Annotated in this window: 52 protein-coding genes and 2 CRISPR repeat arrays; of the genes, 21 read left to right on the forward strand and 31 right to left on the reverse strand. The window is 69.3% G+C overall.

The window, feature by feature from the left end; translation table 11 throughout:
- Window positions 1-71 precede the first annotated feature (71 nt).
- Both QSK30_RS11450 and QSK30_RS11455 read right to left on the reverse strand, forming a co-directional pair.
- Window positions 72-1,736 carry a fumarate hydratase gene (locus tag QSK30_RS11450; RefSeq protein WP_285502084.1) on the reverse strand — a complete coding sequence of 555 codons (1,665 nt, stop codon included), beginning with the start codon at window positions 1,734-1,736 and terminating at the stop codon, window positions 72-74.
- A 129-nt stretch (window positions 1,737-1,865) separates the two neighbouring features.
- The gene (locus QSK30_RS11455; RefSeq protein ID WP_285502085.1) at window positions 1,866-2,192 is read right to left on the reverse strand and encodes a WhiB family transcriptional regulator; all 327 of its coding nucleotides are present in this window, start codon (window positions 2,190-2,192) and stop codon (window positions 1,866-1,868) included.
- A 238-nt stretch (window positions 2,193-2,430) separates the two neighbouring features.
- Here QSK30_RS11455 and QSK30_RS11460 point away from each other — a divergent pair, with 238 nt between their 5' ends.
- Window positions 2,431-2,856 carry a helix-turn-helix domain-containing protein gene (locus tag QSK30_RS11460; RefSeq protein WP_285502086.1) on the forward strand — a complete coding sequence of 142 codons (426 nt, stop codon included), beginning with the start codon at window positions 2,431-2,433 and terminating at the stop codon, window positions 2,854-2,856.
- 839 nt (window positions 2,857-3,695) lie between these two features.
- On the opposite strand, the gene QSK30_RS11465 is transcribed toward QSK30_RS11460, so the two are convergent.
- The 4 genes from QSK30_RS11465 to QSK30_RS11480 form a co-directional block, all read right to left on the reverse strand.
- The gene (locus QSK30_RS11465; RefSeq protein ID WP_285502087.1) at window positions 3,696-4,673 is read right to left on the reverse strand and encodes a sigma-70 family RNA polymerase sigma factor; all 978 of its coding nucleotides are present in this window, start codon (window positions 4,671-4,673) and stop codon (window positions 3,696-3,698) included.
- 272 nt (window positions 4,674-4,945) lie between these two features.
- A complete protein-coding gene (gene dtd, locus QSK30_RS11470; protein ID WP_285502088.1) occupies window positions 4,946-5,371 on the reverse strand; it encodes a D-aminoacyl-tRNA deacylase in 426 nt (141 codons plus the stop codon).
- A 25-nt stretch (window positions 5,372-5,396) separates the two neighbouring features.
- On the reverse strand, window positions 5,397-6,893 hold the full coding sequence (locus QSK30_RS11475; protein WP_285502089.1) for a DUF7782 domain-containing protein: 1,497 nt from the start codon (window positions 6,891-6,893) through the stop codon (window positions 5,397-5,399).
- 76 nt (window positions 6,894-6,969) lie between these two features.
- A complete protein-coding gene (locus QSK30_RS11480; protein ID WP_285502090.1) occupies window positions 6,970-7,464 on the reverse strand; it encodes a class I SAM-dependent methyltransferase in 495 nt (164 codons plus the stop codon).
- A gap of 101 nt (window positions 7,465-7,565) precedes the next feature.
- Here QSK30_RS11480 and QSK30_RS11485 point away from each other — a divergent pair, with 101 nt between their 5' ends.
- Window positions 7,566-7,880, forward strand: coding sequence for a DUF3099 domain-containing protein (locus QSK30_RS11485; protein ID WP_285502091.1), 315 nt, complete (start codon window positions 7,566-7,568; stop codon window positions 7,878-7,880).
- Here the strand turns inward: QSK30_RS11485 and QSK30_RS11490 are convergent.
- Window positions 7,862-8,728, reverse strand: coding sequence for a carbohydrate kinase family protein (locus QSK30_RS11490; RefSeq protein ID WP_285502092.1), 867 nt, complete (start codon window positions 8,726-8,728; stop codon window positions 7,862-7,864). The genes QSK30_RS11485 and QSK30_RS11490 overlap by 19 nt on opposite strands.
- A gap of 95 nt (window positions 8,729-8,823) precedes the next feature.
- Here QSK30_RS11490 and QSK30_RS11495 point away from each other — a divergent pair, with 95 nt between their 5' ends.
- From QSK30_RS11495 to QSK30_RS11505, 3 genes are read left to right on the forward strand one after another with little or no spacing between them, the layout of a single operon-like run.
- A complete protein-coding gene (locus tag QSK30_RS11495; protein WP_285502093.1) occupies window positions 8,824-9,624 on the forward strand; it encodes an ABC transporter permease in 801 nt (266 codons plus the stop codon).
- The gene (locus QSK30_RS11500; RefSeq protein WP_285502094.1) at window positions 9,617-10,426 is read left to right on the forward strand and encodes an ABC transporter permease; all 810 of its coding nucleotides are present in this window, start codon (window positions 9,617-9,619) and stop codon (window positions 10,424-10,426) included. The genes QSK30_RS11495 and QSK30_RS11500 overlap by 8 nt, the downstream gene beginning before the upstream one ends.
- On the forward strand, window positions 10,423-11,379 hold the full coding sequence (locus QSK30_RS11505) for an ABC transporter ATP-binding protein (RefSeq protein ID WP_285502095.1): 957 nt from the start codon (window positions 10,423-10,425) through the stop codon (window positions 11,377-11,379). The genes QSK30_RS11500 and QSK30_RS11505 overlap by 4 nt, the downstream gene beginning before the upstream one ends.
- On the opposite strand, the gene QSK30_RS11510 is transcribed toward QSK30_RS11505, so the two are convergent.
- Complete coding sequence (locus QSK30_RS11510; RefSeq protein ID WP_285502096.1) at window positions 11,361-12,293, reverse strand: pseudouridine-5'-phosphate glycosidase; 933 nt, start codon at window positions 12,291-12,293, stop codon at window positions 11,361-11,363. The two genes, QSK30_RS11505 and QSK30_RS11510, sit on opposite strands and share 19 nt — an antisense overlap.
- 458 nt (window positions 12,294-12,751) lie before the next feature.
- On the reverse strand, window positions 12,752-13,537 hold the full coding sequence (locus QSK30_RS11515; protein WP_285502097.1) for a sporulation protein: 786 nt from the start codon (window positions 13,535-13,537) through the stop codon (window positions 12,752-12,754).
- Window positions 13,538-13,615: 78 nt separating this feature from the next.
- Between QSK30_RS11515 and QSK30_RS11520 the strand changes: the two genes are divergently transcribed.
- Window positions 13,616-13,837, forward strand: a complete 222-nt coding sequence (locus tag QSK30_RS11520) for a DUF3039 domain-containing protein (protein WP_285502234.1) — start codon at window positions 13,616-13,618, stop codon at window positions 13,835-13,837.
- 55 nt (window positions 13,838-13,892) lie between these two features.
- Here the strand turns inward: QSK30_RS11520 and QSK30_RS11525 are convergent, their stop codons facing one another.
- Window positions 13,893-16,991 (reverse strand): efflux RND transporter permease subunit, encoded by a 3,099-nt coding sequence (locus QSK30_RS11525; RefSeq protein ID WP_285502098.1) that lies wholly within the window; start codon window positions 16,989-16,991, stop codon window positions 13,893-13,895.
- A gap of 146 nt (window positions 16,992-17,137) precedes the next feature.
- Entirely contained in the window at window positions 17,138-18,199 is a 1,062-nt protein-coding gene (locus QSK30_RS11530) for a YihY/virulence factor BrkB family protein (protein WP_285502099.1), read from the reverse strand.
- 241 nt (window positions 18,200-18,440) lie between these two features.
- On the opposite strand from QSK30_RS11530, the gene QSK30_RS11535 reads away from it, so the two are divergent.
- From QSK30_RS11535 to QSK30_RS11555, 5 genes are all read left to right on the forward strand, one after another.
- The gene (locus QSK30_RS11535; RefSeq protein WP_285502100.1) at window positions 18,441-20,174 is read left to right on the forward strand and encodes a DEAD/DEAH box helicase; all 1,734 of its coding nucleotides are present in this window, start codon (window positions 18,441-18,443) and stop codon (window positions 20,172-20,174) included.
- Window positions 20,175-20,907: 733 nt separating this feature from the next.
- Window positions 20,908-22,032 (forward strand): sugar ABC transporter substrate-binding protein, encoded by a 1,125-nt coding sequence (locus tag QSK30_RS11540; protein ID WP_285502101.1) that lies wholly within the window; start codon window positions 20,908-20,910, stop codon window positions 22,030-22,032.
- A gap of 62 nt (window positions 22,033-22,094) precedes the next feature.
- Entirely contained in the window at window positions 22,095-22,868 is a 774-nt protein-coding gene (locus QSK30_RS11545; RefSeq protein ID WP_285502102.1) for an ATP-binding cassette domain-containing protein, read from the forward strand.
- A gap of 13 nt (window positions 22,869-22,881) precedes the next feature.
- The gene (locus QSK30_RS11550) at window positions 22,882-24,321 is read left to right on the forward strand and encodes a sugar ABC transporter permease (protein ID WP_285502103.1); all 1,440 of its coding nucleotides are present in this window, start codon (window positions 22,882-22,884) and stop codon (window positions 24,319-24,321) included.
- A 25-nt stretch (window positions 24,322-24,346) separates the two neighbouring features.
- Window positions 24,347-25,522, forward strand: a complete 1,176-nt coding sequence (locus QSK30_RS11555; RefSeq protein WP_285502104.1) for an ROK family transcriptional regulator — start codon at window positions 24,347-24,349, stop codon at window positions 25,520-25,522.
- Between the two features lie 7 nt (window positions 25,523-25,529).
- Here QSK30_RS11555 and QSK30_RS11560 read toward each other — a convergent pair whose 3' ends face one another.
- From QSK30_RS11560 to QSK30_RS11575, 4 genes are all read right to left on the reverse strand, one after another.
- Window positions 25,530-26,141, reverse strand: a complete 612-nt coding sequence (locus QSK30_RS11560) for a hypothetical protein (RefSeq protein WP_285502105.1) — start codon at window positions 26,139-26,141, stop codon at window positions 25,530-25,532.
- Window positions 26,138-26,464, reverse strand: a complete 327-nt coding sequence (locus QSK30_RS11565) for a type VII secretion target (protein ID WP_285502106.1) — start codon at window positions 26,462-26,464, stop codon at window positions 26,138-26,140. The genes QSK30_RS11560 and QSK30_RS11565 overlap by 4 nt, the downstream gene beginning before the upstream one ends.
- 34 nt (window positions 26,465-26,498) lie before the next feature.
- Window positions 26,499-27,200, reverse strand: a complete 702-nt coding sequence (locus tag QSK30_RS11570) for a hypothetical protein (protein ID WP_285502107.1) — start codon at window positions 27,198-27,200, stop codon at window positions 26,499-26,501.
- 113 nt (window positions 27,201-27,313) lie between these two features.
- Complete coding sequence (locus tag QSK30_RS11575) at window positions 27,314-27,496, reverse strand: DUF7455 domain-containing protein (RefSeq protein ID WP_285502108.1); 183 nt, start codon at window positions 27,494-27,496, stop codon at window positions 27,314-27,316.
- 400 nt (window positions 27,497-27,896) lie between these two features.
- Here QSK30_RS11575 and QSK30_RS11580 point away from each other — a divergent pair, with 400 nt between their 5' ends.
- The gene (locus QSK30_RS11580; protein ID WP_285502109.1) at window positions 27,897-28,220 is read left to right on the forward strand and encodes a hypothetical protein; all 324 of its coding nucleotides are present in this window, start codon (window positions 27,897-27,899) and stop codon (window positions 28,218-28,220) included.
- Window positions 28,221-28,694: 474 nt separating this feature from the next.
- Entirely contained in the window at window positions 28,695-28,817 is a 123-nt protein-coding gene (locus QSK30_RS11585; RefSeq protein ID WP_285502110.1) for a hypothetical protein, read from the forward strand.
- Window positions 28,818-29,401: 584 nt separating this feature from the next.
- Window positions 29,402-31,253: direct repeats of the CRISPR family, unit length 28 nt; unit sequence GGAACAGCCCCGCTCGCGCGGGGAAGAG.
- Between the two features lie 116 nt (window positions 31,254-31,369).
- Here the strand turns inward: QSK30_RS11585 and cas2e are convergent.
- Genes cas2e through cas3 form a run of 8 tightly spaced genes read right to left on the reverse strand, consistent with a single transcriptional unit; the run spans window position 31,370 to window position 40,164 of the window.
- Window positions 31,370-31,735 carry a type I-E CRISPR-associated endoribonuclease Cas2e gene (cas2e, locus tag QSK30_RS11590; RefSeq protein ID WP_285502111.1) on the reverse strand — a complete coding sequence of 122 codons (366 nt, stop codon included), beginning with the start codon at window positions 31,733-31,735 and terminating at the stop codon, window positions 31,370-31,372.
- Complete coding sequence (gene cas1e / locus QSK30_RS11595) at window positions 31,732-32,691, reverse strand: type I-E CRISPR-associated endonuclease Cas1e (protein WP_285502113.1); 960 nt, start codon at window positions 32,689-32,691, stop codon at window positions 31,732-31,734. Before cas1e ends, cas2e begins: the two co-directional genes overlap by 4 nt.
- On the reverse strand, window positions 32,691-33,365 hold the full coding sequence (gene cas6e / locus QSK30_RS11600) for a type I-E CRISPR-associated protein Cas6/Cse3/CasE (protein ID WP_285502115.1): 675 nt from the start codon (window positions 33,363-33,365) through the stop codon (window positions 32,691-32,693). The genes cas1e and cas6e overlap by 1 nt, the downstream gene beginning before the upstream one ends.
- A complete protein-coding gene (gene cas5e, locus QSK30_RS11605) occupies window positions 33,356-34,060 on the reverse strand; it encodes a type I-E CRISPR-associated protein Cas5/CasD (RefSeq protein ID WP_285502118.1) in 705 nt (234 codons plus the stop codon). Before cas5e ends, cas6e begins: the two co-directional genes overlap by 10 nt.
- Window positions 34,057-35,190, reverse strand: coding sequence for a type I-E CRISPR-associated protein Cas7/Cse4/CasC (gene cas7e / locus QSK30_RS11610; protein ID WP_285502120.1), 1,134 nt, complete (start codon window positions 35,188-35,190; stop codon window positions 34,057-34,059). Before cas7e ends, cas5e begins: the two co-directional genes overlap by 4 nt.
- A gap of 3 nt (window positions 35,191-35,193) precedes the next feature.
- Window positions 35,194-35,811, reverse strand: a complete 618-nt coding sequence (gene casB, locus QSK30_RS11615; protein WP_285502122.1) for a type I-E CRISPR-associated protein Cse2/CasB — start codon at window positions 35,809-35,811, stop codon at window positions 35,194-35,196.
- A complete protein-coding gene (gene casA, locus QSK30_RS11620) occupies window positions 35,808-37,415 on the reverse strand; it encodes a type I-E CRISPR-associated protein Cse1/CasA (protein ID WP_285502124.1) in 1,608 nt (535 codons plus the stop codon). Before casA ends, casB begins: the two co-directional genes overlap by 4 nt.
- Window positions 37,402-40,164 carry a CRISPR-associated helicase Cas3' gene (gene cas3, locus QSK30_RS11625; RefSeq protein WP_285502125.1) on the reverse strand — a complete coding sequence of 921 codons (2,763 nt, stop codon included), beginning with the start codon at window positions 40,162-40,164 and terminating at the stop codon, window positions 37,402-37,404. Before cas3 ends, casA begins: the two co-directional genes overlap by 14 nt.
- An 800-nt stretch (window positions 40,165-40,964) precedes the next feature.
- Window positions 40,965-41,600: a CRISPR direct-repeat array (repeat unit 28 nt; unit sequence GGAGCAGCCCCGCTTGCGCGGGGAAGAC).
- A 1,113-nt stretch (window positions 41,601-42,713) separates the two neighbouring features.
- On the opposite strand from cas3, the gene QSK30_RS11630 reads away from it, so the two are divergent.
- From QSK30_RS11630 to QSK30_RS11655, 6 genes are all read left to right on the forward strand, one after another.
- Window positions 42,714-43,133 (forward strand): hypothetical protein, encoded by a 420-nt coding sequence (locus QSK30_RS11630; protein WP_285502127.1) that lies wholly within the window; start codon window positions 42,714-42,716, stop codon window positions 43,131-43,133.
- 101 nt (window positions 43,134-43,234) lie between these two features.
- Entirely contained in the window at window positions 43,235-43,969 is a 735-nt protein-coding gene (locus QSK30_RS11635; RefSeq protein ID WP_285502128.1) for a hypothetical protein, read from the forward strand.
- A 119-nt stretch (window positions 43,970-44,088) separates the two neighbouring features.
- Window positions 44,089-44,658: a hypothetical protein gene (locus QSK30_RS11640; RefSeq protein ID WP_285502129.1), complete on the forward strand. Its 570-nt coding sequence runs from the start codon at window positions 44,089-44,091 to the stop codon at window positions 44,656-44,658.
- 455 nt (window positions 44,659-45,113) lie between these two features.
- Window positions 45,114-46,457 (forward strand): caspase, EACC1-associated type, encoded by a 1,344-nt coding sequence (locus tag QSK30_RS11645; RefSeq protein WP_285502130.1) that lies wholly within the window; start codon window positions 45,114-45,116, stop codon window positions 46,455-46,457.
- Between the two features lie 504 nt (window positions 46,458-46,961).
- A complete protein-coding gene (locus QSK30_RS11650) occupies window positions 46,962-47,558 on the forward strand; it encodes a hypothetical protein (RefSeq protein ID WP_285502132.1) in 597 nt (198 codons plus the stop codon).
- 718 nt (window positions 47,559-48,276) lie between these two features.
- A complete protein-coding gene (locus QSK30_RS11655) occupies window positions 48,277-48,654 on the forward strand; it encodes a hypothetical protein (RefSeq protein ID WP_285502134.1) in 378 nt (125 codons plus the stop codon).
- A gap of 252 nt (window positions 48,655-48,906) precedes the next feature.
- On the opposite strand, the gene QSK30_RS11660 is transcribed toward QSK30_RS11655, so the two are convergent.
- The 3 genes from QSK30_RS11660 to QSK30_RS11670 form a co-directional block, all read right to left on the reverse strand.
- Window positions 48,907-49,191, reverse strand: coding sequence for a hypothetical protein (locus QSK30_RS11660; RefSeq protein ID WP_285502136.1), 285 nt, complete (start codon window positions 49,189-49,191; stop codon window positions 48,907-48,909).
- A gap of 218 nt (window positions 49,192-49,409) precedes the next feature.
- Window positions 49,410-49,883 (reverse strand): hypothetical protein, encoded by a 474-nt coding sequence (locus QSK30_RS11665; protein WP_285502138.1) that lies wholly within the window; start codon window positions 49,881-49,883, stop codon window positions 49,410-49,412.
- A 76-nt stretch (window positions 49,884-49,959) separates the two neighbouring features.
- On the reverse strand, window positions 49,960-51,375 hold the full coding sequence (locus QSK30_RS11670) for a NucA/NucB deoxyribonuclease domain-containing protein (RefSeq protein ID WP_285502140.1): 1,416 nt from the start codon (window positions 51,373-51,375) through the stop codon (window positions 49,960-49,962).
- A 282-nt stretch (window positions 51,376-51,657) separates the two neighbouring features.
- Between QSK30_RS11670 and QSK30_RS11675 the strand changes: the two genes are divergently transcribed.
- Entirely contained in the window at window positions 51,658-51,861 is a 204-nt protein-coding gene (locus QSK30_RS11675) for a pentapeptide repeat-containing protein (protein ID WP_502871823.1), read from the forward strand.
- A 96-nt stretch (window positions 51,862-51,957) separates the two neighbouring features.
- Here the strand turns inward: QSK30_RS11675 and QSK30_RS11680 are convergent, their stop codons facing one another.
- From QSK30_RS11680 to ppgK, 5 genes are all read right to left on the reverse strand, one after another.
- Entirely contained in the window at window positions 51,958-52,242 is a 285-nt protein-coding gene (locus QSK30_RS11680) for a DUF1173 family protein (RefSeq protein ID WP_285502143.1), read from the reverse strand.
- 108 nt (window positions 52,243-52,350) lie between these two features.
- Window positions 52,351-52,518 carry a hypothetical protein gene (locus tag QSK30_RS11685; protein WP_285502145.1) on the reverse strand — a complete coding sequence of 56 codons (168 nt, stop codon included), beginning with the start codon at window positions 52,516-52,518 and terminating at the stop codon, window positions 52,351-52,353.
- Window positions 52,519-53,449: 931 nt separating this feature from the next.
- A complete protein-coding gene (locus QSK30_RS11690; RefSeq protein WP_285502147.1) occupies window positions 53,450-53,953 on the reverse strand; it encodes a tyrosine-type recombinase/integrase in 504 nt (167 codons plus the stop codon).
- Window positions 53,954-54,065: 112 nt separating this feature from the next.
- Window positions 54,066-55,385: an RNA polymerase sigma factor gene (locus QSK30_RS11695; RefSeq protein ID WP_285502149.1), complete on the reverse strand. Its 1,320-nt coding sequence runs from the start codon at window positions 55,383-55,385 to the stop codon at window positions 54,066-54,068.
- A 199-nt stretch (window positions 55,386-55,584) separates the two neighbouring features.
- Entirely contained in the window at window positions 55,585-56,349 is a 765-nt protein-coding gene (gene ppgK / locus QSK30_RS11700) for a polyphosphate--glucose phosphotransferase (RefSeq protein WP_285502151.1), read from the reverse strand.
- 80 nt (window positions 56,350-56,429) lie between these two features.
- Here ppgK and QSK30_RS11705 point away from each other — a divergent pair, with 80 nt between their 5' ends.
- A complete protein-coding gene (locus QSK30_RS11705; protein ID WP_285502153.1) occupies window positions 56,430-57,227 on the forward strand; it encodes an inositol monophosphatase family protein in 798 nt (265 codons plus the stop codon).
- Window positions 57,228-57,237: the final 10 nt, after the last annotated feature.

The following is a 57,237-nucleotide window of genomic DNA, read 5'->3' on the forward strand; positions in this document are numbered from 1 at the left end:
CGACCGGATCATGAGAACACCGGGGGGCCGCGCCCGTCAAGGCGCGGCCCCCCGATATGTCTACTGTGGACTTACCGGCGGAAGCCCACCTGCAGTGTCGGGGTGGACGTCCCGGCGAAGAAGTCGTTGCCCTTGTCGTCGACCACGACGAACGCCGGGAAGTCCTCGACCTCGATGCGCCACACCGCTTCCATGCCCAGCTCGGCGTACTCCAGCACGTCGACCTTCTTGATGCAGTCCTGCGCCAGCCGCGCCGCCGGGCCGCCGATCGAGCCGAGGTAGAAACCGCCGTGCGACTGGCACGCCTCGGTCACCTGCCGGGAGCGGTTCCCCTTGGCCAGCATGACCAGCGAGCCGCCGGCGGCCTGGAACTGCTCCACATAGGAGTCCATCCGGCCCGCGGTGGTCGGCCCGAACGACCCGGACGCGTAGCCCTGCGGGGTCTTCGCCGGCCCGGCGTAGTAGACCGGGTGGTCCTTGAGGTAGCGCGGCATCGGCTCGCCCGCGTCCAGCCGCTCCTTGATCTTGGCGTGCGCGATGTCGCGCGCCACCACCAGCGGACCGCTCAGCGACAGCCGGGTCTTCACCGGCAGCGCGGACAGCGTCGCGCGGATCTCGCCCATCGGCCGGGTCAGGTCGATCCGGACCACCTCGTCGGAGAGCTCCTCGCCGTGCACCTCGGGCAGGAACCGCGCCGGGTCGCGCTCGAGCTGCTCCAGGAAGACCCCGTCCGGGGTGATCTTCGCCTTGGCCTGCCGGTCGGCCGAGCAGGACACCGCGATGCCGACCGGGCAGGACGCGCCGTGCCGGGGCAGCCGGATCACCCGGACGTCGTGGCAGAAGTACTTGCCACCGAACTGCGCGCCGATGCCGAACTCGCGGGTCAGCGCCAGGACCTGCTGCTCGAGGTCGACGTCGCGGAAGGCGTGCCCCAGCGCGGAACCCTCGGTGGGCAGCGTGTCCAGGTAGCGGGCGGAGGCGAGCTTGGCGACCTTGAGGTTCTGCTCCGCCGACAACCCGCCGACCACGACGGCCAGGTGGTACGGCGGGCACGCCGCGGTGCCGAGGCCGCGCAGCTTCTCGTCCAGGAAACCGGCCAGGCGCTTGGGGTTCAGCACCGCCTTGGTCTCCTGGTAGAGGAAGGTCTTGTTCGCCGAACCGCCGCCCTTGGCCATGAACAGGAACTCGTAGACCGGCGCGGTCCCCGGCTTGGTGTGGATGTCGATCTGCGCGGGCAGGTTCGTGCCGGTGTTCTTCTCGTCCCAGAAGGTCACCGGGGCCATCTGCGAGTAGCGCAGGTTCAGCTCCTGGTAGGCGTCGTGGATGCCCTTGGCCAGCGACCGCTCGTCGTCCCCACCGGTCAGCACGGTCTCGGTGCGCTTGCCCATGACGATCGCGGTCCCGGTGTCCTGGCACATCGGCAGCACCCCGCCCGCGGCGATGCAGGCGTTGCGCAGCAGGTCCAGCGCGACGAACCGGTCGTTGCCGCTGGCCTCGGGGTCGTCGACGATCGCCCGCAGCTGCGCCAGGTGCGAGGACCGCAGCAGGTGCTGGATGTCGGAGATGGCCGCCTTGGCCAACAGCGTCAGCGCCGCGGGCTCGACCTCCAGGAAGCGCCGCCCCGCCGCCTCCACGACGCGGACCCCGTCCGGGCTGACCAGCCGGTACTCAGTGGTGGTGTCCGGGCCGAGCGGCAGGACGTCGGTGTAGTCGAAGTTCGTGGTGGTGGCGGTCACGATGTGCGGGCTCCCTTGCGCGCGTCCGAGTTCCCTGAAACGTACCCCTCCCCCCACCACCGCGACCCCCCTCACCACGTGGCCCTCCCCACGCCGATCGCCGGTTCGCCCGGCCCGGTCAGGCGGTCCTCAGTGGCAGCCGAGCCGCCGCCTGCGGGCCAGCCACAGGGGGTGGGCCGCGGCCCGTCCCGACTCGTCGAGTGCGCCCCAGACCCCGAGTCCCGCGGGGCCGGAGGTGCGCCACTCCAATTCCAGGCACGCATCCTGGACCGGGCACCCCTGGCACATCCGCGCCGCCAGCTCCCGGTCCGAGCGCGCCGCCGCGACGTAATCGTGCGGCGCGTCGGTCTCGGCCATCCCCATGCACTTCCCGTCCCGATCGACGACCGCCGCCAACACCTCGACCGGCACCGAAATCAACCGGTAGGCCCCGGTGCCGTTCCTGAACCCAGCCACCACACACACCACCTGAGAGTCGAATGCGCACTGTTTCCCCGACCGCCAACAGCATCGACTTGGTCCAGGGCGGAATCACTGGAGATGACGTCAGCACATCGCCAGGCCAATTCTAGCCGCCTTACGGATGATTTCATCCATACCACGTCGAGAGGCTTGGAAAAGGGGGCCGGACTGCCGACCGCAAATGGCGGAAGCGCTACTCTCGGACCTCGGCGGCGAGGCGTGGAGGAGTTCCGTGGCGGGCGTGACGGGGGACTGGGCGAAGGTCTCGGAAGAGATCAAGAAGTACATGCGGGACCGGGAAATGAACCAGGCCGATCTCATTCACTCGTCCGGCATTTCGAAGATGATCGTCTCCGAACTCCAGAACAACAGTCGCGAGCGCAGTCGCGCCGACCACATTCTCCGGTCGATCTCGGAAGCCCTCGGTCTGCACCGCGACCACTTGCGCGACATCGCGAACGGCAACACCCCACGGCCGCCGAGCGCGAACCCGCAGAGCCCCGACGAGGACTACTCGGCACACCGTCTGGACGCCATCGAATCCCGGCTGGACGAAATCCTCAGCGAGGTGAAGTCGATGGGCAAGTCCCTGGCCACCGACCTGTCCGAAGTCAAATCCAAAATAGACGTGAACCACCCCACACCCCCCACCAAGTAGCCCACCCACACCCCCCGGGCCCCACCCAGACGCGCCTCAGCCCCCGGATGCCCCCGACAAACCCCCGCGCATCCCACGGCCACCACGCGGGACGCCTTCTGTGCTTAGCCCGGTGGGCGAGTCGGCCATCGTCCAGCACCCGGCCCACCCGCCGACGCGATCGCCAAAACCCAACCAAGCACACGGGACCGCACCAACCACGCACCCATGCGATCGCCGAAGGCGTGAGCGAGCCCTCATCCGACCTCGCTGACCCCACGCACCCGAGCCCTCATCCGACCTCGCTGACCGCGGCCACCCGATGCGATCGCCGAAGGCGTGAGCGAGTCCCCCACGAGACCACGCCGGTTAGGTCACCGACCGCACCGCGGGCGACAAGCCCATCGGTCACATAACCCGATGAGAGGGCCGCCAGGCCCAAGCGAGCCCACCCAACTCCCCACCCAACTCCCCACCACCCATGTGATCGGCGAAGCCGTGAGCGAGCCCCAGGCGACCACGCTGGTTCCGCGGCCGATCGCACCGTGGGGGTCTGGGGGCTCGGCCCCCAGAGACGACCCTGGAGGCACCCCCCGGCGAGTGCGCTCCACGAGCAGGGGGTGGCGTGCCGGAAGGCCGGGGCGGCCCCCGGCCGTCCCGACCTCCCGTCGCGTGCGGCCGCGGGACCGAGTTGCCGTCCCGCGCCGCGTGGTCTGTTGTCGCTTACGCTGCCGTGACTCGGGTCACATGTCAACGCTGCATTGGAGTGACGTCGTATTGCAGCCAGCAAGTTGCACTGACGGCTGACCCGGTGGTCCGGGCGGTGGTGGCCCGGGGTCGCCCCCCGGGCCACCGGTGGCTCAGCTGGCGTAGGCCCGCAGCTTCTCGGCGCGCTCGCCCTGGCGCAGCTTCGACATGACCTCGCGCTCGATCTGGCGGACCCGCTCGCGGGAGAGCCCGAAGCGCTTGCCGATCTGGTCGAGGGTGCGCGGCTGGCCGTCGTCGAGGCCGTAGCGGAGCCGGATGACCGACTGCTCGCGGTCGTCGAGGGTGGCCAGCACCCTGCGCATGTCGTCCTGCAGCAGGCCGGAGATGACCGCGCTCTCGGCGTCGGTGGCCTCGCCGTCCTCGATGAAGTCGCCCAGCGGGGCGTCCTCCTCCGAGCCGACCGGCATGTCCAGGCTCACCGGGTCGCGGGCGTGGTCGAGCAGGTCGGCGACCTTCTGCGGGGTCAGCCCGGCCTCCCGGGCCAGCTCGTCCTTGGACGCCTCGCGGCCGAGCTGCTGGTGCAGGTCGCGCTTGATCCTGGCCAGCTTGTTGACCTGTTCCACCAGGTGGACGGGCAGCCGGATGGTGCGGCCCTGGTCGGCCATGCCCCGGGTGATCGCCTGCCGGATCCACCACGTCGCGTAGGTCGAGAACTTGAAGCCCTTGGTGTAGTCGAACTTCTCCACCGCGCGGATCAGGCCCAGGTTGCCCTCCTGGATCAGGTCCAGCAGCGGCATGCCGCGGCCGGTGTAGCGCTTCGCCAGCGACACCACCAGCCGCAGGTTCGCCTCGAGCAGGTGGTTCTTGGCGGTGAGGCCGTCGGCGATCAGCGCGCGCAGCTCGGCGCGGCGGGCGGGGGAGAGCTGCGGCGCGGTGTCGAGCATGTGCTGCGCGAAGACCCCCGCCTCGATGCGCTTGGCCAGCTCCACCTCCTGCGCCGCGGTCAGGAGCGCGGTGCGCCCGATCCCGTTGAGGTAGACGCGCACCAGGTCGGCCGCGGGCCCCTGGGCGTCGAGGTCGGCCTCGTAGTTGAGCTGCTGTTCTGGCTCGCGCTGCTGCGGGACCGTCATGATGGCTCCCTCCCCCTGTCGCGGTGGTTCTGACAGTCAAAACGTTGCGGGGTGTGGATTCGTTCCCCGGTTTCCCCACTGTGATGACGCCAAGCGCGAACCCGCGGTTGCTCAGGCATACCTGAGGTTTAGCTGAGAAGTCCGGCGCTGCTGGTAGACCCACGCTCGCAGCAGCGGCTATGGGGTCACATCCACCCGAAGGTGGAACCCCCCCCGTCAACCGTGTGGGTGAGATGACCGTCCCATGACGACGGTCAGCCCCTAAGGGTTGCTCAGATGTCCAGCAATACGGTGAACGGACCATCGTTGACGCTCGCCACCGACATCTCCGCGCCGAACCGACCGGTCTGCACTCGGGCGCCCCGGTCCCGCAACCGGGCCACCACCTCGGTGACGAGCGGCTTCGCGTGCTCCGGTCGGGCGGCCGCGGTCCAGGATGGGCGCCGTCCCTTCCGGGTGTCGCCGTAAAGTGTGAACTGACTCACTACGAGTAGTGGTGCACCGGTGGTGGCGCAGGACTCCTCGTCGCGCAGCACCCGTAGTTCGTGCAGTTTTCGAGCCATCGTCTCGGCCTGCGCGGCGGTGTCGTCGACGTGCACCCCGAGCAGCACCAGCAAACCGGGCTCATCGATCCGCCCGACCGCCTCACCCGCGACGACCACGGACGCGCTCAGCACCCGAGCGACTACCGCCCGCACACCGGCCCCCGTGCCCGCGCGGTGCTCAAGCGAGTTCCTTGGGCAGCAACATGCCGTGGGTCACCAGGTCGGTCACCACCGGTAGCGCCGCGGCCACCACGGCGTCGGCGGACAGGCCGTGGGCGCCCGCGAGCAGGCCCAGCAGGTCGGCCAGCGGCAGCTGCCCGCGGCAGCCCGCCAGCAGCGCGGTGACCAGCTCGTCGGTCTCCTGCTGCCAGCCGGGGCCGTCCGTGCGGTGCAGCCTGCGCACGAGCTCGCGCCAGCCCCCGTCGCCCGGCTCGGACACCCGTTCCAGCACGACCGCGGGCGGGACGACGAACGCCGTCGACAGCAGCCGCTTGGGGTCGGCGTGGGCGCGCAGCCAGGCCACCCGGTCCAGCCAGCCGCCCGCCTCGGGGCCCAGCGGGTCGTCGTAGGCGTGCCGCAGGTCCTCGCAGGCCACCTCGGTGTCGCTGTCGGTGGCGCGCAGGGTGACGAACCCGAAGCCCACCCCGACCACGTCGTTCTCGTCGAACCAGTCGAGCCAGGCGCCCGCCTTCGCCGACCCCTCGGCCGAGCGCGGGTCGATGCCCGCGTCGCGCAGCCAGGTGCCCACGTACATGGCGGGCTCGGCCACGTCGCGCTGGACGAACCAGGCGTCGACGCCCTCGTCCGGCAGCCAGCCGGTGACCCGCTCCGCCCAGTCCGCACCCCGCCGGTGCAGCCACGACGCCAGCAGCTGCCCGACCCCGCCGGGCGCGAGCACGCCGGGCAGACCGCGCACGACCAGCTCGCTCGCGTCGTCGCCCGCCAGACCGGAGTCGCGGTAGACGTAGTCCACCCGCGGTGGCCCGACCACGAACGGCGGGTTGCACACGACCTGGTCGAACCGCCTGCCCGCGACCGGCTCGAACCACGAACCGCGCGCGGTCTCCACGGTCACCCCGTTGAGCCGGAAGGTGGCCGAGGCCAGCGCGAGGCAGCGCTCGGACAGGTCGGTCGCGGTGATCCGCGCCGCGTGCCTGCTCGCGTGCAGCGCCTGCACACCGCACCCGGTGCCCAGGTCCAGCACCGACCCGACCGGCCTGCGCAGCGTCGCCCGGGCCAGGCTGAGCGAGGCGTGCCCGATGCCGAGCACGTGGTCGGTGCCCACCGGCGCGCCCGAGTGGTCGGAGTCCAGGTCGGCCAGCACCCACCAGGACCCCTGGTCGTCGCCGTAGGGCCGCAGGTCCAACCCCGCGCGGATCTCGTCGCCGTCGGCCACGAGCAGCCCGCTGTGCACCGCCTCGTCCAGGTCGACCCCGCTCAGCGCGGTGCGCACCCGGGCCCGCGGCTGCGCGTCGCCGACCAGGAACAGCCGGATGAGCGTCCCCAGCTCGGACCCGTCCCGGGTGGCTCGCCTCGCGGGCTCTGGCTCACCTCGCCCGAGCGCGGCGTGCGCCTGGTCACCCAGGGCCGCCACCACCCCGTCGGCGTCGTACCCGACGGCCAGCAGCGAGTCGTGGAGCCGATCGCAGAACTCGGCGGAGAGGAGCGGGAGCACAGCCGAATGCTGTCACGCCGCACCGCTCCCGATCGGGTGGACCACCCGAAGTCCAGGCCCGATTCGTCCACCGGGGTCAGAAGCGGCAGACCAGGTGGTAGTGGCCCGGAAGCCGGTAGCGGGCGATGATCTCCGCGCCTGCTGTCGTGACCGCGTCCCGGGCGCGCGAAGCGTCGCCAAGAGGGCCCAGCACAGACAAGAGGCCGCCGGACCGTAAGGGGGTCGTGACAGCGCGCAGCAGCCACGCCGGGTTGTCGGCGTACTGCAGGAGGTCGTGGCACAGCACCAAGTCGAAGTCCCCCGCGCGGAACAGGTCCGGGGCGTCTTCGGCCGCCGCCTGCACCACGTGCACGACGACGCCGTTGGAATAAGCGCGAACGAGGGCGTCGACCAAGGCCGCGCCCGCCGGGTCCAGGATGGTGACCTCGTGGCCCAGCACGGCCAGCGGCACGCCCTCCTCGCCGCAGCCCCCCGCGACATCGAGGACCCTGCACGGCGTCGGTACGTGCCGCGCGAGATTGGCTTCGACCACGGCCCTGCGGGCAGGTGCCTCGAACCCCTCGACCGTCATACCCAATCTTTTTACCGGCTGGCGACGAAATGTCATCGAGGGTCTACCCGTATGGCGCAGTTGGCCCGCGGGGATGAGAGGATGACAACGGAGGTGGTGTCGTGAAGGGCTCCGAGCGGGACGACACCCCGGTTCTGATCACCGAGGCCGCGCCGTCGTACGAGGACCAGTTCGCCGCGCGCAAGCGCAAGTACATGATCATGATGGGCCTGCGGCTGCCCTGCCTGCTGCTGGCCGGGATCTTCCACAACACCTGGTGGCTCGCCCTCGGCTTCGTCGCGCTGTCGATCCCGCTGCCCTGGATGGCGGTGCTGGTCGCCAACGACCGCCCGCCGCGCAAGGCGGAGAAGGTCAACCGCTACCAGCGCGACGCGACCCAGATCGAGAACGCCGACCGTCAGGTCATCGACGGGTGAGTCGGCTGAGTCGGCTGGGCGCCCACCTGGCCCACCGCCCGCGCGCCTGCCGCGACTCCCGCTGCCAACGCCGCTCGCGCTGAACCGCCGGACAACCAGGCGGACAGCAGTCCGGCGTTGAACGCGTCCCCCGCGCCTGTCGTATCCACGCAGGCGACCTCAAGCGCCGGTACGGATACCATCGACGACCGCTCCATCCACGCGGCGCCCTCTGCGCCGTACGTCACAGCTACCGCGCCGACCACGTCGAGCAAGCTCTTACCGCCCAGCGCGCGGAACTCGTCCGCGTTGGGCAGCAACAGGTCGACACCGCGCACCGCGTCGACGAACGCGTCCCGGTCGCGCAAGAGCGTCACCGACTGGGGGTCGACGGACGTGGTCAGCCCCGCCGCCCGCGCTGCCGCCAAGACCTCGACGCCGGCAGCGCGCGATGCTTCGTCCAAGAGCACGTACCCGGACAGGTGCAGATGACCGGCGCCCGATAGGTCCACCAGGTCTGACGCCTGCAACCGGGCGTTCGCCCCGCGGTCCGGCAGCATGGTGCGTTGTCCGGTGCCGTCTACCAAGACCACTACGCACCCCGTAGACGCATCCGGGTCGACGGTGAACGCGCAGCACACTCCCCGCGCGGTCAACTCCGCACGCGCTTGCGCTGCCGCGCTGTCCTGCCCGACTCGGGACACCAGCGTCACGCCCACACCCAGCTCGGCCAGCCACGCCGCCGCGTTCGCCCCCGCGCCGCCCGCGCTCAGCGTGATCCGCGCGCGCGAGTCGTCCCCGTGCGCGATCGGTCCCGCGTGCCGGGCGATCACGTCGAGCGCGGTGTCCCCGACTACCACTACCGCCACGTTCGCCGCCCTTCCTGGGAAATCCGTCGCGCGTGCGTCACCAGTAGGGTAGAAATCCCTCTCGGCCCTCGCCGCACCCCACCACAGGAGTCGTAATGCCGCATGTCCAGGTCGCGCTGGCGGCGGCGGGCTTCCGGCGTTACGCCACCTACCGCCAAGCCGCTCTGGCGGGCGCGTTCACCAACGTCGTCTTCGGCTTCATGCGCTGCTACATCCTCTTGGTCGTCGCCGCCCAGGCCGGTGGCTCCGTCGGTGGGTACACCGGTCCACAGCTGGTCAGCTACGTGTGGCTGGGGCAGGGGCTGTTGGCCGTGGTGAACTCCTGGACCCAGTTGGACCTGGCCGAACGGGTCCGCACCGGCGACGTGGTCGCGGACCTGCTGCGCCCGATCAATCCACTGTGGACATACTTGTGGACGGATCTGGGCCGCGCGGGTTTCGCCATGGTCACGAGGTTCATCGTCCCGGTTGTTGTCGGCGCCATCGCTTTCGGTCTGTACGTGCCGCGACACCTGCTGACGTACCCGCTGTTCTTGGTGTCAACCGCGTTGGCCGTACTGGTCTGCTTCGCTTGCCGCTACCTGATCTCGCTGACCGCGTTCTGGATGCTCGACATCCGCGGGGTCACCATGTTCTGGGTCTTCGTCTCCGGCGCCGCGAGCGGCCTCTACTTCCCACTGGCCATCCTGCCCGGGTGGTTGAGCGCGGTGCTGTGGGTGGCCACGCCGTTCCCGGCGCTCATGCAGGCGCCGCTCGACGTCGCGGTCGAGCGCGGCGGACTCGCGCACGGTCTGCTGGTGACCGGTGGTCAGCTCGTGTGGGTGGTCTTGCTCCTGCTGGCCTGCCGCTGGGTGCAGCACAACGCGGTGCGGAAGCTGGTGGTCCAGGGTGGCTGAGTCCGGTGTCGTCGCCGTCTACGCGCGGGTGGTCGGCGCGCAGATCCGCAGCCAGGTCCAGTACCGCGGGTCGTTCCTGCTCGAGGTGTTCGGCAGCATGGTCACCAACGCGCTCGACGTGGCCACGGTGTTCGTGCTGTTCTCCGTCACCGGGGGCTTGGGTGGGTTCGGTGGCACCGAGGTGCTGCTGATGGCCGCGCTGTCGGCCGTGTGCTTCTCCTGGGGCGACCTGGTTATGGGGAACTCCGAGCGGTTGCGCGAGTACGTCCGCACCGGCATGTTCGACTCGCTGTTGTTGCGCCCGCTGTCCTCCTTGGCCCAGCTGACCGCGATCACCTTCGCCTTGCGCCGGGTGGGCCGTGCGGTGCAAGGGCTCGTGCTCTACGTCATCGCACTCCTCTTAGCCGACATCGACTGGACAGTCGGGCGCGTGGTCTTGGCCGTGCTCGCGCCGATAGCGGGGACGGTGTTCTTCGCCAGCCTTTTCGTCGCGGGCGCTACCGTGGCGTTCTGGTGGATCGAGTCCGGTGAGGTCGCCAACGCGTTCACCTACGGCGGGCGCGACTTCACCTCTTACCCGTCCACGATGTACGGCGGCTGGTTCGGCGATCTGTTCACCCTGGGCATCGGATTCGGCTTCGTGGCCTACTACCCCTCCCTCGCCCTGCTCGACCACCCCGACCCGATGGGCGTGCCGAGCTGGCTGCACTGGTGCTCACCCGTCGTCGCCCTCATCGCCGCCTCCCTCGCCGCGCTGTTCTGGCGCGTGGGCGTCCGCCACTACCGGAGCACCGGATCATGATCATCTCGGCCTCGGGCCTGCGCAAGGAGTTCACCGTCACCCGCAAGGCGGGCCGGTTCCGCCGGGAGCGGCACGTCGTGTCCGCTGTGGACGGCGTCGACTTGCGAGTGGAGCGCGGCGAGCTGTTGGGCTACATCGGCCCCAACGGCGCAGGTAAGTCCACCACCCTCAAGATGCTCACCGGCGTTCTCACACCAAGCGGCGGAGAGGTGACGGTGTGCGGTATCGAGCCGGTAGCCAAACGCACCACTCTTGCCCGCCGCATCGGAGTGGTGTTCGGCCAGCGCTCACAGCTGTGGTGGGATCTACCGCTGGGGGAGTCGTTCTCCTTGCTGCGCCACATCTACCGCGTTCCCGCGGGGGACCACGCGACACGTCTGCGCCAGTGCTCAGACCTTCTTGGTCTGGACGAGTTCATCGAGACCCCCGTCCGCCAGCTGTCTCTAGGCCAACGAATGCGCGGCGAACTCACCGCCGCCCTCTTGCACGGTCCCGAGGTCTTGTTCCTAGACGAGCCCACCATCGGTCTGGACGTCTTGAGCAAACAAGCCGTACGCGGCTTCTTGGCCGAACTCGACGCTCGCGGTGACACGACTGTCGTGCTCACCACCCACGACCTCGCCGACATCGAAAAACTCTGCCGCAGACTGGTTGTCATCGACCACGGCCGAGTCGTGCACGACGGCACCCTCGACGAACTGCACGCCCGCTACCGCTCCCGCCGCACGATCGTCGCCGACCTGGACACCCCCTGGCCCCCGAACCTGAAGATCCCCGGCGCCGAGGTGACCACCGTCGAGGCCGACGGCCGCCGGGTCACCCTCGCCCTGGACGGACTCGCCGCAGGCCAAGTGGTCGCCGCCCTCGCCCAAGCCGTGGCCCTGCGCGACCTGTCGGTCCAAGAACCACAGATCGAGGACGTAATCGCCCGCCTCTACCGCGACGCGGACTGAGCCAGCGCCACCGCGACCTCCGCGGCAACCCGCGCGTTGTCGGCCACCAGCTCGGTATTGGCCGTCAGACTCGCCCCACCGCTGCCTTCATGAAAGTGCGCCAACAGCGCGGGCGTGACGTCCTTGCCCCGGATGTCCCGCTCCCGCACCATCTCCATGCCCTCGCGCAACAGCCGGTCGTGCAGCTCGACATCGAGCTCGAACTCCACCGGCACCGGATTGACCAACAACACCCCAGCCCCACCGGGCACCTCCCGGTGCGCGGCCACAACCGCCGCCGCCGCCACGGCGGAATCCACCCGCCACGGCACCGAATGGGCCGACCCACGCAGGTAGAAGCCGGGAAAGGAATCGGTCCCAAACCCGATCACCGGCACCGACCGAGTCTCCAACACCTCAACCGTCGCCGCGATGTCCAAGATCGACTTAACCCCGGAGCACACCACCACAACCGGCGTCTGAGACAGCACATCAAGGTCGGCCGACACATCCCACGAAGCCGCCCCGACAGGCGCAGCCAAGTGCACCCCACCCAACCCGCCAGTCGCGAAAACCCCAACCCCGGCCTGATGAGCGAGCGTGGCAGTACTGGCCACCGTCGTCGCCCCATCACACCCCAGCGCGTACGCAGCCCCAAGATCACGCCGCGACAGCTTCGCGAACCCCGCCCCAGGTGCACACAACCTGGCCAACTCATCCGCCCCGAGCCCGATCCGAGCAACACCGTCGAGCACCGCAATCGTCGCCGGCACCGCACCTGCCGCCCGCACGACCCGCTCCAACCGCAACCCAACCTCAAGATTGCGCCCCGGCGGCAACCCGTGCGCCAACAACGTGCTCTCCAACGCCACCACGCCCCGCCCCTCAGCCAGCGCGTCGGCAACCTCTTCAGCGACCTTCAGATGTCCACTCACGCACGCATCATGCCCACCCACCACCACCCGCGCGAACCCACCATGAAGCAACGGAGGAAATCCCGCCCCACCCACCAAACCGCAATAGCAGAGCCCGGCCCTACCACCCATCCACCCACCAGCCGAACCTGAAGGCCGCCCCCACCCCACCCCACCCACCCACCAAGACCGCAGCGGATAGGCCGCCCCGGCTGGAACGCAAGGCCCGCTACGGATGCTCGATCTAGTGGACTCGCTTCGTGTGGGGGGAGAGCACCGCTAAACTCGCCTGTGGTGGGGAATGCCCTTCACCCGCCCTTTTTTCGCCACCGCGGTGCTCTAGGGGCCCCGCGCGAAGCGAGTTCACTAGATCGAGCCCATGCTTGTAACCCGGGCAACGAAGACGGCAGCGCTCAAGTGAGTCCTAGATGCAGCCACGCCTGAAGCCCAGGCAACCCAAGACGCAAGCAGCCAGCAGCTCAGTCGAAGATCCCGCGCGGCGCCGCGACCCCCCGCAGCCACCCATCAATCTGCTTCTCCCAGTTGGTCCGCCCCAACGCCGAGTACTCCACCGCGAACGTCCCCAGGAACGACTGCCCCCGTCCGCCGAGCCCGCCGCCCTTGGCCACCCGGACCTTCTTCACCACGTCCAGCACCACCTGCACGTCGGTGGGCCGGGCCAGGAACGTCACCGACACCCCCGTGAACCCGTACGCCGGCGCGGCGAAGGTGATCTCCTGGAAGAACGGCAGCTGCTGGTCCACCCCGTCGAGCCGCTGCTTGACCAGGGTCGCCGAGCGGAAGGTGCAGCCGAGCCTGCTCAGCGCGTCCAGGACCCGGTGCTGGGCGGGCAGCGGTTCGATCGGCACCCCGTCGACGTCCTGCGGGTCCACCACGGACCCGGACAGGTCCAGGTTCGTCTGCAGTCCGACCGCCATGCCGGTGAGGTGCTTGCCGAACACCGAGGTGATCGGGGTCTCCCAGGGCAGCTGCACCTCGAACGGCACCGCGATCCGCGCGCCCGCGCGCACCAGCTCGCGCCCGGCCAGGTGCACGTTCTGGAACGGCAGGTCGGCGGTGCCCTCGCCGTCGACGACCCGGGCCAGCAGGGTCACCCCGAGGGACTCGACCTCCTGGTCGACCTGCCCGCCGAGCAGCTGCACCTCACCGTGCAGCACCCCGCCGGGACGGACTGTCCGGTCGAGCAGCCGCGCGTCGACCTTGGCGCCACCCGCGCCGAAACTGGCCAGGACCTTCTGGAACATGGCGCGCATCCTGCCGGCAAGGGGGATCGTCCGCGCCGTTTGTTGCAGAATGGTGTGGTGAGCGCACCGACCCAGACTCTGCCGGAACTCGACACCCGGCCCGAGGGCACCGAGACCACGGGTGACGACACCCCGAAGATGTTCCACTACGTGCGGAAGAACAAGATCGCCGAGAGCGCTGTCATGGGCAACATGGTGGTCGCGCTCTGCGGCGAGGTCTTCCCGGTGACCAAGTCCCCCAAGCCGGGGTCCCCGGTCTGCCCCGACTGCAAGAAGATCTACGAATCCATGAAGGACTGAGACGCGCGAAGGGCCACCCCGCGCGCGGCGGGGTGGCCCTCGTCCCGGTCGGGCGCTAGACCGGCTGCAGCTCCGGCTCCTCGACCGGCACCGCGCCGCGCTTGGCCGCCCGCTTGGCGCGGCGGCGCTCCTTGGAGTTCTCCACCATGGTGTAGAGCGTCGGCACCAGCACCAGGGTCAGCAGCGTCGAGCTGATCAGCCCGCCGATGACCACCAGCGCCAGCGGCTGGCCGATGAACGAGCCCTGCCCGGTGAACCCGAGCGCCATCGGCAGCAGCGCGAAGATCGTCGCCGCCGCGGTCATCAGGATCGGCCGCAACCGCCTGCGGCCGCCCTCCACGACCGCCTCCCGCACGCCCATCCCCTCGGCCCGGTACTGGTTGACCAGGTCGATGAGCACGATCGCGTTGGTCACCACGATGCCCACCAGCATCAGCATGCCGATCAGCGCGGGCAGGCCGAGCGGCGTGCCGGTGAGCAGCAGCAGCCCGATCGCGCCGGTCGCCGCGAACGGGATCGACACCAGCAGGATCAGCGGCTGCACCAGGCTGCGGAAGGTCGCCACCATGATCAGGAAGACGATGGCGATCGCGGCCAGCATGGCCAGCCCGAGGTCGCCGAAGGTGTCCGCCTGGTCGGCGCTGACGCCGCCGATGGCGTAGCTCGCGCCGCCGGTCAGCGTCAGCTTGCCGAGCCTGCCGGTCAGGTCCTTGGTGACCGCGCCGAGGTCGCTGCCGGTGGCCTTGGCCGAGACGGTGGTGCCCCGGTTGCCGTCGGTGCGGTTGACCTGGGTGGGCCCGTCGACGGTGGTCACCTTCGCCACCTCGCCCAGGGTGACCCGGCCGGGCAGCGGCAGCGCCTTGAGCGCCGCCACGTCCGCGGGCGCGGTGCCCGTGCGCAGCACGACCTGCTGCCGGGTACCGCCGATGGGCAGCTCGGCGACCTGGGTGCCGCGGATGGCCTGGGTGGCCAGCTGGCTGATCGTCTGGGTGCTCAGCCCGCGCGCCGCGGCGGCTTGCTGGTCGACCACGACCTCCACCCGCGGCGAGCTCTTGGCCAGGTCGCTGGTCGCCTCGGTGAGCCCGGGCGTGCCCGCGACGGTGTCCTGCACCAGCTTGGTCGCCGCGGCCAGGGCGGCCGCGTCCGGTGCGAACACGTCGACCTCGACCGCGTCGGAGGAGAACCCGGAGGCCTCGGCACCGATCTTGACCACCCCGGTGCCCGGCACCCCGGCCAGCCGGTCCTTGATCTTCTTCGTCAGCGCGTCCTTGTCCGTGCCCTCCTTGACGGTGGCGTTGACCTTGGTGTTCGCATCGCCCGACATGCCGAAGGCGGCGAGGCTGTCGTCGCTGCCCACGGTGGTCTGGAACACGGTGATCTCGTCGAGGTCGGCGAGCACGCCCTCGAGCTTCTCGGCCGCCTCGTCCCGGGTCGCCAGGCTGGTCCCCGGCGGCAGCTCCTGCGAGAGCTGCACGGCGGTGCCCTGGTCGTCGTCGATGAAGTTGGTCTTCAGGCCGCCGGCCAGCACGAGCGTGCCGCCGAAGATCAGCACCGCCAGGAACAGGGTCAGCCAGCGCCGGGTGGTGGCGAACCGCAGCACCGGCAGGTAGGCCCGCTGCAGCGGGCTGCGCCGCTCCTTCGCCAGCGCCGCCGCGCGCACCGCCTCGGCCTCGGCCGGGTCGGCGGGGGTCGCGGGCGGCTTGAGGAACCAGTACGCCAGCACCGGCACGATGGTCAGCGACACCAGCAGCGAGGCCAGCAGGGCCACCGTGACAGTGATCGAGAACGGCCCGAACAGCTCACCGGCGATCCCGCCGACGAACGCGATCGGCAGGAACACCGCGACGGTGGTCAGCGTCGACGCGGTCACCGCGCCCGCCACCTCCCGGGTGCCCTCGAGCACCGCGCGCTGCTTGTCCTCGCCGTAACCGAGGTGGCGCTTGATGTTCTCCAGCACCACGATCGAGTCGTCCACCACCCGGCCGATCGCGATGGTCAGCGCGCCCAGGGTGAGCAGGTTCAGCGACAGGTCGCCGGTCCACAGCGCCAGCAGCGCGACCAGCACCGACAGCGGGATGGACACCGCGGTGACGATCGTGGAGCGCACCGAGAGCAGGAACAGCAGGATCACCAGCACCGCGAAGCCGAGGCCGAGCAGGCCCTCCGTGGTCAGCCCGCCGATCGCCTTCTCCACCTCGGGGCCCTGGTCGAACACCACGGTCAAGTCGGTGTCGGCCGCCTTCTCCAGGGCGGGGACCTTGTCCGCGACGGCCTTGGAGATCTCGACCGCGTTGCCGTCGCGGGTCATGGTGACCATGACGCCCAGCGTCGGCTTGCCGTCGGTCCGGGTGATCACCTGGCTGGGCGCCAGCCCCGGCTCCACCTGGGCCACATCGCCCAGCCGCACCGGCCTCGCGCCCGGCAGCACCAGCGCGCGCAGGTCGTCGACGGAGTTCAGCGGGCCGCCGACCTGCACCGCCAGCGACTTGCCGTCCTCGGTCACCCCGCCCGCGGGCACCGGCGTGCCCGCCGAGGCCAGCACCCCTGCCAGTGCCTGCGGGTCGACCCCGGCCGCGCCGAGCTTGGCGTAGTCCACGGTCACGTTCACCTGGGGCGAGCGGGTGCCGGTCAGCGACACGTCGCGGACCCCGGTGATGCCGCGCAGCGCGGGCACGACCTCGGTGTTGAGCCTGCCCGCGGCGGCCACCTCGTCGGTGCCCGAGGTCGCGGCGAGCACCACGACCGGGATCTGGTCGGTGCTGCCCTGCAGGACCGTCGGCTCGACGTTCTGCGGCAGCCGCGGCCGCAAGCGGTTGACCGCCTGCTGCAGCTGCCCGACGGCGGCGTCGACGTCGGTGCCGTAGACGAACTGCACCTGCACGGTGGCCGAGCCCTCGGCGGCGGTGGTGGTGATCTTCTCCACCCCGGCGACGCCGCGCAGGCTCGACTGGATCGGCTCGGCGACCTGGCTGTCGACGATGTCGGGCGAGGCGCCCGGGTAGGCCGCGACGACGACGGCGCCGGGCAGCTGGATGGACGGGAAGAGCTGTTGCTTGAGCGACGGCAGCGCGATGGCGCCGAAACCGATGATGAGCAGGCTGAGCAGCCCCACCAGGCTTCGGTTGCCCAGGCTGAGTCGGGCCAGCACGGACATGTGACGTGGATCCCCTCGGTCGGACACCGGCGACCCCCGGGCGCCGTGAGGCGCCACATCGCCGGTGGAGTGGCCGAAGCCTGGCACACACGCCCTGAGACCGGACTCAGCCCACGGTCCCGACTTAGGTCATACGAAAGGATGATTCACGTGGGGCGGACGTCGGCCTGCGGTGACGCCTCGTGATCAGTGGGCGGCTCCGCTGGGCTTTCCGGGCGGTGCTCCCGGTCCTCGCTGGAGCGGATCTTCTCCGCCGCCCGCTCCATCTCCAGCCGCCGCCACCGCCTGCGCTGGCGGCGGGTCATCTTGGCGGGCCAGAGCTCCTGGATGGCGGCGTTGAAGTAGGCGCCCATGACCACGGCCAGCCCGATGAAGAAGGCGAAGAGCAGGAACGCGATCGGGGTGGCCAGCGCGCCGTAGGTGTAGCCGGTGGTGGTGATCCAGCCGATGTAGAGCCGCAGCCCGATGCTGGAGAGCAGGAACAGCACCATCGCCAGCACCGCGCCGGGCAGGCCGCGGTGCCAGGGCAGCTTGCGCGGCAGCGCCACCTTGTAGAGCGTGGCCAGCGCGACCACCAGGATCACGCCGATCGCCGGGTAGTAGGTGATGTCCACCCAGCCGACCACCACCGGCTGCCAGGACACCGGGAAGATCTTGGGCAGCAGGTCCGGGCCGAGCGCGAGCACCGGCAGCCCGACGATCAGCAGCACCAGGCTGGCCACGTAGAGCAGCAGCGCGAAGATCCGCTGCCACACCTCGTGCCGGACCCCGTACTGACCGTGCGCCACGGTGATCGCGTCGACGAACGAGGACATCGCCGACGAGCCCGCCCACAGCGAGATCAGGAAGCCCACCGAGACGATCTCGCCGCGACCGACGGTGAGGATGTCGGAGACCGTGGGCTGGATGATCTGCGTCACCACGTTCTCGCTGAACGCCTTGCGCGAGAGGTCGAGGATGTCGGCCTGGACCGCGTTGATCACGTCCTGGCCGAACCACTCGGCCACGTAGCCCAGGCTGCCCAGCAGGCCCAGCAGCAGTGGCGGCAGCGAGAGCACCTGCCAGAAGGCCGCCTCGGCGGCCTCGGAGAAGATGTTGCCCTCCCACGCCTTGGACAGGGTGCGCTTGATCAGCCGCGACGGCACCCGGCCCGTGGCTGGTCCAGGTGTGCCGTCGCGGCCTGCGTGGGGTCTGGGCTGCGCGGTCATACCTGGACAAGCATGGTCCATCCCAGCGGGATCGGCTCAACCGTCGGGTGTGATCCGACCCGGCGTGTCGCGGCTCGCGGCGATCTTGGCCGGGCGGGCGGTAGTCTCACGGACGCCCTCCACCGGGTCCGTACTCGCCGCGCACCGTCCGCCCGGCGGGAGCCGCTGGGGGCATCACCATGTCGGCGATCGTGCTTCGCCGATCGACGTGTTCGCGAGCCGAGAGGAGCTGGGGCATCCCGTGACCCGGGCCGAGGTGGAACCGGACTCCCAGGGCAAGGCCCCGGCGCGACCGCTGCGCGAGTGGCAGCGCCGGGCGCTGACGAGGTACCTGACCCGCCGCCCCAGGGACTTCCTGGCCGTGGCGACCCCCGGCGCGGGCAAGACGGTGTTCGGCCTGCGGGTGGCCGCCGAGCTGCTCGCCGACCGCACCGTCGAGTCGCTGACGATCGTCGCCCCGACCGAGCACCTCAAGTACCAGTGGGCGGCCTCGGCCAACGCCGCGGGCATCCCGATCGACCCCAACTTCACCAACTCGATGGGCGCCACCTCCCGCGACTACCGGGGCGTCGCGGTCACCTACGCCCAGGTCGCGGCCCACCCGACCCTGCACCGCGTGCGCACCGAGCAGCGCAAGACCCTGGTGATCCTCGACGAGGTCCACCACGGCGGCGACGCCAAGAGCTGGGGCGACGCCGTCCGCGAGGCGTTCACCCCGGCCGTGCGCAGGCTGGCCCTCACCGGCACCCCCTTCCGCAGCGACGACTCCGCCATCCCGTTCGTCGAGTACGAACCCGACGGCGCGGGCTTCCTCCGGAGCAAGGCCGACCACACCTACGGCTACGCCGACGCCCTGCGCGACGGCGTCGTCCGCCCGGTGATCTTCCTGGCCTACTCCGGCGAGGCCAGCTGGCGCACCAGCGCGGGCGAGGAGTTCACCGCGCGCCTGGGCGAGCCGCTCACCCCGGAGCAGACCGCCCGGGCCTGGCGCACCGCGCTGGACCCGTCGGGGGAGTGGATCCCGTCGGTCCTCTCGGCCGCCAACACCCGCCTGAACCAGGTCCGCCAACACATCCCCGACGCTGGCGGCCTGGTGATCGCCTCGGACCACACCTCGGCCAAGGCCTACGCCGACATCCTGCGCACCGCGACCGGCGAAGAGCCGACCCTGGTCCTCTCCGACGACCCGAAGGCCTCCGGCCGGATCCAGGAGTTCTCCGACGGCACCTCCAAGTGGCTGGTAGCGGTCCGCATGGTCAGCGAGGGCGTCGACGTCCCCAGACTGGCGGTCGGCGTCTACGCGACGAGCGCGTCCACCCCGCTGTTCTTCGCCCAGGCCATCGGCCGCTATGTGCGAGTCCGCGTCCCCGGCGAGACCGCAAGCATCTTCCTGCCCTCGGTCCCGGTCTTGTTGGACTTGGCCAGCCAACTGGAAGCCGAACGGGACCACGTCCTGGGCAAACCCCACCGCGAAAAGGACGGCTGGGACGACGAACTCCTGGCCGACGCCAACCGCACCAAGGACGAACTCGGCGAGGAAGAAAAGGCCTTCACCTCACTCGGCGCCTCAGCGGAGCTGGACCAGGTCATTTTCGACGGCTCCTCATTCGGCACAGCGGCATTCGCGGGCACGGCAGAAGAAGAGGAATACCTAGGTCTCCCGGGCCTCTTAGCGCCCGACCAGGTCCGCGCACTGCTCAAGCAACGCCAAGACCAGCAACTGGAAGACCGCACCAGACGAGCCGCGGAACGGAAGCCGGACCAGCCCGCCCAGGCCAAACCCCAGTCGGTGCAAGAGCGCCTCAGCACCCTGCGCAAGGAACTCAACGCCCTGGTCGGCATGGCCCACCACCGCACCGGCAAACCCCACGGCCTGATCCACGGCGAACTCCGCAAGACCTGCGGCGGCCCCCCGACCGCGATGGCCACCGTGGACCAACTGGAAGAGCGCATCGCGACCCTGCGCTCCTGGTGAACAGAAAACGCAACAATCCTCGCAGGCTTCTCCCCTGCGGAAGCCGGAAAAAAAAGGGCCGCCCCAATCCCCAAGCTGCCCCAATCCAAGCCACCCCGATCCTCAAGCGGCCTCAATTCAAGCGGCCCCATCCCCAAGTAGCCCCCATCCCCAAGCCGCGCCAACTCCACAGCCGCGCCAATCTTTAAACTCCGCCAACTCCACAGCCGCGCCAATCTTTAAACTCCGCCAACATCAAAGCCGCACCAATCCCTAAACTGTGCCAGCCGTAAAGCCGCGCCAATCCCCCTAACTGCTCGATTGGGTGGAGTGGTTTGTCTGGGGCCCCTAAAGAAATGAGGCGCTAAGCTGACCCGCGAGTGGGTGACTCCCTTCCCTACCCGCTCTACCCACCGCGCCTCATTTCTTTAGGGGCCCCAGACAAACCACTCCACCCAATCGAGCACCCCCACCCCAGCGCCCCCGACGGCAACCGAGAACGGCGCCCCAAAGCGCAGCCGACCGGCGGCCAAGAGCGACACGCACAGCGCCCACCCCACCGCGCACAGCGACCAACATTGCCGCCAAGCGACGCCCCCGTTGCCAAACCGTGTCCTCCAACCGGGTCTGAATCGTTCCAGTGTGCTTCCGGTCACCCAGAACGGGGGCATATGTTGTGCTCCACAACATTCCCCCCACCACCGACGACCCGCCCGGGCCCAGGCGGCCGTCTGCGGCTACGAAAGGGACGACAATGCGCAGCAAGACACTGGCCCTCCTCGCCGCCGGCGCCCTCACGCTCACCGCCTGCGGCGCCAACCAGGCCACCCCGCCCGCCTCGACCGGTGGTGGCGGCGCCACCACCGGGAGCAGTGCCGCCGGTGGGGTGAAGGTGGGCGTGATCCTCCCCGAGACGGCCACCTCGGCCCGCTGGGAGGGCTTCGACAAGCCCATGATCACCGCGGCCATGCAGGCCGCCGGGCTCGACGCCGACGTGCAGAACGCCCAGGGCGACGTGCAGAAGTTCACCACCCTGGCGGACGGCATGATCAGCCAGGGGGTCAAGGTCCTGGTGATCGCCTCGATCAACAGCGAGGTCGGCAGCGCGGTGGCGGCCAAGGCGAAGGCCCGCGGCATCCCCACCATCGACTACGACCGGCTCAACCTCGGCGGCAGCTCCGACTACTACGTCTCCTTCGACAACGTCAAAGTCGGTGAGCTGCAGGGGAAGGGGCTCGCGGACGCGCTCAAGGACAAGGCGGGCGGCCAGGTCATCGAGATCGAGGGCGCGCCGACGGACAACAACGCGACCCTGTTCTACAACGGGCAGCAGAACGTCCTCAAGCCGCTCTACGAGGCGGGCACGCTCAAGCTCGTGCAGTCGCAGCCCATCGACGGCTGGGACAACCAGAAGGGCGGCGTGACCTTCGAGCAGATCCTGACCGCCAACGGCGGCAAGGTCGACGGTGTCGTGGCGGCCAACGACGGGCTGGCGGGCGCGGTGATCACCGTGCTGCGCAAGAACGGCCTCAACGGCAAGGTCCCGGTCACCGGTCAGGACGCCACCCCCGACGGCCTGATGGCCGTGCTGCGCGGCGACCAGTACATGACCGTGTTCAAGCCGATCAAGCAGGAGGCCGAGGCCACCGCCAAGCTGGCCGCCGCGCTGGCCAAGGGCGACACCGCCGCCGCCGACGCGATCGCCAAGGACTCCAGCGACGACCCCAAGGGCAACCGCAAGGTCAAGTCGGTCCTGCTCACCCCGCAGCTGACCACAAAGGACAGTGTGAAGACGGTGGTGGGGCAGGGTTACGTCAAGGCGACCGACATCTGCACCGGTGACCTGGCCGCCGCCTGCTCGCAGCTCGGCATCAGCTGACCCAGCCCGCCGGTCCGCGGGGGGACAGGCCCCGCGGACCGGCCTCCCTCGACAGGAGCGCCATGAGCGAACCCATCCTCGAGCTGACCGGGCTGAACAAGAGCTTCGGTCCGGTGCACGTGCTGCACGACGTGGACTTCACCGTCCGCGCCGGCGAGGTCACCGCACTGGTCGGCGACAACGGCGCCGGTAAGTCCACTTTGGTCAAGTGCGTCGCGGGCATCCACCCGATGGACTCCGGCCAGGTCTTCTTCAACGGCGAGCGGGTCAGCGTCACCGGCCCGCGCGACGCAGCCGACCTCGGCATCGAGGTCGTCTACCAGGACCTCGCGCTGGCCGACAACCTCGACATCGTCCAGAACATGTTCCTCGGCCGCGAGCGCGGCAGCGGCTGGCTGCTCGACGAGGCCGCGATGGAGAAGGCCGCCCGCGACACGCTGGCCTCGCTCTCGGTCCGCACGGTGAAGTCCGTGCGCACCCCGGTGTCCTCGCTCTCCGGCGGCCAGCGGCAGACCGTCGCGATCGCCAAGTCGGTGCTCTGGGAGAGCAAGGTCGTGCTGCTCGACGAGCCGACCGCCGCGCTCGGCGTGGCGCAGACCCGGCAGGTCCTCGACCTGGTCCGCAGGCTCGCCGAGCAGGGGCTGGGGGTGGTGCTGATCAGCCACAACATGGCCGACGTGTTCGAGGTCGCCGACCGGATCTCCACCCTCTACCTCGGCCGGATGGTCGCCGAGGTCGCCACCCGCGACGTCACCCACTCCCAGGTCGTCGAGCTGATCACCGCGGGCCGCTCCGGCGACCTCGGGCTGGCCCGCCCCGAGACCGCCACCGTCTGACCGAGGGACGACCATGACCGACACCCCCACCGCGCCCGCGGCCCCCGCCAAGAGCGAGCCCGGCGGCGCCATCGCCGACTTCGGCATCGACACCACCGCCCAGTCCACCGGCGAGGCGCTGCGCGACTACCTGGCCCGGCTGCGCGGCGGCGACCTCGGCTCGCTGCCCGCCGTCCTCGGCCTGGCCGCGCTCGTGATCGTCTTCTGGTGGCTCTCCGACAGCTTCCTCACCCTGGACAACACCGCGAACCTGCTCGCCCAAGGCGCGGGCAAGATGGTCATCGCCATGGGGCTGGTCTTCGTCCTGCTCCTCGGCGAGATCGACCTCTCCGCGGGCACCGCCTCCGGCGTGTGCGCTGCGGTGATGGCTATGCACTACGTCCGCTCGGGCAACCTGCTCGGGGGGATGGGCAGCACCGTCTTCTACGTCTTCGTCGGCGGCCTGGTCGTGGCGGCGGCGCTGGCGCTGTTCATGCGGATCTGGGCCGGGGCGGCGCTCGCCCTGGTCGCCGTGGTGATCGCGATGATCGGCGCGGCGCCGAACCCGTGGATCGAGATGCTGCTGGCCGTCTGCGTGGGCACCGCGATCGGCGTGGTCACCGGGTTCCTGGTCTCCAAGATCGGCATGCCCTCGTTCGTGGTCACCCTGGCGCTGTTCATCACCTGGCAGGGCGTGATCCTGCAGTTCATCGGCGAGGGCGGCGTCTTCGGCATCGGTACCCAGCCGGTGCTGTTCTCCGTGGCCAACGGCAACATGTCCGTGCTGGGCAGCTGGGTCCTGTGCCTGGTCGCGGCGGGCGGCTACGCCTTGGTCGTCCTCGGTGAGCACTACAGCAGGCTCCGCCGCGGCCTGGTGACCTCGCCCACCCCGATCGTGCTGGCCAAGGTCGGCGCCGTCGCGGTGCTCGCCGCGCTGGCCACCCTCGCGCTCACCCGCAACCGCTCGCCGAACGACTTCGTGGTCATCGAGGGCGTGCCCTACGTGGTCCCGATCGTGCTCGTCCTGCTGGTCGTGGGCACCTACGTGCTCAACCGCACCCGCTACGGCAGGCACATCTACGCCGTCGGCGGCAACGCCGAGGCGGCCCGGCGCGCGGGCATCAACGTGCCCAGGATCCGGGCCAGCGTGTTCGTCGTCGCCTCGGCCACCGCCGCACTCGGAGCGATCGTTTACTCCTCGAAGGTGGGGTCGGTCGACCCCCAAGCGGGTGGTCTCAATACGCTGCTGTTCGCGGTGGGTGCGGCGGTGATCGGCGGGACGTCGCTGTTCGGCGGTCGCGGCAAGGTGTTCCACGCCGTGGTCGGCGGGCTGGTGCTCGCCGTCGTCGAGAACGGGTTGGGCCTGCTCAAGCAGCCCGCCGCCGTGGTCAACATCGTGACCGGGCTGGTGCTGCTGCTGGCGGCCACGGTCGACGCCCTCTCCCGGCGGCGCGCGGCGGTGTCGACCCGGTAGGGGAGCGCGAGGGAGAGGCGGGCAGGTGACCAGCACACCCACCGCGGGCACGCGCCCGGACGAGGTGCGCAGGCACAACCGCACCGTGCTGCTGCGCAGGCTGCACGTCGAGGGCCCGTGCACCCGCGCCGAGCTGGCCACCGAGCTGGGCCTCAACCGCAGCACGATCAAGGCGCTGGTCGACGGCCTGGCCGAGTCCGGCGTGGTGCAGGAGCGGGTCCCCCGGGCCCGCTCCGGCGCGGGCAGGCCGTCGCTGCTGGTGCTGCCGCAGCCGCTGGCCGCGGTGGTGCTGGCGGTGGACATCCGGGTCGAGCAGGTGGCGATCGCCCTGGTCGGGCTGGGCGGGCAGATGCTCGGCCGCAACAGCTGGAACCTGCGCGGCAAGGCGGCGCACCCGGACGAGGTGATCACGCACGTGATCGAGTCCACCCGGGTGCTGGCCGACGAGCTGGGCGTGACCACGATCGGGGCGGGCGTCTCGGTCCCCGGCGTGGTCCGCCGCCGGGACGGCTACGTGCACGAGGCGCCCAACCTCAAGTGGACCGACGTCCCGGTCGGCGACCGGCTGGGCGCCGCGCTCGGCGTGCCGGTCCGGGTCGCCAACGACGCCGAGATCGCCGCGGTGGCCGAGCACCTGCGCGGCGCCGCCCGCGGGTCCCTGGACGCGGTCTACGTCTCCGCCGACATCGGGGTCGGCGCGGGCGTGATCTCCGACGGCTCACCGCTGCGCGGCACGGCGGGCTACGTCGGCGAACTCGGCCACATGGTGATCAACCCGGCGGGCCGCGACTGCTACTGCGGCAACCGCGGCTGCTGGGAGACCGAGGTCGGCGAACTTGCTCTTTGCCGCGCTCTCGACCTGCCCGAGCACTCCCCGCGCGGCATGGTCGTCGCCGAGCTGCGCTCGGTGGCCGCCGACCCGGCCCGGCTCGCCGCCCGGCTGGGCGCCTTCCAGGAGTGGCTCACCCAGGGCCTGGTCAACATCGTCAACGTCTTCGGCCCCGAACTGCTGGTCCTGGGCGACCTGTTCACCGCCCTGCCCGCCGCCTTGGTCGCCGAGGTGGGGGCCGAGGTGGCCAAGCGCAGCCTGGTCAGCCGCGCGATCGGCGGCACCCGCCTGCTGACCTCGACGATGGGCTCGGACGTCAAGCTGGTCGGCGCCGCCGAGCTCGCCTTCGAACCCGTGCTCGACCTGGTCTGAGCACCGCTCAGAACTGCACCGGCACGAACACGTTGCGCATCACCTCGGCGACCAGCGCCCGCACCTGGTCGTAGTACCGGTGCGGGTCATCGCGCGCCGCGCGCGGGTCCACGGCGTGCTCCTCGTCAGAAGCGGCGCTCGCGGCGAGCTCCAACCGCGTCTGCCACCGCCTCGGCACCGGGCCGGCGGCGGCGGGCACTGTGGCGGACTCGTCCGCCGGGTGCTCGGGCAGCTCGACCCGGATCTCGCCCAGTCCGTCGGCCGCCCGGTCCAGCGCCGCCTTGGCGGCCTCGGCCTCGGCGGCCAGCTGCAGGTGCCACCGGGCCCGTTGCCCATCCGGCAGGTCTGGTGCGTGCCGGTTCAGCGACTGCAGGTGGACCAGGGTCTCGCGGTAGCGGTCGAGGGCGATCGCGGCGTCCTCGTGGTGGTCGCCCGCGCGTCGCAGCTGCTTGCCCAAGCGCTGCCGGAAGACCTCGAACGCCTCCGCCGCCGCGCCGCGCCAGGTGTCCGTGTCGAACGCCAGCACGCGCCGCGCGCCGTCCCAAAGCCGGTCCCTGAGCCCGTTGAGCCGGTCCACCTCGTCTCGCAGGGCGTCGGCGTCGCCCGGGAAGCCGGTCACCGGGCCGACGCCCCGTCCACCTCACCGACCAGTCGTGCGTTCGCGGCATCGGTGGCGAGGTAGGCGGTCGCCGTGTCCGCCAACCGGTCGGCGGTCCGCCCGGCCACGGCGAGGAGGTGGTCGACCTTGGTCGCGGACGCTTCCTGGAAGCGCTTGAGGGCCACCGCCAACGCGCCGTTCCCCACCCGCAGGGCGGGCATCGGTTGCTCGCGCCCCGCGGCCGTGCCCGCCTCGTCGACGAAGTCCTGGATCGACGTCGCGAGCTGTCGCACCTCGTGTGGATCCACGGCGTACTCGGCCACCGGCTCAACCCCTTCCGCCACCGAGTGGAACCGTACACGCGACGATTGGGGTCGACTAGGCTGGCGAACGGGTGTCGCGCCCGGCGTTCAGCGCGACGATCACGTGGTGCGGCAGCGGCATCGCCTCGCGGGCCGCCTCGTCCGGGTCGACCAGCAGACCGACCGAGATGGGCAGCGCGCACACCCGTCGGATCAGCTCATCGCCCCGCATCTTCAGGTGGGCGCCGTCCCACGCGGGCACAGCGCGCGGCCGGTGTTCCCGCACCCCCGCCTGGGTGGTGAACGCGCACATCCACACGCCCGCCCGGGCCGTCGGCGAGATCAGGAACGACCGGTCCGCGCTCACCGGCACGTAGGCCAGCGCCCGCTGGAACAGCGACACCGGGTCGCCGCGGCCGGAAAGCCCGAGCTTCGCCTCGCGCAGTAGCGCCGGGTCGCTGTAGCCGCGGGCGGACCGGGCCGCCCGGTCGGCGGTGTCCCACAGCGCCCGGATCCGCACGACCTCGTCCGGGATCTCGCCGGTGGGCAGGGTCAACTGGGCCAGGGTGAGCGCGAGGACGCGCACGCTGCCCCACCTGGCGGGCTTGCCGTTGAGGATCCGGTGCACGGTGTCCGCGCTGATCACGTGGTCGTAGCCGCCCACCCCGATGAACTCGGCCACCGTCGCGGGCGCCGGGCACCCGGCGCGCACGTGCAACCGGGTGATGGCCTCGGTGAGGGCGCGCAGCGCGTCCCCGGACTCGTCGAACACCCTCACCCTCCGCGGGTCACCACCTGGACACCGGCCGCCAGGGATCGTGACAGCGGCCGCGGACGCGGAACGGGCGGGACCCGAGGGTCCCGCCCGTTCACCGACGTGCTTGCAGGTGATCAGCCCTTCTGCAGTTCGGCCGCCAGCTCGCGCAGGCGGTCCTCGTGCGCGCGGGCGTGGTGCCCGCAGAACAGCAGCTCTCCTCCGGAGGGAAGTACAGCGCGAACCTGTGCGGCGGCCCCGCACCGGTCACAGCGGTCGGCAGCGGTCAGCTCGGGGCGGGTGAGCGTCGGCGTCGTCATGGGAGTTCTCCCTCCGTCCCGGCACCGGAAATGGGATCCGGTGCCCTCATCGGCTGCGGTCACGGAGGCGGAATCTCCGCCGTGGTCGCGCTTCTACTCTTACAGACGTACGGGCCCCCGGCAGTGTTCCCGCGCCCGATGTTCGATTCGGTAACCCCTGATTAACCCGGTTGGCCCACCGGAACCGGGCGAAATGGCCCTCGGCCAGGGCAAAGACCGCCCCCGAGCCATTCGGACACCCGGTGTTCGCGTGTCGTTGTTCACCACGGGCGAACACCCAGGTGCGCCACACCGGCCCGGAACACCTCGGCGCCACCGACGATGTCCCGGACGTGCAGACGACTCCCGGGGCAAGATCAGTTGGCGGCGCCACCCCCGTGCGCCCGGTAGGCGGTGCGAGATGAGCTACGAAGTCCCGGCCCTGCCGCCGTGCCTGCCCGGCTGCAGGTACGCGCTCGACCGGATCACCGACCTGGCCGACCGCGTCGACGGCAGCCACACCTGCGTGGTCACCGTCGCGGTGGTGGAGAGCATCGACCGCACCCCGGTCTACGTCCAGGTGGTCCGCTGGTTCGACGCCGAGGGCCTCACCGAGCCCGCCTTCGTCGAACTGCGCGGCGGCGACTTGGTCGGCGACGACGGCTTCGGCGCCCTCGCCGCCCGCGAACTCGGCGCCGCCTTCGCCGCCGCGGCGGCGCTCATCGACAGCGCCGCCCCACCGTGACCGCGACCAGGCCCGGCCGCGGCGGGTGCGAACACCCACCGGGGCCGGAGCCCTTCGCGCGGCTACCCAAATAGGTCGCGGCGGTCGGAGATGGACAACGCCCCCGACCGGTGACCCGGTCGGGGGCGTCGCACACGAACCACAGCTAGGCGGTTTATTCGAGGTAGTCGCGCAGTATGCTTTGGTGTGCGCTGTGCTTGACCAGCAAAAACGAGGTCGGATGTGAGCGCTGTGCAGTGAAATATCCTGTATCAGGGCCCGTCGGCCGTGTTGGTGACACCCGCCCAGACCTGGACCAACCACCTGGCGAGAGGCGTCCGTGGTGCATCCACCGTGGTGCGCTCGTCCCGTAGCGTCCCGTAGCGTCCCGTAGCGTCCCGTAGCGTCCCGCGTCCCGTGACTCCCGGTCACCGTGGTCGCCCGCCGCGACCGGTTCGGCGCTGGCCTCCTGCGCACAGTCGGGGGTGTCTGACGATGCTGTCCTTCGATGTCATGATCGGTTACCTCGGCAACCTGATGTCGGCTGGGCGCGGCGCCGTGCTCGACAAGCGCGAGCACATGCACTACCTCCACTCCGCTGCGGCCGGAGCGAGGTGATGCTCTGACTCAAGCGCGCCGGGGCATGTTGAAGCCAAGGCTGCCGGTCGTCAGGCGGCGAGGCAGCCGTGGTGGCCCGCGCGGTCGACATCGGCGAACCCACTCTGCGGACCATCGGGGGTGGTGATGTTGACGCAGGCTGAGTGCACCTGTCGGCCGACCGCGTGGGCACAATTCTCCAATTCGGCCCTGCTCCAGTGTGCGTTGCCTCCCCGGCGGGAGTGCCAAAGGACGGGACCAGGCTGAACTGTGTGTCCCCCTGTTGGCGGTGGACAAAGATCGGTGGTGGTCGTCGTGACCGCGCGGCTGGAAATCCGTCTTGCCGGCATCGGAAAGTGGTCTTGCCTGTGAGCCGCTCGATCGGTGGCTGACGGGTGGTGGGGTCGACGTGTCTGCTGGTAGTGCATCAGGTGGTGCTCACCAGGAGGTTCCAGATCCATTCACCACCACCGACGGAACAGCCCCGCTCGCGCGGGGAAGAGGCTCCGGCGAGGATCTGGTCGGCGGTGGCGGGTTCGCGGCCGGAACAGCCCCGCTCGCGGGGAAGAGCAGCCCACTCAAAGCACCTGTTGGACGCCCACCTTGGAACAGCCCCGCTCGCGCGGGGAAGAGGGCACCGAGTCGACCAGCACCCAGGGGAACGTCGGAACAGCCCCGCTCGCGCGGGGAAGAGACACGCAGGTACCGCGACAACGCCTGACCTGTCGGAACAGCCCCGCTCGCGCGGGGAAGAGGCGGCAACGCGATTGACTTTGACTCCTACCGCGGGAACAGCCCCGCTCGCGCGGGGAAGAGGAGAAGATGCTGGAGTTCCCGCACCGGGACCTGGGAACAGCCCCGCTCGCGCGGGGAAGAGTAGCCCGGCAAGTCGGGAGCTGACGGGTAAGGAATAGCCCCGCTCGCGCGGGGAAGAGGCGCAGGGCTTCCACATCACGTCCGGTGAGACGGGAACAGCCCCGCTCGTGCGGGGAAGAGGGCGACGCTAGCCCAGGTCACCGACGGTCTACAGGAACAGCCCCGCTCGCGCGGGGAAGAGGGCCAGGTCACCTACCGGGTGGACGGGCAGTCCGGAACAGCCCCGCTCGCGCGGGGAAGAGGCTGGGCGGACGGCGGACCGCCGCGCCTTGGGCGGAACAGCCCCGCTCGCGCGGGGAAGAGCGTGAAGACGCTGACGCCCCACTCCGCTGCTAGGGAACAACCCCGCTCGCGCGGGGAAGAGGGGGCGCGGTGGCGTGGCCCCTCTGACGGGCGAGGAACAGCCCCGCTCGCGCGGGGAAGAGGCAGCTTGGACGCGATGGCGCACGCCTCGTCGAGGAACAGCCCCGCTCGCGCGGGGAAGAGCTGCAGTTCTTCAAGAACGGCGCGACGCCGCAGGGAACAGCCCCGCTCGCGCGGGGAAGAGACCGTGACGCTCACGGTCTTCGGGGAGGTGGTGGGAACAGCCCCGCTCGCGCGGGGAAGAGCGGCCGCCACCGCCGCCTACCGGGCGACCCTGTGGAACAGCCCCGCTCGCGCGGGGAAGAGACCGCGACGATCCGCGACCCCGCCACGCAGGCGGGAACAGCCCCGCTCGCGCGGGGAAGAGGGAGACAGCGATGACGACCACCACGATCTGCGCGGAACAGCCCCGCTCGCGCGGGGAAGAGCGTCACCCGAGACGCCGCTGAACCTGATCATCAGGAACAGCCCCGCTCGCGCGGGGAAGAGCAATCCATCGGGCGGCCGTTGAGAATCACATTGGGAACAGCCCCGCTCGCGCGGGGAAGAGATCGCGTACGGCGAGGACGACGCCGCCCCAGGCGGAACAGCCCCGCTCGCGCGGGGAAGAGGAGGTTCTGGAGGACCGCTTCGGGTCCCATTCCGGAACAGCCCCGCTCGCGCGGGGAAGAGGCGGACGCCACATGGCACGCCATGGTCGAATACGGAACAGCCCCGCTCGCGCGGGGAAGAGGTCACGGACCGGTGGGTGAAGGTCGGGCGGATGGGAACAGCCCCGCTCGCGCGGGGAAGAGCGGCTGCGGCCGCGTCAGGACCGTCGCCAGGGGAACAGCCCCGCTCGCGCGGGAAGAGGCTCGGGTCGAGCGTCCGGTCGTACATGATGTAGGAACAGCCCCGCTCGCGCGGGGAAGAGAGAAACACGCGCGCGATGGCATCGCTCCCCTTCGGAACAGCCCCGCTCGCGCGTGGAAGAGGCCCCGGGCCCGACCACCGAGACCGCCCACATCGGAACAGCCCCGCTCGCGCGTGGAAGAGGCCCCGGGCCCGACCACCGAGACCGCCCACATCGGAACAGCCCCGCTCGCGCGGGGAAGAGAAGTCGGCCGTGCGGGGCCCCTGGTGAGCAGCCGGAACAGCCCCGCTCGCGCGGGGAAGAGGAGGCCAAGGTCGACGGGTGGAGGACTGCGGTGGGAACAGCCCCGCTCGCGCGGGGAAGAGGCTTCTTGACCTGCGGCGTTATGAACCGTAACGCCGTTTCTCATTCACTTTCCTTGACCGTGAACGACACGGTGATCCCTGCTTCGCGCGTGTGTGGGAGGTGGATCGGGTACGGGCTAGTCGGGCTGGCTTCGAGGGCGGCCGGTGCCGTAGCGGCGGCGTTTGCTGGCGTTGCTCCAGCCTGTGGGCGTATGCGTTGTCCGGTGATCAGCCGAAGGGCGCAGCATGAGGTGGATGCCCTCGCGGTCAACCGGTATCCATTCGTGGGAGTGGACCTGGAAGTCCAGGCCCTGTTCGTTGTCCGCCTTGTGCACCATGATCGCGCGGCCGGTCTTGACCATGTCCGTCACGCGTTGCCACATCAGGTGCCGCACGCGTGCGGAGATGTTGCCGACGAAGACTCCGGGGGCTATCTCCAGCAGCCAACGTGTCAGGTGGCCGCGGAGTCCGACGGGGCAGGCGGCTACGACGATCACTGTCATTCGTCGTCGGCCTCCCCGTAGGCCGTGCCCCCTGCGACCTTCCGGCCGTTGTCGTCCCAGAGCATCACGACGTCTGCGTCCTCGAACGCTTCAGGTCCGTACTCGATGACGCCCTCGTCGGCGAGCAGCGACTTGATGTCGGCGACGCAGGTCTCCAGGAACTTGCCGTCCTTCATGTGGTCCCGGACAGCACGCCGGGTGGCGGAACCGATGTCTGCGGGTTCCGCGGCGGTCACGTCGAAGGCGATCGGGATGGTGATGTCCGCCTTGTAGAGGTCGGCCACGTCGTAGACGAACGACTTGGTGTGACCGGTGTGCGCGAAACCCAGACCCGGCGAGCACCCGAGTGCCACGATCACGGCGTGGACGACACCGTAGAGGCTCGTGTTGGCCGCGGACAGGGCCTTGTTGACCGGTGTCCCACTGTCGAAGTCGCCCGGGTCGTAGTCCCGTCGCTCCCATGCGACGCCGGTGCGCTGCGAGTGCGCCCGGTACAGCCTTCGGACGCGGGCGCCCTCGCGGCCGCGGAGCTGCTGCATGGTCAGCCCGCTGGTGTCCTCGCCCGGGAAGCGCATCGCGTACATCTGCCGCGCGACGCGCAGTCTGGCGGTCTGGTTGCTGACCAGCGCGGCCTGGGCCTCCAGCAACCGCGAGGAGCGGGCGAGTGTGCGGCCGTGCGCGTAGTACCGCACGCCGTGCTCGCCCACCCACACCGCGGTCGACCCGCTCTCGGCGAGCAGGACCATGGCCTGTTGGCTGACCGTGGTGCCTGGGCCGAGGAGCAGGGCGCCGAGCGTTGCCGCCGGGAGGTGCACGGTGCCGCGGCGGTCTTGGGCGGTGATGGCGTTCGCGTCCCGGTGAATGACGCAGTGTTCCAAGTAGACGAACGAGAGTCGGTCCTGGGCGCGGGTCAGGTGGGAGATGGGGACCGGGCGGGCTCCGGGGATCTCGGGCATCAGCGGGCGAGGGTGAGCAGGCCGCAGCCGTAACCCTTGGCCGGGCCGATGCCGTGGGTCAGCGCTCGGCGGAACGCGTCGACGTCGGTGATCTCCAGGCGACCGCCGAAGGTCGCGGTGGCGAGGGTGACGGTGTGCGAGTCGCGTGTGAACCGCCAGGTGTGCCTGCTCTGGACCGCCACGTCGAGTTCCTTGTCGATGGTCTCGGTGATCGAGAAACCATGTTGATCGCGGCGATCGAGCAGCCAGGTGGTCTGTTGGGCGGCGGTCACATGGCCTCGGCGCCGAGACTTCTCGGCTGGTGCGGCGGCGGAGTCGGCGTCCGGCTTTCGACTGCTGCGCGTCGGGTTCGCGGTGAGCCGGAACGCCCACTGTTGCCCAACCGCCAAGCGGTCGAGCAGCGGGGTGTAGGGACGGCTGGCCCAGCTGCTCGTGGTCGGCCAGCCCGCGACCTCCACGACGTGGGTCAGGTCGGGCAGGTGCGGGCTGACGATGTACAGCAGCGTCTGGTGCGTGCCGCTGTCCAACCGCCAGAGCACGCGCCCGGCGGTGGTGGGGTCGCGGTGGGCAGCCGGGAACGCCTTCACCACCGCGCCGTGCAGGCGGTGTGGCGAGGCGAGCAGTTCGCGGGCACCGCGGCGGGCCGGGTTGAGTTCGAGCCTGGTCAGGTGCATTCGAGCAGGTCCATCGGGTCGTGGGGGTCGTGTCCCGGGCGGTGATCGGGATTGGGCACCGTGATCGGGACTCGGTGCACGGTGCGCCATCCGTATTGGCGGTGGCGGGGGTCGAAGCTGATCGGGTCGTCGCGCACGGTGTCGCTGCCCGGTGTCCCGGGTGGGCAATCGAGAACGGTGTCCAGCCTGACCTGGCTCGCCGCGTGTCGGCGGCGGATGGCGGGGGATGCCAACCAGGGTGTTCCGGTGAGCGCTTGCTTGATGTCTCCCGTTGCCATCCCCACCAACAGCTTGCCCGCGGGCGGGCAGGAGCGGCGGCCCAGGAACAGTGGGAAGGCCGGACGTCGCAGGGCTGCCGCCAAGTCGTCGAGCAGGGTGGTCGCACCCTCGACCGCGACGACGAATACCGCATCCGCCAGGTAGAAGCGGTAGGACAGCGGCATCGAGCGCGAGCCGTCGCGGGTGCGGGCCGTCTGGAAGTCGCGTTCGAGCTGGCCCGCTTGCTCGACCCGGACCCCGATCCGCAGGTCGCGCAGCTCGTCCAGCGGGTCGACGCGGCTGAGGCCCTTGGCGGCGGCCAGCAGCCCGATGACACCACTGCGGCTGGGTGCCAGATCGGTCCCCCGACGGGTGAACCGGCTGCTGGTGCCCCAGGACTGCAGCGGGGCCGCCAGCCGCAGCACCAGCGCCGTCACGGCGAGAGCCGATCGGCGACCAGCGCGCCCACCCCGTTGACGACTCCATCCAAAGTGGACCGTTCACCCAGTTCCGCCAGCGGCTCGATGCGCTCGCCCACCCCGAATGCCCAGGTGTGCAGTGGGGTCTCGTCGAACGCCTCGTGCAGGTCGCGTGCGTGGGTCGCCAGCCGGTGGATGGATGCCGTGATGCGCCCGCCCTTCTCGCCCTCGCCGACTGCCTCCTCGAAGGCGCCGACCAGGTTCACCGGTTGGGTCTCGCGGGCGACCACCAGGACCGCGTCGGGCAAGGTGCGGTTCGCGAAGGTGTTCTGCTTGCCGCTGGGCATGGTCGTGACGAACGCCCGCGTGAAGGCCTCGACCGCGCGACGCGTCGCCACGACGTCGCCGAGGTTCCGCTGGAGTTGGTCCACGTCCAAGGCGGCATAGCGGTACAGGGTGGACGAGTTGAACTCGACGGTGCCGATCATCCCGGCTCCAGCGTCTTCCTCGTCGTCGTTCGCCTTGTAGTCGTCGACCGCGGTGAAGTAGTCGTACTCGTTGGTCACCTTGTGCACGCTCAGCGCGTGCGCGACCTGGACCGCTGCCTCGACGTTGAGCTCGGGCAGGTTGGCCACCATGCGGCCGAAGAGCGACACGTCGACCGAGTGGTCCCGGTCGGCGCGCGCTTTCGCCTCGGCCTTCTCGATCGTCAGCTTCGCCTCGCCTGCCGCGTGCGCGGCCTCGACGGCGAGGTCGGCCAGGTTGCCGACCTGCTGGTGGGACAGGAAGAGCAGGAACTCGGCCTGTTCGAGGTCATCGGTCTTCTTGCGTGCTGCCTTGAGTTTGAACCCGGCCGCCTCCAGCACGGCCTTGGCCAGTTCGAAGGCCCGGTCCGCGAGATCGGGGGAGCGGGTTGCGATCTCCTTGCCGACCATCTCCACGACCTGCTTGGTCCGCACACCGAGCTGATCGCGGTCGAGCAGGTCGTCGAAGCCGTCGCGCACGGCGCGTTTCCAGGACTGGCTGGACACCCGTGCCCGGGTCACCCCGCCGTAGACGGCCGTTTTGGGGCTGCCGGTGTCATCTCGGTTGATGTTGCTGGGCGGGACTGTCTGGATGACGTGGAAGTCGATGATGGTGCGCGGCACTGGTCAGTCCCTCGTGTTCTGTTTCGAGTCGGTCTGCGGCTGGGGCTTGGCGGGCGCGAGGTGGAAGTCCCGTCCCCAGATCGGCCGCACGCGGTCGGGTCCGCCCACGTGCTGCCAGGTGATGAGCTGCCGGGTGAGCAGCCCGTAGTCGAGCGGGACGCGTGCGGCGCGCAGCAGCTGCACCACACCACGCAGGTGGTGGGTGAGTTCGCGGAAGTCGCCGCTGGTACCGAGCATGGTGAACCGCCGGGCGATCGGATCGGTGGGTTTGATCGAATCGCCGGTGTGCAGCTTGCGGATGGAACGCCCCAGTCGAGCTCCCGGTTGGTGCATCCCGGTGCGCGACGACTGCTGGTGCACCGCGTAGAGGGTCATGGCGTGGTGGGCGGCCGCCTCCTCGTAGCTGACCTCCTCCCGGTTCCAGCCGTGGGAGAACTCCTCGGCGAGCGTGTGCTCGAAGATGTCGAACACCGCACCCGGTTCCTTGCCTGCGGCTCGACGCAACCGGGCGAGCGCGGCCACGCTGTCGGATCGGTCGTTGAGGTATCCGTGCTGGATCCGGGTGATCCTGCTCGCCACGACATCCCACGCGGGAGTCGGTGCGGCCGTGGTCTCAGTCATGTGACTTCCTTCTTCGCCGCCCACTGCCGTGCCATCGGCAGAGCGGCGCGCAGGTCTCGGTCGAACTTCCGGTCGGCGTGCGCGGTGCACCACCAACGCTGGTTGATCACGCGGCCTTGCCAAGCGGCGAGCGGTGCCCCCGCGATCAGTTGCTCGGCCAGCCGACGGACCGCCTTGGCGGCATCGGTGTGCCACGAGGTCTTGCTGTCGATCGGGTCGGCATCGGGGCCCAATCTGGCCAGCCACGTGCGGAACAGCGGGTCGAGCCGGGCATAGGCCCGTTCGCCCGCTCGGGCGCGGGGCCCATCGCTTTCCCGGGTGCCCGCGGCTTCCGCCAGCCCGACCGCCAGCCCGCCGAGGGCGTACGCGGCGTTCTCGGCGTCGTGAACGCAATCCAGGACGACCTGCCGGAGTTCATGGGCGCCTTGGTCGAGCAGGACGGCGTGCAGGGTGACCGCGTCGTCGACGATCTCGGCGGTCGTGGAGCTCTGACTGCCGTAGGTCATGCCGATCGTGCGCAGGCGCAGCGGTTGGCCCTTCGGTAGTAGTCGCGCGTCGGTCAGGCGGCTGATCCACCGCAGCACCTCCGGGGACAACCGGGCTGCCGCTTCGGTTCGCTGGGCGCTGGTGGTCGTGCTGGGCAACATCGCCTGCAGGCCACGCCAGATCAACCTCTCCGGCATGTGTTCGAGCGGCATGTACACCGGTGTGGACGAACCCAGCTTCTTCTCCTGGGTCTGACTGCGCCGCCACGCCGTGTGCGTCTCGACGACGTGCTTGTTCTGCGGTGTGATCCGATCGCCGTTGCAGATCAACACCGCCGTCACCCGGTCCTGCTCGGACACCAGGCGGATGCGCCTGCTCTGCCACGTGTACAGGTCGACCGCGCCGGATGGGGTTCGCTCGACCTCCTGGGGACCAGGCGCTTCCCGCTCCCAGGTGGGCAGGTCTTGCGGCGTGGTCGGAACGAGGTTGAGCAGCAGCGTTTCGAGCAGCGAAGCGCCCTCCGGGAGAACTCCACCGAGGTAACCGGACCACCCGGTGCCGATCGGATAGCCCTTGCCGTGCTTCACCCGGTCGTCACCGACCGCACCGGACTTGATGCCGGACGGGTCGAAGGCGTGGCAGTGCACCAACCACCGCGCGGCTTCCGGTAGGGAGAGCGCGATGCTTCGATCCAGGCGCATGGAGAAGAACGGTTCGCCGTTGGGCACGTCCGCGACCAACTTGTCCAGCGCGGACACCTCGCCCTTGGTGGTGTGCAGCCCGCCCACCTGGAAGAACGGGGTCTGCGGGTGCAGCAGGTCGAACCGCGATCGGTGGCGGCCGAGGTAGGACTCGATGCGCTCGACGGGCAACCCGTCGCCCTGCCACATCAGAGCCCAGGCGTCCTCGTCAAGCACGCCGTCCAGCGCGCGATGGACGATCGCGAGCAGCAAACGCGTCAACGCGAACACCTGCGTGGGGACATCACCGACCAGACCGGCAAGACGGTCCGCGGTTCGGAAAGTGTCCATCAGCGAACTCTCGCTGACTGTGCCGTCGAGGGATCGGACCAGCAGCCATGGGCGGTCGATCAGGTCGTAGGACTCAGCAACGCTCATGGATCAGCCCTCGTCGGAGGTCGTAGTAGAGGTCGTAACCGTGCAGCCTGGCTCGCCGATCGGCGTCCAGCGGCAGTACCAGCTGTCCCTTGAGCAGCGGACTCAGCTCGAACCCAGGAAAGCGCCTCTGCTCCAGTTCGGCGATGACGGCGTCGATCACTCCGCCGTGGCTCAGCGCGAGCGGTAGCCGCAACGAGCACGCCGCGATGACCTTGGCGAGGTTGTGCGGGACCATCGAGTCGACCGGGATCTGCTTGCCGCCACCGGGAATCCAGTCGACGGTGAGCAGGCCGCCGTCCGAATCCTGCCGCACAACGAGGACCTCGAGCGACTCGGCTCCGTCGCGCACCTGCGCCGTGCCCTTCGGGCTGTCCTCGTGCACATCGCCGACGCCCGCGTGCAACCAGTCGACCAGGCTGCCGGGGGTGGTGGCCTCGCCCAGCAGGAAGACCTGTGCGGCCTCGACGCGCTCGCGCCGTTCCTTTTCGGCTGCGGCAGTCGCTTCGGCGATCGCGGGCTGCCAGGTGGTCGGCCCGAGCGCATCGGCACCGTAGGCGGATTGGACGATGGCGGGGATGTCGTGCGGGATCGAGATGCTCGGGCGTTCGTGGAACAACGCGGCGGCGCGCAGCAGCAGCTGGTCGCCGTAGACCCGCCGTGACCCGGGCACGCCGCGCACCGGTGCCGCGGACCAGTCCCCTACGCCCACCAGCCCACACCGCGGCGAGCTGACCTCTGCCGGCCGCTCGCGGTCGTGTCTGTGCAGCCGACCCAGCCGTTGCAGGACCAGGTCGGCCGGGGCCAGGTCGGTGACCATGAGGTCGAAATCGACGTCGAGCGATTGCTCGATCACCTGCGACGCGACCACGATGTGGGTTCTCGGTCGAGCTGAACCGGGTGTCGGCGGGCCGAAACGGGAAACCAGGCCGCGGTCGATGCGCACCCGGTCGCAGGCCAGGAACCGCGAGTGCGCGATGGTGACGCTGTCTTCACCGAACTCGGCGATCAAGCGTTCGGCGGTTTCCTGCACTCGGGCGACTGTGTTGCGCACGACGGCCGCGCAACCACCACCGGCGAGGTGTTCGCGCAGGTAGGACACGAGGGTGTCCAACTCGTCGCCCAGTCGATCGATGCGCACATCGGTCCTGGTGTCGGGCATGGGAATCACAACGGGAGGGGTACCACCGCTCACCGACAGAACCGGATACCCGGTGGCGGAGCTGGACATCGGCGTCGCAATTCCGCGACCGTTGTCGTATGCGTGCAGCAATTCTGTGCGCCGGTGGTGGGGCAGAGTCGCCGACAACAGGACCACTGGAACCTCGTACGCGCCCAGCCAGTGCAGCACGCGGTGAAGGTATTGGGACATGTAGACGTCGTAGGCGTGCACCTCGTCGATGACGACGACTTTCCCTGCCAGAGCGAGGTGGCGGAGCATCACGTGCCTGCTCTTCAGGCCCGCGAACAGCACCTGATCGATCGTGCCCACCACGAACGACGCGAGCCCGGACTTCTTGCGCCCGCTCAGCCACCAGTGCGCGACCACGCCCTCGTCCGCGCACGGATCCCCGACCGACTCGAAGTGACCTGTCCGGACCATCCCGGCGTAGGTCTCGTTCAGATGTGCCTTGCCGTGGGCCAATCCCAGCGAGAGCCTGCCGTCCAACCGATCCAGCCAGGTTCGCACCCGGGAGAACATCGCATCGGTCGTGGCTTGCGTCGGCAACGCCAGGAAGACACCGGCCGCACCGGAGCGGTATGCCAGAACTTCCGCCGCCAGCAGGGCCGCTTCGGTCTTGCCCGCACCCATGGGCGCCTCGATGATGATCAGCCCGGGTTCGGCCTGATTCCGAGCGGCGTGGACGGCGGCAACCTGCACCGGCCGAGCGTGCGACCTGCCGAACCGTCGCGCGAGCATGTCGTCGGCGTCGCCGCTGAACCTCGCTGGTTGCCATCGTGGTGGCAGGTTCAGGGCGGACATCGCCTCGGTGAGTCGCCTCTCGGTCTCACGATCGTCCGCCGGTTCGGGTTCGGCGGGCAGCGGGCGCAAGGGGAACAGCGTGTCGTTCGAGGCGATCCAGTCGGCGACGATCACGATCGCGGTCAGCAGCGCGAGGGTCGGTTTGCTGAACCGAACCTGTTTGTAAGAAGCCAAAACAGCCCGCCCGCCGACTCGCTCGGTCGCGCGGTCGAGGATGTGCTCGCGCACGTCGTTCCACAGGCCGGTCCCCAACAGGTACCGGAGCCCATCCGCTTGCACTAGCCGTTCCCGCTCGGGTGGCACACCGTGGTGGCTACCGATGACCGACGCCACTTGATCGGCGCCGTGCCGGAAGTCGAACCCGAGTTCGTCGGCCAACCACTCACGGACGACCAGGTGCCCGGCCAATGCGTGGTGCACGACAGATCGGCCAGGATCATGCACTGTCCGGGGATCGATGCCCAAACCCTCGTGTTCCATGTGGACACACAGTGCGTCGACCTGGCAAGCGAACGCGGGACTGCACTTGAGTACGTCATGCACCGCGGCCAGCCAGACGACCAGCGGCTCGACCCCTGCGGTGCCACTGAGGTCCTGCCCGATCCGGTTCAGTACCAGAGGCGGGACCCACTCGCGCACCAGCCTGGCCGCCACACCCGCGGCATCGTCCAAATGCTGCTGGAGGGGCAGCCAGCCCACGACCTCTGACGAACCGTCATGCCCGGACTTGGCCCACACCGACAGCCATGCCCGCTCAACCGATGCCAACCGGGCCCCCTTCGTGCGCCACTGCTCCAGAACGTCTCCGCACACCCCTGGCCTGTTCCACTTGAGCGCACCCCTTCGCCCAATCGGACTAACGCGATCCGTGGGTGAGCTTGTCGCCCATCCACGGATCGACTGCCTAGAGCACCTTTCCAGCAGACACGATCACCGCCAAGGCGGTCATGCACGACGTGCTCGTACCCGCGGCCAGCGCGCCCAAGGTTCGCAACACAGGGTTCATGTCGGATCCGATCGCGGCCCAGGTCATCGCAGCCGCACTCGCGAAACTGGAGAATCCGACTACGCAGGCGAGGACGACGATTACCGCGAATTGCAGGTGTGGATGTGGTGGTCTTCGGTCGTCGGAGTCGTCTAGGCTAGCCATGTTTCTTAGTCCTCTCCATGGCGAGGAACGAGCGGTGGACCCCGTTTCGCACACGGGGTCCACCATTCCTCGGATAGCGATGCCGTTGATCAAGCGTCAGCGGCAGCCCCGCGGCGGCGGGGACCATGCGGCGCTACTAGCCGTCGCTGGACCAAGCCGGCTTCGGCTGGTGGAATCCACCCTTTCGTTGTGGTGTAGCGGTGTAGGCGACTCTAGCCGTCGCCTTTGTCGGCCTGCGAGGACTGGAGCGGACTTGGGCGCGAACCCGCCATCGCGAGGTGTTCTGTTGGGCAGGACCAGCTTCTTTCAGCCCTACCCGCGCAGGGAACCCTGTGCGTAACGGTCAGGTAGAGGTACCGAACAGCCCGCCTGCGCGGGGAAGACTACCTTCGCCCATACCGCCGGAGGCAAGAAGCAGGGAACAGCCCCGCCTGCGCGGCGAAGACGAGGTTCGAGCCCGGCGCGAGCTACACCCTGCAGGGAACAGCCCCGCCTGCGCGGGGAAGACCAACTGTTGTGCCACGCGACTGGATGGAGATAGGGAACAGCCCCGCCCGCGCGGGGAAGACACGGTGGTGGGACTGATCGGCGCGGCGGCCGGCGGAACAGCCCCGCTTGCGCGGGGAAGACTGACCAAGCCAACCAACCTAGACAGCGTTGGGAACAGCCCCGCTTGCGCGGGGAAGACCGAGCCGGGTCGGATCTCCCTGCCCTTGGACCCGGAACAGCCCCGCTTGCGCGGGGAAGACCGTTTGAACTTCGCGACGTCGACCCGGCCCGCCGGAGCAGCCCCGCTTGCGCGGGGAAGACGACACCGACGACGACAACACCGAATGGACCGCAGGAGCAGCCCCGCTTGCGCGGGGAAGACAGGCACAACCCCACCCGGTGCGACCCGGACCCGGGAGCAGCCCCGCTTGCGCGGGGAAGACGTGCTCGCCGCCGGGTACGACCAGCTGCTGTGGGGAGCAGCCCCGCTTGCGCGGGGAAGACGCCCTGGCCGTGCTCAAGCTCATGTACTCGACCGGAGCAGCCCCGCTTGCGCGGGGAAGACACTTCCTGACCTGCGGGTCTGCCGGGCGGTAGGTTGGTTTTCATTCACTTTCCTGAACACCTGCTGCACCCTCAAGAGGCTACCCACCGTGCCGGGTGGATCGGGTGGGCTGCCTCGATCACCAGAGCGTGGATCATCGGTGATGGGACGATGCAGTCCGGGGCTGGCTCACATGGTGATCTCGACGCTGCGGCTGTGTGCGGTCACTGCCGCGGGTACCGAGCCAGGGGCGGTCGGGTCGCTGTGGTCGGTGAGGAAGTGGTTTCGAACAAGGAAGTCTGACCGCGCGCCCGGACCGCGGCACCCGTGCAACTTGGCCCACCGACACGACCGCAACCCGGGGGGTGAGGCAGTGACCCTGCCCGAGACGTACGCCGCGAAGCCCGAGGTAACCGGACTCGGCGACCTGCCCGACGCGTGGCACTGGTCGGCCGCCCCGGGACGCGACTCCACCGCCGCGCTGTCCGACGACGGGAAACATGCCTTCGAAGCCCACGCCCGGGACTCGTTCGATGAGGGGCTCGCCATCGCGCTGCTGTCCATGAGTGCGAGCCGACAGCTGGCTGGGGCCCGAGTCAGAGCGGTGGAGCCGTCTTGTGGAACCACACAGGTCGTGGCTCACCCACCGTGTCCGGTCGCCGCGATCGCGGTGGCGGGCCCGGTTAGGGTGGAAGTCTCGGCACTCCTCAGGGTTCGCACCGCCGCGTTCACCCGGGGTGGTGCGGGCTCCGCCATGTCCGGGCCGGTTCCCGCGGTGCGCACCGCGACCCGTTCCACGCCGTGCGGTCCGAGTGGTCCGGACCACTCGGGCAATCGGGCGGTACTCCGCGAAACCGCCGACCGCCGCGGATGATCACTGGTACTACTGGCCCCGGTGCGGCGGAGGGGGTGCGGGTGTGGACAGCAGGGTGGTCGAGATCGACCCCGCCGACGGCGCGGAGTCGGCGCAGGTGCATCTGTTCGGCGGGGGACCGTTGGAGCCCAACGACTTCATCGGCTCGTTACGGGTGGACGTGGGCGCCTTCCGGGACTTCCTCGTCCGCATCGGGGTGCCGGTGGACGTCGGTGCGGTTCTTCCGGGTGGCGGGGACCAATGCGCTCCACCAGCACTCAGTGGTCGACGGGAAGCTCCTAGTCTTCCGCGGTGCCGCGCTGGCGGAGGTGACCGGGGCCCAGCGCGTCGATCCCGCGCTCACCGAGGAAGCGGCGGCGCGGTCGCCTGCCCGCGACCTGTCCGACGCCATGATCCACCTGGGCGGGCACATCCTCAGTCAGCAGATGGCCGACGAGGAGCTGAGCGGGCCGCAAGAGGCCCGAGCCCGCGTGTGCGGGGTAGTGGGGGCTCTGATCTTCTTCATGCCCTTCGCCCTCCTGATCGGCATCTCGGATCCGAACACCTTCCTGTCGCTCTACGGCGCCTTCTCCGCCGCTCTGGGTTACGGGCTCGGGGCGATGACGGGTTCCGGCGCGAAGGCGCGGCAGCTGGTCGCGACCGGTCAGGTCACCGCGACCAGCGAGCGCAGGCCGACATGATCGGCGAGGTCTACGCCGACGAACCCCCTTCGTCTCGGTAACGCTCACCCCGTTCTCTACCTGGCCCCGATAAGCGCATGCACGTCGTCGAGAGGAACGCAATGGAGCAAGTGACCGACGTCATCGAGGTGGACCTCACCGGTGGCACCGATGACGCCAAGGTGGTCGTGCGCGGTTCTGGGCCGCTGGACCCGACTGCCCACATCGCCTCGTTGCGGGTGGACTTGGGCGCCTTCCGGGAGTTCCTCGTCGACATCGGGGTGCCCTCGTTTGCCGCGGAGTGGACGTCGGTGCGGTTCGACCTGGAAGCCGGGGACAAGGTGATCACCCAGCACCTCGTGCACGACCGGGTGCTGCGGATCAGCCTGGGAGCGGCGCTGGCGAAGGTCGTCGAGGCCCGGCGCACCCGTGCCGTGCGCACCGAGTCCGACGCCGCGGCCGCGCTGGCCCGCGAGCTGTCCGATGCCATGATCCACCTGGGTGGTCACCTCAGCGGGGCGCCCGACGCCGATGCGGAGCTGGAAAAGGCCCAGCGCCGCCAGGGTTGGCTGGTCGCGGCCGGGGCGGCCGCGCTGCTCCTGGTCGGGTACGTGGTACTGGCGACGTCGAACCACTGGGTGAGTCCTTTCACCTACCTCTCCGGCCTCGTCGCGGTGGTCGTCGTCTTCCAGGGCGCGCGCCGGGCGGTGCCCGCGGCCACGGCGGCCAGGCAAGTGCGCACCGGGAAGTTCGCCGAGGTCCACGAACGGGTGCCCGCCCTGGTCAGCGAGCACTACGCCGAGGAAGGCCCGTTCGTGACGGTCTCGATGACCCCGTTCGACACCTGGCCGGACTAGGGCGTGTCTCGAAGTACTGGCCCGCCGACATCGCTGAGTGGGGTCTTCGTCGGCGTGTCGTTGATCGAGTGGGTGAGGTCTGCGGTGGATCGGTCAACGACGAAGGAGGCGGCAGCGCGATGCTCGCCGACGGGCTTGAGGAGATGTTCGGTTCCGGTCGCGTCGCGGTGCACCACCGCGATGCGACCGGACACCGTCGCCGGGTGATGGTGCGCGGGTCGTCCGGCCAGGCAGTGACCTTCGCGCGCCCGCCCGACGCCCTCGGCCGCCGCCGATCGCGTCAGCCCGTCGACCAACCGCGGCGGTGGCAACGCCAAGGTTCCGAAGGTCAGGCCAAGAGGACGATCAGCAGCGAGGTGTGGCGATCCCACCTGCGGCGCGGCGAGCTCTTGAGGCGCGCGGACCCCGTCGACCTCACGGTGGCCTATTACGCGAACTGTCTCCGTTCACCCGGGAGACAAGGCGACGCAGAGGGGCTGGACGACCTCTCCTCCGAGGCGCGTGAGCTGGTGGCAGCCTGGCTCGTCGAGTTGGGGGTACCCGCAGGGGACATCGCAGGGCTACCCGACCTGGCCGATCCGGCAGGCCCTGGCCTGGGTCGCGCGACGCCGTCGCCTGTCTCCGCTCCTAGTGGAGATATTCGTGGCGACCTTTTCCGAGAGGTCGCCACCTACCTGGGAACGGACTAGGCGAGGAAGACCTGCGGCGAGCGAGTGGTCGAAACCATTCAGGCACACCAACCGGACGTGGTCATCGCGCACTCACTGGGATCGGTGGTGGCCTACGAGGCATTGTGGAACTCCGGCGCGACGGTGGACCTGCTGATCACCCTGGGCTCTCCCCTGGCGTTGCCGAACGTCGGGACGCACGTGCGGCTCAGGCCAGATCGACGGAGGCCTCGGCGTGGCGCCAGAACCCTATAGGGCTGCTGTGTAACCCGCTGCCGGCGACCAGATTGCTACACGGTGCCGCAGCCAGTCAGGCTCGTGATGACGAGCCGATGCGGGCAGAGTGGCGCAAGACTGGTTGCACCATCACCCTGGCCTGTGACTTCCCAGGTCACCTCGGTTTCGTTACCGGCTGCGATTGCGGGCGAGTCGATGCCGAGACTCGTCCCACAGCTAGTCATGATCACGGTCGTGCGATGATCCCGGTTCGGATCGATAGCGTGGGAGACGACACCGTGCGACTGCCGGACCCGGAGCGTTCGGCGGCTGTCCTGATCGGGACCACCGCCTACTGCCACCCGGACTTGGTTGACCTGCCCGCGGTAGCGGCCAACCTCCGAGACCTGCGCTCCGCGCTCATCCACCCGGTCCACGGTAGTTACCGCCCAGACCGCGTGACCGTCCTCGAAGACCCAGACTCCGCGCGAACCATCTACCGGGTCCTGCGCAGGCAGACCGCTGAGGACACCCTGCTGGTCTACTTCGCGGGGCACGGCCTGGTCGGGGCGACGGCCGGTGACCTCCACCTGGCCCTCGCCGAAACCGACCCGGACGAACTGCGCGTTAGCGCGCTCCCATTCGACGTCGTCCGCGAGGCCCTGCGCGACAGCCCAGCCACCACCCGCGCTCTGATCCTCGATTGTTGTTTCAGCGGACGCGTCACCACCGCGACCATGGGCACCGGCCAGACCGAGATCGAAGGCGCCTACACCCTGGCCTCCGCCCCTGCCAACGCCCTCTCACTCGCCCCACCCGGCGCGACCCACACCGCGTTCACAGGCACGCTGATCGATCTGCTCACCACCGGGATCCCCCACGGTCCTGAACTGCTGACCCTCGGCACCATCTACCCGCGACTGCGCGCCGCCGCCCTGGCTCGCGGCTACCCGGTTCCGACCCGCCAGGGCACCGGTACCGCCGACCAGTTAGCCATCGCCCGCAACCCTGCTTGGGGCATCCCCATCCCCAGCGAACCATTACCGACCTCCGCGACCGCCCCACGGAGATACATCGGAATGATTCCCACGGTCGTCGTCAGAATATCCGTAGCCTTGCTCCTCATCGTCGGGATAGGCGGAGTCGCACTGGCCATCAAGTTCAATGCACTCGACGACCTCCTCAATGGCGACCGCACAGCCCACTCGACCACGCCCACATCCGCCAGCCAAACCCCTCGCACCACTACCTCGACTACCGACCCACCCGCGACCGCCACGACGACATCCACCACACGAGCACCTGACGACCCCAAGTCGCAACCGGTCAGGATCTACAACAACAGTACGATCGACGGCCTCGAAACCCAGGCCGCCGACGACCTTGCCCACTCCGGCTGGACCATCAGCGTCACAGGCAACTACACCGGCGGCAAGATTCCCACAAGCACCGCCTACTACCAGGCAGACAACCCGGCTGAGAAGGCCGCCGCCAAGAATATTGCGGCCCACTTCGGCCTCAGGGTTGAGGAACGTTGGGAAGGAATCGCCGACAGTGGGCCAGGGGTGATTGTCATCGTCACCAACGATTACCACAGTCCCTAGCGGACCTTGAGCATGGTTGGGTGACACGCCAGATAATCGTGGTGTGGGTCGTGACGCTGTGCTGTCGAACCTAAGAGTGCTCGACAAAAGTCCGGTGGACCTTTGACTACGACGGCGGCATCAGCCCAGACGACGAACCTATCCTCATCGACGCTCCACTGGGGTATGGACTCCGGGCGCACACGCTGTCACCGGAACCTACGTCGAGGGAGCCACGGGAAACATCGCGGTCGGCTCCTGCCTGGCTTGGATGGCCAGCGCCTGCGTCGTTGACGGGACACAATGATCGAGTGAGCGATGACTGGGAACTGCGCTGGGCATCGGGAGCCCGGCGGTTGTACGTCGCCGAGATCGTGCGGCAGGCGAGTTACGCCTTGACCGCAGTGCAACAGGCTCTCACTCGCAGTCGGGATCCGCGGCGGCGTTCCGAGGCTTGGCCTGCGATCCAGTCGTTCCTCACTGCGTCCGCCATCATCAGCAAGCTGTTGTGGCCCGTCAGGGCCGATGGAACCGATCCCCAAGTCTGGTTGGCGTCGCTTCCGCGCCGACCGGCTGCGGACCGAGCTGATGATCAGCAACACCTCGGCCCTCCGGGACAGGAAGGTCCGGGACTCCGCCGATCACTTTGACGAACGCATCGACGACTTTGTCCGCGATCAGTGCCTCCCGCAGTCGTGGACAGACCTTGCCGAGGAGGAGTTCACGCAACACCCGGCTCCGTTCCGCGCGATCAACCCTGACACAGGTGAGGTACTCGCAGGCCATGACCGAATGGCCCTGACGCCCATCGTCACGGAGTTGAACGCGGTTTTGCGCAGGTGCGAAACCATCGAGCCCGGATCAACCAGCGAACCCGACGTAGTCATGCTGCTGGCCACGTTGAGGTGGCCGCCGCTGCCCTCCTTATTCGCGCCCACCGGGCGATCGGACGAACTGGTCGCTGCCGGGGCCAGTGTAACCGCGACCGGCCCCGAGAGCCTGGAAGAGCTGATCACGCTGGTTGTCGATCAGCTCCGAGCACCCGGACTCGAACCGACCACCCGACGCCGAGGGATACGTGATGTCGAGCCGGGCCAGCCCCGTCCGGGCGCGTGCGAATGAGTCGATGCACGGAGCTGGCGGAAGCTCTGGACTGACTTCTCGCTAATGCCGGGATTGCCCGATTTCGGACTACTAACTGATAGAGCCGCCGCTCAGGTGGCATCAGCACACATGAGCAGCAAAATTAATTCCACAGGGCGGGCGCACATCGATCATCAAATCCGCCTCATCTCTTCCGGTCCGCTATTCGCGCCAACGCAAGCAGTCGCTGGGGCTCCGAAACGCCAGCTCGTGCAGGTAAGATCGACAACCTCGGCCGCGTGCTGCGACCGGAAGTGCTCGACTTCTCAGTCCACGTCAGGTGGCGCTGGCGGCTCATCTCGGCGACCGGATCGGGCCCCGCCGACCACGAGGTCTGATTGGAGGAGTCGGCGCCGGCCATCGTCTGGCAGATTGTCCAGGTGCTTATCTAGCTTCTTGCCGCCGAGGGACTCGTCAGAAGTTTAGTCAGCTAGATAGCCAGATTTCGAATGCCATATCTCCGATATGAAAGAAACGGTATGAGTCGTCGTCGCGACCCTCAAGGTACGGACCACCGACGAACTGCCGTGGCTAGTCCAACTCGATGCGGGCTGAGTAACGTCGATCGCCAGTCAATCGCGTACGATCCGGGATCAGGTGCGGGTGTGGTCGAGCGATATCAGCGGTGCACGGTATGGCTGGTGAACAGGTCGTGGTGTCGATGCAGCGTCTCGTTCATAAGGATGCGCTGCGTGTGTTGACCGCTGCGGATGCCGCCGCTGGCGTCGAGTTGGCGGCCGCGGCCGAGACGTTGTTGTCCCTGCTCGACCCCGACGGGGTCCAGGCGGGCAAGTACGCGGGCATGCGTGTGCGCGACAACCAGGGCGTGGTCATCGGCGACGGTAACCAGGTGCGCAACGAGTTCTACCAACACCTGCACCCCGCGACGATGCTGGCCGCGGCGGCGCAGGTCGAGGTGATCACCGGCACGGCGACCGACGCGGTGTTCACCGGACGCGACACCCCGGTCCAGGCGTTGCTGGCCGTGCTCGACCCCGCGACCGCGGGTGGTCCTCGTCGAGCGGGACCGGTTGTCCCACCGGCGTTTGCGGCAGGCTTGCCTGGAGCAGCGTGACCTCGGTGTGGGTCAGGGTGAGGCGGTGGTGGTCTCGGCCGGGATGGGTGGGGTCGGCAAGACCGCCCTCGCGCGACACTGCGCCGCCCACGCCCGCGGCCCGGGGATGGTTCCCCGGCGCGGTGTTGTGGGTCGACATGCTCGGCTACTCGCCCACCCCGGTCGAGGTCGACGCGGTGTACTCGCCCCTGCTGCGCCGCTTCGGGCTCACCGGGGAGCAGTCCCGCCCGAGGCCGCCGACGCCCACACCGTCTACCACCAGGTCCTGGCCCAACGCACGGCCGCGGGGCGACGGGTGCTGCTGGTGGTGGACAACGCCTCGACCGGTGCCCAGGTCCGGCCGCTGCTGCCCGCCCCCGGCGGCAGACACGCGGTGATCGTGACCGTGCGCGACACCCTCGACCTGCCTGCCAGGCCCTGCCCCTCGACGCCCTCGACGAACCGGGCTCGATCGAGTTGCCCGTCAAAGACCTGCACGCCCTGGCGCCCGGGGACCAGCGCCTGACGCGGCGTCGAGTACTGAGATCCCAAGGACATCCAGATCCTCGAGGACTGTGTTCTCTGGGGTGCACCGTTGAAGTTCACCTCGATCATCTAACTCCCACCTGGCCACGCCCAGAGATGTCGACCTCAAATGGTCGTCGCGGCGCATGACCAGCATCGTCGACTCTGCCTGCGGCGTGCCTGGTCGTGAGCCAGATAGTCATCGCAGCGAAAGTGTGGGCGCCTCAGTGATCACTCGGTCGCATAAGGGCCTACTCGATCTTCGCGAGCCGGATCAGCCAGTGTTCGGAGAAGTAGCCCGGGTTGTCTTCCGCTTCGAAGATGTCTGAGTCGAGTTGGTACTCTCGTTGAATCCGCGACCTCCAGGCTCGGATGGCATACCGGCCTGGATCAATGTCGATCGCAATGTCGTCAGGACTTCCGGGGATACCGCCGAGGAGCAATTTTCCTGTTTCGCAGGTAAGTTGGCCCTCGAACACGTCTGATTCGCGCTGGCCGTCATTGGGGAGTCTCTGCCAGTGTTCGAGCCGGACATGCGGACGAGCGAGGTCCCCTTGTGTGGTAAAGATGCCTCCACCGGGGCCGGTCACGGCTATTTTTTCAGACGCGATACTCGGTAGGTGGTCGTACGACAGGCTCGACCAGACATCGAAGAGCAGGAACTGATTGAAGTCCGACGGGGGATGGTGTTCGATGAAAGCGAGGGGTTGGACATCCTCCGACATAGGTTCTCCGTACGTGACGCGGTGCGGGTAGGCGGAGACAGCCTATCCCGTTACCCGCACCGCGGCGCGCCGTACGCTAGTTGTAAGCGGTCACGTAGTAGTCGTCACCGTCGAGGATGTGATCTTCGGCAACGAACAGGCTCAGGCGGCTGCCTACCTTCTGGTTGTGAGAACTCAGCACGGGGCGGACCGCGTAGGTACGCAGCATGCCCTCGGTGACCGTGAACGATCCCTCGTAGGTCGTGGCGAAAGGGAATTCGTCGCAGTCGTTGGTCAGCCCATCGGGGCGCTGTGTGTAGTTTGCTCCCCAGTGCGCCTTGCACGCCGCGACAGACTTGTTACGATTGGCGGTGCGCAAATTCGCATCGTAGAAGAGGCGCTGGATCGGTTCTGTCTTCCCGATCTTGCCCGGGATGTATTTTCCGGTGTTGCCCGGGTACGTACTCCCGATATTGTTGTGAGCATCGTAGATGAACCGGGCAGACTCGGCGATCTCGGCGTCGGCGGTGTTCAGCTTGAGCCAACCGGTCGCGGCATGGAAGACGCAGTCGCTACTCTTGGCATAGTTCGGGTTTTGTGAGCGTGCTATGTCGCATCGGAACGGTGCTGTCACGACGCCGGTCTGGGAGTAGTGGTCATACGGCCCCGGGCCGCCGTAGGTGAACACGTAGGTGCGGATCGCGTAAAATGTCCGCTTCTCCGCGTTGATTTGAACCGGTTCCGAAGCGCTCGGAGGATCTTCGCCTGAGGTCGTGATGGTAGAGGTTTGCGAGTCGGCAGCTTGCCAAGCCGAGATGGACTTCGACCAGCCAGAGCCCGGTACGCTACACTTGGCCGTTGACCCGGTGGTGATTACCTTGCTGCACTGGAATTCGACCCCGATGTCCATGTTGACGTTGACGGTGCCGGTGAAGGTCCAGTCCCAGAACCGCGTCGTCAGGGTGAACTGGCGTGCGTTCCAGTTCATATTCCAGGTCATTGCCCACTTGGCTACGGCTCGTCCCGTCGGCAAGCAGCCCGACGCCGAGCAGTTGAAGTGGTCGACGACAATGAACTCTGAATGGCAGGCGGCGAACCGGTTCTTGTACAAGACGGGCCCGGAAAATCCGCCGAGGTAGCGGTCCACGCACTCCTGTGGTGAGATCGGATCACCGGGCGTTGCCAGCGGAGTTGCAGCGCTCGTGGCGTACCTGCCGGAATCTACCTCGTAGACCTGCTGCGGCGGGTTCACCAGTTCAGGCAGCGGTGGAAGGCCGTCGCCTGTTCGGCGTTGCGCTGACCGGGCGGGCGGCAGGCTTGGGATCGCGGCCAATGAGTCCGTTGTCATGGGGAGTGATCTCACGACCTGGTAGTTCGCTTGACCGCTTGCCTGTGCTTGCGGCAAAGCGGCAAATGTCGAGATGGCCGTAGCCGCGACGCAGAGCGAGATCGTGCGCACGGCCCAGCGCCTTCTGTTGATTTTCATTTTCCCCTCAGAATGTTCGCGCGTCACCCGGCTGAGTGCACGCACGATTCACACTAAGGGTCGTGATCATTTTACACACTAGGGCGAATCGGTATAAATAGTTCACAGGTCATTACATTGAGTGGCCGCTCACCGCCGAAGGGGTGTGTCCACCACCACGTGATTGCGCTAGACGCGCTGCATCGCGCCGACGGAGGCCGGTCTACACCTATGAGAACCAACGCCTATTGGTAAGTGACCCCGGCCACTGCTTCAAGGCCACCCGTGACTGTGGCCACGCCACACACTCCGACGCGTCCGGGACGAGGCGTGGCCCTGTCCGGCGCATGCCTCGGCCACAGCACACTCAACTGCGTGACCCTGCCAGAAGTGGACTTGTCCGATGCCATCCTGACCGGCGCGGACTTGACTGGGGCGGATCTGACCGGCGCCAAACATGCTAATGCCAAACATGCCAATACCGTGATTGGGGGAGCGATCAGCGATTCCACCCAAAAGGGCGTGTGGTGGTGACCATCAGACATTCGTCCACCTCGGCCGCCCTCTCGGTCTGCGGATGCCCGGACCCAGTTGGCCGATTCGATGCTGGCCCGCGCCTGTTATGCGCTGTCACCGCGTGAGATCGGGAAGGGGACCGCGTACGTCCCATTTCAGCAGTGTCTTGCCGGTGGCGCGGTAGTGGGTCTGCTTGGCGCGTTTGCGGGTTTCGTAGTCGTCTCGGTCGTGGATCCCCCAGACCTCGAGGTAGGTCTCGGGGGTGGTGTCGAGCAGGACGAAGTCGGGGAACACCGCCCCGCTGTCGTAGTGCAGGGGCTTGAGGAAGGTGCGGCCCGCCGCGGTGAGTGCGTCGGCCGTGCGCGCCTCGTGGCCGATGGTCTCGCAATGGCCGATCATCGTGTCAGCTCCGCCAGCGGCACCACATCGGCCTGGCGGCGCAGAGCGGCGGCCCGCTCGGCGACGGAGGTCACCAGCGGCCGTCGAGGTGGTGAGCGACGTGTGTGGTCAGCGCATCGCGCCATGGGCCAACGCGGCCGCGGCGGCGTCGAGATCACGGTCGATCTGTCGCGCCACCGCCTCGACGCGCCGGGCGCTGTCGAGTTCGCCGAGGATGCGGACGCTGTTGTCGCGCGCGTGAGCCAGCTCCGAGCGCACGGTCGCCAATCTGGTCACCGGCACCAGCGTGGACAACCACCGCATCTGCTCCGCCTGCCCGGCGACATCCACTACGCGCGCCCCCCGCTGCCCTCGTACTGCGGACCGCCCGATGCTCGGCCTGAAGCTCCCGGATGATCGAAGGGTGCCAGAGCGACGTGGGCGAACGACAGACGTCGAACGTTGCCAGCACCGTTTGCCCACACTGTCGATGTCCCGTGTCCGAGTCGAGCCCGGGCGACGGGGCGGCAACCGGGCCACAGTGTTCAGGTCCCTGCTGACATCCGGTGGCTCTGAACAACCGTGACGCTCCGTGTCTTGAGTCGCCGACGCGAGCACCCCCGGCGGGGCTCGGCCTCAACACCGCGGAGGTGTCCACCCGGTTCGAATGTGAGCATGCACGCCATCTGGGCGGTGCTCGGCTCCGTGGCCGCACGCCGCCTCAGCCGCCCCGGTAGACGGCGTGAACTGATGCGGATACGACATCACGAGAGGCGGTCCTACCCCGCATCACCTTTCACCCATAAAAGGACCGAAGAGTGAGGCAAAGATCACACTTCGCCGAGGTTGAGTCCCCGGGCCTCGGCGGCGGCGCGATCGGACGCCGTGGCCCGGGTGTAGCGGTCGAGCATGTCCCTGCGAGACCAGCCCGCGATGGCCATGGCGCCGCCCTCGCTGCCGCCTGCGGCAAGCCAGCGGGTGTCCCAGGTGCCGCGTGCGGTGGGGGTGGAAGCCCTTGATCCCGGCGCGCTCCGCCCGCAGTTTCAGGGCGTGGTACATGGCGTCATAGGTGAACCCGCGGTTGCGGCGCCGAGCCACAGGGCGGGACGGCCGGCAAGGCGGTGCTGGCGACGCACCCCCAGGTAGCGGTCCACGGCGCGGCAGGCTTGTGGTCCCAACGGCACGCGGCGGCCCTTGCCCCTTGCCGGGCTCCACGACCGTGACGCCCTCACGCAGGTCGACTTGATCCAGTTGCATGCCGATCAACTCTGACGCCCCGGACGCCGGTCTCCAGCATGACCCGCACGATCGCCTCGTCGCGCCGATCCCGGTAGCCCGGTCCCTGGCAGGCCCGAACGAGGGCCTGCAACTCGTCGTCGGTGAGCGGGTTGATGACCTTGTCGTCGAGCTTGGGCTGCTTGAGGCCGAGCAGTTCGTCGCGGGGTGTCTCGCCCTCATCGGCCAGCCAGGCGGAGAACCGGCGCAGGGCCAGGTGGCGGGTGCGCGCAGTGGCAGGTTCGACGTCGGCTTCCTTGATCAAGTACACGATCCAGGCCCCGACGGTGGGCCGATCCACTGCAGGAAGCGTGCCGGTGCTCGCGCACCAGGTGAGGAACTGGGCCAAGCCGGTCCCGTAGCTCGTCAGCGTCTCCGCGCCCTTGCGCTCGGCGCGCAGATGCAGCAGCCACGACTCTCCGAGCGCGGCAAGGTTCTTGTGCGCGGCGAGGCGCACGAGCTCGACAGGGTCCCTGGTGGAGGTATCTCGACTAGGACCGCTGTACTTGTCCAGTGTCGGCCGCCCGACCGGCGTTTCCGCAGGTCGGACGGCCGACACTGGGGCCTTGCTATTCCAGGTAATCCCGCAGCACCTGCGAGCGCGACGGGTGGCGCAGCTTCGACATCGTCTTCGACTCGATCTGGCGGATCCGCTCGCGGGTGACCCCGTAGACCTGGCCGATCTCGTCCAGGGTGCGCGGCTGGCCGTCGGTGAGGCCGAAGCGCAGGCGGACCACGCCCGCCTCGCGCTCGGACAGGGTGGCCAGCACCGACTGGAGCTGGTCCTGCAGCAGCGTGAACGACACCGCGTCCACGGCCACCACGGCCTCGGAGTCCTCGATGAAGTCGCCGAGCTGGCTGTCGCCCTCGTCACCGATGGTCTGGTCGAGCGAGATGGGCTCCCGGGCGTACTGCTGGATCTCCAGCACCTTCTCCGGGGTGATGTCCATCTCCTTGGCCAGCTCCTCCGGCGTGGGCTCGCGGCCCAGGTCCTGGAGCAGCTCGCGCTGGATGCGGCCGAGCTTGTTGATGACCTCGACCATGTGCACCGGGATGCGGATGGTGCGCGCCTGGTCGGCCATCGCGCGGGTGATCGCCTGGCGGATCCACCACGTCGCGTAGGTGGAGAACTTGTAGCCCTTGGTGTAGTCGAACTTCTCCACCGCGCGGATCAGGCCCAGGTTGCCCTCCTGGATCAGGTCCAGGAACGCCATGCCGCGGCCGGTGTAGCGCTTGGCCAGCGAGACCACCAACCGCAGGTTCGCCTCGAGCAGGTGGTTCTTGGCCCGCTCGCCGTCGCGCACGATCCAGCGCAGGTCGCGGCGCATCTGCGGCTGCAGCTTCTCGTTCTCGTCCTCGGACTTGCGCACCCGCTCGGCGGCGTAGAGGCCCGCCTCGATCCGCTTGGCGAGCTCGACCTCCTCCTCCGCGTTGAGCAGGGCGACCTTGCCGATCTGCTTGAGGTAGGCGCGGACCGAGTCGGCCGAGGCGGTGAGCTCGGCGTCCTTGCGCGCCTGGCGCAGGGCCTCGGACTCCTCCTCGTCCCAGACGAAGTCGCCGTCCTTGCCCGACTCCTTGGGGTCCTTCTCCTCGGGCTCCTCGACCGGCTCCTCCACCGGCTCGACCTCGACCTCCTCGAGATCGGACAGGTCGGGGTTCTCCGGGTCCTCGAGCTCCTCGCCCTCGGGGCCCTCGCCCGCCTTCTTCGGCCCGGCGGCCTTGGCCCCGGCGGCCTTCTTCGGGGCGCGCGCGGCGGGCTTGGCGCCTGGCGCGCGCTTCGCCGTCGTCTTGGGAGCGCCGTTCAGCTCTTCGTCCTCGGCGCTCTTGGTCGTCTTGGCGGCGCTCGCCGACGCCGTCGAGCGTCGGGTTGCGGTTCGTGCGGCTGCCACGTACGCCCTTTCACAACTGTCCATCACGGCGACGCCCGGGAGGTGCAAACGCCTGGTCGCCGCCGGAGTTCGGGGGAGTGCCCTGAGGCTCGTTCCGCCGCGGGCTGCGTTCCATTGTAGCGACGTACGGCGTGTCCCCGGGAAACGCCAAGGCCGAAAAGTCCTCCGGCCGGTCTTTCCCCAGGGCCACGCCCGGAAATCAGCTGTTCTCGGCGGCCTGTTGCGCGGCCACGGCAGCACCGACGATACCCGCGTCGTTGCGCAGCTCGGCGGCCACGACCGTGGTCCGCACCTCGAGCAGCGGCAGCCACTTGTCGGCCTTCTTGCTCACCCCGCCACCGGCGATGATCAGGTCCGGCCAGATCAGGTTCTCCAGGCCGCGGATGTAGCGGCTGACCCGCTTGGCCCACTCCGACCAGGACAGGTCGTGCTCCTCCTTGACCGAGGCGGCCGCGCGGGTCTCCGCGTCGTGGCCGTCGATCTCCAGGTGGCCGAACTCGGTGTTCGGCACGAGCTTGCCGTCGAGGAACAGCGCGCTGCCGATGCCGGTGCCGAAGGTCAGCAGCACCACCACGCCGTCCTGGTCGTCCGGCCTGCCGTACTTGACCTCGGCGATGCCCGCGGCGTCGGCGTCGTTGAGCACGACCACCTCACCGTCCCGGCGACCGAGCCGCTTGGCGAACAGGGCGGCCGCGTCGGTGTCGATCCAGGCCTTGTCGATGTTGGCGGCCGAGTGCGCGACGCCCTTCTTGATCACCGCGGGCAGGGTGACGCCGACCGGGCCGGTCCAGCCGAACCGCTCGACGATCTCGGCCACCACCTCGGCGACCGCCTCCGGTGTCGAGGGCACCGGGGTGGGGATCCGGACCCGGTCCCCGACCAGGGCCCCCGCCACCAGGTCGACCTCGCACCCCTTGATGCCAGAACCGCCGATGTCCACTCCGAAGCCGCGGGCTGCACCCATCCCCGGGTCCTCTCGTATTCGATTCAGTAGCGTCCGCGCAGACATTAGCCGCCGCCGCTGACTTGTGGTCGGATAGCCGCGTGGGCAGCACAGAGCAGCACCTCGCGGAGATCGCGCTGACCGTGGCCGCCGAGGCGGCCGACCTGGCCAGGACGACCCGCGGGAGCGCGATCCGCGACGTCGGCACCAAGAGCACCAGCACGGACGTGGTCACCGCCGCCGACCACGCCGCCGAGCAGCTGATCCGGGACCGGCTGGCCGCGCTGCGCCCCGGCGACGCCGTGCTCGGCGAGGAGGCAGGCGGCGCCGCGGGCAGCGGGGTCACCTGGGTCGTCGACCCGATCGACGGCACCGTCAACTACCTCTACGGCTACCCCTGGTACGCCGTCTCGGTCGCCGCCCAGGTCAACGGCGCGTCAGTCGCCGGGGCGGTCGTCGAGCCCGCGTCCGGCAGGCGGTGGACGGCCGCCCGCGGCCACGGCTCCTGGCTGGACGGCGAGCGCCTGCGGGTGTCCGCCCCCGCGGGCCTGGACGTGGCGCTGCTGGCCACCGGGTTCGCCTACGCCCCCGAGCGCCGCCGTGCCCAGGCGGCCGCGGTGGCGCGGCTGCTGGGGCGGGTGCGCGACATCCGCCGCTCCGGGTCGGCCGCGCTGGACCTGTGCGCCGTCGCGGCGGGCTGGGTGGACGCCTACTGCGAGCGCGGGCTCTCCCGCTGGGACTGGGCCGCGGGCGCGTTGATCGCCCAGGAGGCGGGCGCGGTGGTCGACCTGCCCGGGGCGGCGCCGGAGCTGGGCGCGGACGCGGTGTTCGCCGCCGCCCCGGAGATCGCGGGGCCGCTGCGCGCTGCCCTGGTGGACGCGGGGATGGGCGAGTTCTAGCGACGGCGGG

Origin of the sequence: Actinokineospora sp. NBRC 105648 (genome assembly GCF_030269645.1) — a bacterium.
Classification (GTDB): domain Bacteria; phylum Actinomycetota; class Actinomycetes; order Mycobacteriales; family Pseudonocardiaceae; genus Actinokineospora.

Bases quoted from the DNA above. Each gene is read 5' to 3' on its own strand.
- QSK30_RS11645 (WP_285502130.1), top strand. From the start codon at position 45,114: ATGATCCCGGTTCGGATCGATAGCGTGGGAGACGACACCGTGCGACTG.
- QSK30_RS11665 (WP_285502138.1), bottom strand. From the start codon at position 49,883: ATGTCGGAGGATGTCCAACCCCTCGCTTTCATCGAACACCATCCCCCG.
- QSK30_RS11640 (WP_285502129.1), top strand. From the start codon at position 44,089: ATGCTCGCCGACGGGCTTGAGGAGATGTTCGGTTCCGGTCGCGTCGCG.
- QSK30_RS11495 (WP_285502093.1), top strand. From the start codon at position 8,824: ATGCCGCATGTCCAGGTCGCGCTGGCGGCGGCGGGCTTCCGGCGTTAC.
- QSK30_RS11465 (WP_285502087.1), bottom strand. From the start codon at position 4,673: ATGACGGTCCCGCAGCAGCGCGAGCCAGAACAGCAGCTCAACTACGAG.
- QSK30_RS11585 (WP_285502110.1), top strand. From the start codon at position 28,695: ATGCTGTCCTTCGATGTCATGATCGGTTACCTCGGCAACCTGATGTCG.
- QSK30_RS11650 (WP_285502132.1), top strand. From the start codon at position 46,962: ATGGAACCGATCCCCAAGTCTGGTTGGCGTCGCTTCCGCGCCGACCGG.
- QSK30_RS11530 (WP_285502099.1), bottom strand. From the start codon at position 18,199: ATGACCGCGCAGCCCAGACCCCACGCAGGCCGCGACGGCACACCTGGA.
- casB (WP_285502122.1), bottom strand. From the start codon at position 35,811: ATGACTGAGACCACGGCCGCACCGACTCCCGCGTGGGATGTCGTGGCG.
- QSK30_RS11515 (WP_285502097.1), bottom strand. From the start codon at position 13,537: ATGTTCCAGAAGGTCCTGGCCAGTTTCGGCGCGGGTGGCGCCAAGGTC.
- cas1e (WP_285502113.1), bottom strand. From the start codon at position 32,691: ATGCCCGAGATCCCCGGAGCCCGCCCGGTCCCCATCTCCCACCTGACC.
- cas2e (WP_285502111.1), bottom strand. From the start codon at position 31,735: ATGACAGTGATCGTCGTAGCCGCCTGCCCCGTCGGACTCCGCGGCCAC.
- QSK30_RS11550 (WP_285502103.1), top strand. From the start codon at position 22,882: ATGACCGACACCCCCACCGCGCCCGCGGCCCCCGCCAAGAGCGAGCCC.
- QSK30_RS11480 (WP_285502090.1), bottom strand. From the start codon at position 7,464: ATGACGGTCGAGGGGTTCGAGGCACCTGCCCGCAGGGCCGTGGTCGAA.
- casA (WP_285502124.1), bottom strand. From the start codon at position 37,415: ATGAGCGTTGCTGAGTCCTACGACCTGATCGACCGCCCATGGCTGCTG.
- QSK30_RS11540 (WP_285502101.1), top strand. From the start codon at position 20,908: ATGCGCAGCAAGACACTGGCCCTCCTCGCCGCCGGCGCCCTCACGCTC.
- QSK30_RS11575 (WP_285502108.1), bottom strand. From the start codon at position 27,496: ATGACGACGCCGACGCTCACCCGCCCCGAGCTGACCGCTGCCGACCGC.
- QSK30_RS11680 (WP_285502143.1), bottom strand. From the start codon at position 52,242: ATGATCGGCCATTGCGAGACCATCGGCCACGAGGCGCGCACGGCCGAC.
- cas6e (WP_285502115.1), bottom strand. From the start codon at position 33,365: ATGCACCTGACCAGGCTCGAACTCAACCCGGCCCGCCGCGGTGCCCGC.
- QSK30_RS11635 (WP_285502128.1), top strand. From the start codon at position 43,235: ATGGAGCAAGTGACCGACGTCATCGAGGTGGACCTCACCGGTGGCACC.
- QSK30_RS11580 (WP_285502109.1), top strand. From the start codon at position 27,897: ATGAGCTACGAAGTCCCGGCCCTGCCGCCGTGCCTGCCCGGCTGCAGG.
- QSK30_RS11660 (WP_285502136.1), bottom strand. From the start codon at position 49,191: ATGTCCTTGGGATCTCAGTACTCGACGCCGCGTCAGGCGCTGGTCCCC.
- ppgK (WP_285502151.1), bottom strand. From the start codon at position 56,349: ATGGGTGCAGCCCGCGGCTTCGGAGTGGACATCGGCGGTTCTGGCATC.
- QSK30_RS11505 (WP_285502095.1), top strand. From the start codon at position 10,423: ATGATCATCTCGGCCTCGGGCCTGCGCAAGGAGTTCACCGTCACCCGC.
- QSK30_RS11525 (WP_285502098.1), bottom strand. From the start codon at position 16,991: ATGTCCGTGCTGGCCCGACTCAGCCTGGGCAACCGAAGCCTGGTGGGG.
- QSK30_RS11545 (WP_285502102.1), top strand. From the start codon at position 22,095: ATGAGCGAACCCATCCTCGAGCTGACCGGGCTGAACAAGAGCTTCGGT.